48 protein-coding genes (2 of these 48 only partly in view) are annotated in these 57671 nt (G+C 71.6%); 14 read left to right on the plus strand and 34 right to left on the minus strand.

The features are described from left to right. Both ACTWJ9_RS07690 and ACTWJ9_RS07695 read left to right on the plus strand, forming a co-directional pair. Window positions 1-235, plus strand: the 3' portion of a protein-coding gene (locus ACTWJ9_RS07690) for a hypothetical protein (RefSeq protein WP_443295484.1). 50 nt of this gene lie to the left of the window's left edge; 235 of the gene's 285 nt are visible here — the last part of the coding sequence; the start codon falls outside the window, past its left edge; it ends in the stop codon at window positions 233-235. Between the two features lie 383 nt (window positions 236-618). Next, window positions 619-1353: a ricin-type beta-trefoil lectin domain protein gene (locus tag ACTWJ9_RS07695; protein WP_443295485.1), complete on the plus strand. Its 735-nt coding sequence runs from the start codon at window positions 619-621 to the stop codon at window positions 1351-1353. A gap of 126 nt (window positions 1354-1479) precedes the next feature. Here the strand turns inward: ACTWJ9_RS07695 and ACTWJ9_RS07700 are convergent, their stop codons facing one another. Genes ACTWJ9_RS07700 through ACTWJ9_RS07710 form a run of 3 tightly spaced genes read right to left on the minus strand, consistent with a single transcriptional unit; the run spans window position 1480 to window position 3151 of the window. Further along, complete coding sequence (locus ACTWJ9_RS07700) at window positions 1480-2487, minus strand: NAD(P)-dependent alcohol dehydrogenase (RefSeq protein ID WP_443295486.1); 1008 nt, start codon at window positions 2485-2487, stop codon at window positions 1480-1482. Then, on the minus strand, window positions 2484-2726 hold the full coding sequence (locus ACTWJ9_RS07705) for a helix-turn-helix transcriptional regulator (RefSeq protein ID WP_443295487.1): 243 nt from the start codon (window positions 2724-2726) through the stop codon (window positions 2484-2486). The genes ACTWJ9_RS07700 and ACTWJ9_RS07705 overlap by 4 nt, the downstream gene beginning before the upstream one ends. After that, window positions 2720-3151, minus strand: a complete 432-nt coding sequence (locus ACTWJ9_RS07710) for a hypothetical protein (RefSeq protein WP_279333395.1) — start codon at window positions 3149-3151, stop codon at window positions 2720-2722. The genes ACTWJ9_RS07705 and ACTWJ9_RS07710 overlap by 7 nt, the downstream gene beginning before the upstream one ends. A 430-nt stretch (window positions 3152-3581) precedes the next feature. Here ACTWJ9_RS07710 and ACTWJ9_RS07715 point away from each other — a divergent pair, with 430 nt between their 5' ends. Then, window positions 3582-4469, plus strand: coding sequence for a helix-turn-helix domain-containing protein (locus ACTWJ9_RS07715; RefSeq protein ID WP_443295489.1), 888 nt, complete (start codon window positions 3582-3584; stop codon window positions 4467-4469). Then, entirely contained in the window at window positions 4466-4666 is a 201-nt protein-coding gene (locus ACTWJ9_RS07720; RefSeq protein WP_443295490.1) for a DUF397 domain-containing protein, read from the plus strand. Before ACTWJ9_RS07715 ends, ACTWJ9_RS07720 begins: the two co-directional genes overlap by 4 nt. Window positions 4667-4847: 181 nt before the next feature. Here ACTWJ9_RS07720 and ACTWJ9_RS07725 read toward each other — a convergent pair whose 3' ends face one another. From ACTWJ9_RS07725 to ACTWJ9_RS07770, 10 genes are all read right to left on the minus strand, one after another. After that, window positions 4848-5492, minus strand: a complete 645-nt coding sequence (locus ACTWJ9_RS07725; protein ID WP_279333398.1) for a thymidine kinase — start codon at window positions 5490-5492, stop codon at window positions 4848-4850. Window positions 5493-5577: 85 nt separating this feature from the next. After that, window positions 5578-6828 carry an alkaline phosphatase family protein gene (locus tag ACTWJ9_RS07730; RefSeq protein WP_387038218.1) on the minus strand — a complete coding sequence of 417 codons (1251 nt, stop codon included), beginning with the start codon at window positions 6826-6828 and terminating at the stop codon, window positions 5578-5580. Further along, window positions 6828-7424: a DUF5998 family protein gene (locus ACTWJ9_RS07735; RefSeq protein WP_279333400.1), complete on the minus strand. Its 597-nt coding sequence runs from the start codon at window positions 7422-7424 to the stop codon at window positions 6828-6830. The genes ACTWJ9_RS07730 and ACTWJ9_RS07735 overlap by 1 nt, the downstream gene beginning before the upstream one ends. Before the next feature lie 126 nt (window positions 7425-7550). Then, window positions 7551-7934 carry a monovalent cation/H(+) antiporter subunit G gene (gene mnhG, locus ACTWJ9_RS07740; RefSeq protein WP_384209414.1) on the minus strand — a complete coding sequence of 128 codons (384 nt, stop codon included), beginning with the start codon at window positions 7932-7934 and terminating at the stop codon, window positions 7551-7553. Next, window positions 7931-8197 carry a monovalent cation/H+ antiporter complex subunit F gene (locus tag ACTWJ9_RS07745; RefSeq protein ID WP_279333403.1) on the minus strand — a complete coding sequence of 89 codons (267 nt, stop codon included), beginning with the start codon at window positions 8195-8197 and terminating at the stop codon, window positions 7931-7933. Before ACTWJ9_RS07745 ends, mnhG begins: the two co-directional genes overlap by 4 nt. After that, window positions 8194-8808 carry a Na+/H+ antiporter subunit E gene (locus ACTWJ9_RS07750; protein WP_279333404.1) on the minus strand — a complete coding sequence of 205 codons (615 nt, stop codon included), beginning with the start codon at window positions 8806-8808 and terminating at the stop codon, window positions 8194-8196. Before ACTWJ9_RS07750 ends, ACTWJ9_RS07745 begins: the two co-directional genes overlap by 4 nt. Further along, entirely contained in the window at window positions 8805-10412 is a 1608-nt protein-coding gene (locus ACTWJ9_RS07755) for a Na+/H+ antiporter subunit D (RefSeq protein ID WP_279333405.1), read from the minus strand. The genes ACTWJ9_RS07750 and ACTWJ9_RS07755 overlap by 4 nt, the downstream gene beginning before the upstream one ends. Then, window positions 10409-10999: a Na(+)/H(+) antiporter subunit C gene (locus tag ACTWJ9_RS07760; RefSeq protein WP_443295491.1), complete on the minus strand. Its 591-nt coding sequence runs from the start codon at window positions 10997-10999 to the stop codon at window positions 10409-10411. The genes ACTWJ9_RS07755 and ACTWJ9_RS07760 overlap by 4 nt, the downstream gene beginning before the upstream one ends. Next, entirely contained in the window at window positions 10996-13839 is a 2844-nt protein-coding gene (locus ACTWJ9_RS07765; protein WP_443295492.1) for a Na+/H+ antiporter subunit A, read from the minus strand. Before ACTWJ9_RS07765 ends, ACTWJ9_RS07760 begins: the two co-directional genes overlap by 4 nt. A gap of 551 nt (window positions 13840-14390) precedes the next feature. Then, window positions 14391-17321 (minus strand): bifunctional acetate--CoA ligase family protein/GNAT family N-acetyltransferase, encoded by a 2931-nt coding sequence (locus ACTWJ9_RS07770; protein WP_443295493.1) that lies wholly within the window; start codon window positions 17319-17321, stop codon window positions 14391-14393. Between the two features lie 174 nt (window positions 17322-17495). On the opposite strand from ACTWJ9_RS07770, the gene ACTWJ9_RS07775 reads away from it, so the two are divergent. Continuing rightward, entirely contained in the window at window positions 17496-17777 is a 282-nt protein-coding gene (locus ACTWJ9_RS07775) for an HPr family phosphocarrier protein (protein WP_443295494.1), read from the plus strand. Window positions 17778-17863: 86 nt separating this feature from the next. On the opposite strand, the gene ACTWJ9_RS07780 is transcribed toward ACTWJ9_RS07775, so the two are convergent. The 3 genes from ACTWJ9_RS07780 to ACTWJ9_RS07790 form a co-directional block, all read right to left on the minus strand. After that, a complete protein-coding gene (locus ACTWJ9_RS07780; protein ID WP_279333409.1) occupies window positions 17864-18628 on the minus strand; it encodes a M23 family metallopeptidase in 765 nt (254 codons plus the stop codon). Between the two features lie 419 nt (window positions 18629-19047). Beyond that, complete coding sequence (locus tag ACTWJ9_RS07785) at window positions 19048-20451, minus strand: M16 family metallopeptidase (protein ID WP_279333410.1); 1404 nt, start codon at window positions 20449-20451, stop codon at window positions 19048-19050. Beyond that, entirely contained in the window at window positions 20448-21836 is a 1389-nt protein-coding gene (locus ACTWJ9_RS07790; RefSeq protein ID WP_443295495.1) for a M16 family metallopeptidase, read from the minus strand. The genes ACTWJ9_RS07785 and ACTWJ9_RS07790 overlap by 4 nt, the downstream gene beginning before the upstream one ends. Before the next feature lie 424 nt (window positions 21837-22260). Here ACTWJ9_RS07790 and ACTWJ9_RS07795 point away from each other — a divergent pair, with 424 nt between their 5' ends. Then, window positions 22261-24717 carry a DNA gyrase/topoisomerase IV subunit A gene (locus tag ACTWJ9_RS07795; RefSeq protein ID WP_387035655.1) on the plus strand — a complete coding sequence of 819 codons (2457 nt, stop codon included), beginning with the start codon at window positions 22261-22263 and terminating at the stop codon, window positions 24715-24717. 28 nt (window positions 24718-24745) lie between these two features. On the opposite strand, the gene ACTWJ9_RS07800 is transcribed toward ACTWJ9_RS07795, so the two are convergent. After that, window positions 24746-25813: a CobW family GTP-binding protein gene (locus ACTWJ9_RS07800; RefSeq protein ID WP_387035657.1), complete on the minus strand. Its 1068-nt coding sequence runs from the start codon at window positions 25811-25813 to the stop codon at window positions 24746-24748. 174 nt (window positions 25814-25987) lie between these two features. Between ACTWJ9_RS07800 and ACTWJ9_RS07805 the strand changes: the two genes are divergently transcribed. From ACTWJ9_RS07805 to ACTWJ9_RS07815, 3 genes are all read left to right on the plus strand, one after another. Next, window positions 25988-26929 carry a sucrase ferredoxin gene (locus tag ACTWJ9_RS07805; RefSeq protein WP_279333413.1) on the plus strand — a complete coding sequence of 314 codons (942 nt, stop codon included), beginning with the start codon at window positions 25988-25990 and terminating at the stop codon, window positions 26927-26929. 150 nt (window positions 26930-27079) lie between these two features. Further along, window positions 27080-28786 (plus strand): sensor histidine kinase, encoded by a 1707-nt coding sequence (locus ACTWJ9_RS07810; protein WP_387035659.1) that lies wholly within the window; start codon window positions 27080-27082, stop codon window positions 28784-28786. Next, window positions 28786-29469 (plus strand): response regulator, encoded by a 684-nt coding sequence (locus ACTWJ9_RS07815; protein WP_443295496.1) that lies wholly within the window; start codon window positions 28786-28788, stop codon window positions 29467-29469. The genes ACTWJ9_RS07810 and ACTWJ9_RS07815 overlap by 1 nt, the downstream gene beginning before the upstream one ends. A gap of 28 nt (window positions 29470-29497) precedes the next feature. On the opposite strand, the gene ACTWJ9_RS07820 is transcribed toward ACTWJ9_RS07815, so the two are convergent. From ACTWJ9_RS07820 to ACTWJ9_RS07830, 3 genes are all read right to left on the minus strand, one after another. Then, a complete protein-coding gene (locus ACTWJ9_RS07820; protein ID WP_387035661.1) occupies window positions 29498-31087 on the minus strand; it encodes a solute symporter family protein in 1590 nt (529 codons plus the stop codon). Continuing rightward, window positions 31084-31614, minus strand: a complete 531-nt coding sequence (locus ACTWJ9_RS07825) for a DUF485 domain-containing protein (RefSeq protein ID WP_387035770.1) — start codon at window positions 31612-31614, stop codon at window positions 31084-31086. Before ACTWJ9_RS07825 ends, ACTWJ9_RS07820 begins: the two co-directional genes overlap by 4 nt. Before the next feature lie 79 nt (window positions 31615-31693). Continuing rightward, the gene (locus ACTWJ9_RS07830) at window positions 31694-33817 is read right to left on the minus strand and encodes a DNA gyrase/topoisomerase IV subunit B (protein ID WP_279333418.1); all 2124 of its coding nucleotides are present in this window, start codon (window positions 33815-33817) and stop codon (window positions 31694-31696) included. Window positions 33818-34261: 444 nt separating this feature from the next. Between ACTWJ9_RS07830 and ACTWJ9_RS07835 the strand changes: the two genes are divergently transcribed. Next, the gene (locus tag ACTWJ9_RS07835) at window positions 34262-34492 is read left to right on the plus strand and encodes a DUF7455 domain-containing protein (RefSeq protein ID WP_279333419.1); all 231 of its coding nucleotides are present in this window, start codon (window positions 34262-34264) and stop codon (window positions 34490-34492) included. 224 nt (window positions 34493-34716) lie between these two features. Here the strand turns inward: ACTWJ9_RS07835 and ACTWJ9_RS07840 are convergent, their stop codons facing one another. From ACTWJ9_RS07840 to ACTWJ9_RS07865, 6 genes are all read right to left on the minus strand, one after another. After that, window positions 34717-35559, minus strand: coding sequence for a S1 family peptidase (locus tag ACTWJ9_RS07840; protein ID WP_443295497.1), 843 nt, complete (start codon window positions 35557-35559; stop codon window positions 34717-34719). Between the two features lie 190 nt (window positions 35560-35749). Then, the gene (locus tag ACTWJ9_RS07845; protein ID WP_388702299.1) at window positions 35750-37279 is read right to left on the minus strand and encodes an RNA polymerase sigma factor; all 1530 of its coding nucleotides are present in this window, start codon (window positions 37277-37279) and stop codon (window positions 35750-35752) included. Window positions 37280-37754: 475 nt separating this feature from the next. Further along, the gene (locus tag ACTWJ9_RS07850; RefSeq protein ID WP_279333422.1) at window positions 37755-38627 is read right to left on the minus strand and encodes a FadR/GntR family transcriptional regulator; all 873 of its coding nucleotides are present in this window, start codon (window positions 38625-38627) and stop codon (window positions 37755-37757) included. Window positions 38628-38790: 163 nt separating this feature from the next. Continuing rightward, window positions 38791-40728, minus strand: a complete 1938-nt coding sequence (locus tag ACTWJ9_RS07855; protein ID WP_443295498.1) for an ABC transporter ATP-binding protein — start codon at window positions 40726-40728, stop codon at window positions 38791-38793. A 99-nt stretch (window positions 40729-40827) separates the two neighbouring features. Beyond that, a complete protein-coding gene (locus tag ACTWJ9_RS07860; protein ID WP_279333424.1) occupies window positions 40828-41586 on the minus strand; it encodes an NUDIX hydrolase in 759 nt (252 codons plus the stop codon). A 173-nt stretch (window positions 41587-41759) separates the two neighbouring features. After that, complete coding sequence (locus ACTWJ9_RS07865; protein WP_443295499.1) at window positions 41760-43553, minus strand: DUF4192 domain-containing protein; 1794 nt, start codon at window positions 43551-43553, stop codon at window positions 41760-41762. Window positions 43554-43740: 187 nt separating this feature from the next. Here ACTWJ9_RS07865 and ACTWJ9_RS07870 point away from each other — a divergent pair, with 187 nt between their 5' ends. Both ACTWJ9_RS07870 and ACTWJ9_RS07875 read left to right on the plus strand, forming a co-directional pair. After that, window positions 43741-45906 (plus strand): RecQ family ATP-dependent DNA helicase, encoded by a 2166-nt coding sequence (locus ACTWJ9_RS07870; protein WP_443295500.1) that lies wholly within the window; start codon window positions 43741-43743, stop codon window positions 45904-45906. Window positions 45907-46131: 225 nt separating this feature from the next. Next, a complete protein-coding gene (locus tag ACTWJ9_RS07875) occupies window positions 46132-46740 on the plus strand; it encodes a hypothetical protein (protein WP_279333427.1) in 609 nt (202 codons plus the stop codon). Window positions 46741-46803: 63 nt separating this feature from the next. Here the strand turns inward: ACTWJ9_RS07875 and ACTWJ9_RS07880 are convergent, their stop codons facing one another. The 5 genes from ACTWJ9_RS07880 to ACTWJ9_RS07900 form a co-directional block, all read right to left on the minus strand. Continuing rightward, window positions 46804-47448: a hypothetical protein gene (locus ACTWJ9_RS07880; RefSeq protein WP_279333428.1), complete on the minus strand. Its 645-nt coding sequence runs from the start codon at window positions 47446-47448 to the stop codon at window positions 46804-46806. A gap of 68 nt (window positions 47449-47516) precedes the next feature. After that, complete coding sequence (locus ACTWJ9_RS07885) at window positions 47517-48218, minus strand: ribonuclease HII (protein WP_279333429.1); 702 nt, start codon at window positions 48216-48218, stop codon at window positions 47517-47519. A 120-nt stretch (window positions 48219-48338) separates the two neighbouring features. Continuing rightward, a complete protein-coding gene (locus tag ACTWJ9_RS07890) occupies window positions 48339-49247 on the minus strand; it encodes an ADP-ribosylglycohydrolase family protein (protein WP_279333430.1) in 909 nt (302 codons plus the stop codon). 12 nt (window positions 49248-49259) lie between these two features. Then, window positions 49260-49919, minus strand: a complete 660-nt coding sequence (locus ACTWJ9_RS07895; RefSeq protein WP_279333431.1) for a histidine phosphatase family protein — start codon at window positions 49917-49919, stop codon at window positions 49260-49262. A 180-nt stretch (window positions 49920-50099) separates the two neighbouring features. After that, window positions 50100-50705: a YdbC family protein gene (locus ACTWJ9_RS07900; protein WP_279333432.1), complete on the minus strand. Its 606-nt coding sequence runs from the start codon at window positions 50703-50705 to the stop codon at window positions 50100-50102. 158 nt (window positions 50706-50863) lie between these two features. Here ACTWJ9_RS07900 and ACTWJ9_RS07905 point away from each other — a divergent pair, with 158 nt between their 5' ends. Beyond that, complete coding sequence (locus tag ACTWJ9_RS07905; protein ID WP_387036381.1) at window positions 50864-51397, plus strand: TerD family protein; 534 nt, start codon at window positions 50864-50866, stop codon at window positions 51395-51397. A 172-nt stretch (window positions 51398-51569) separates the two neighbouring features. Here the strand turns inward: ACTWJ9_RS07905 and ACTWJ9_RS07910 are convergent, their stop codons facing one another. Both ACTWJ9_RS07910 and nrdR read right to left on the minus strand, forming a co-directional pair. Continuing rightward, window positions 51570-54476: a vitamin B12-dependent ribonucleotide reductase gene (locus ACTWJ9_RS07910; RefSeq protein ID WP_388702302.1), complete on the minus strand. Its 2907-nt coding sequence runs from the start codon at window positions 54474-54476 to the stop codon at window positions 51570-51572. A 161-nt stretch (window positions 54477-54637) separates the two neighbouring features. Continuing rightward, the gene (nrdR, locus tag ACTWJ9_RS07915) at window positions 54638-55195 is read right to left on the minus strand and encodes a transcriptional regulator NrdR (RefSeq protein WP_279333435.1); all 558 of its coding nucleotides are present in this window, start codon (window positions 55193-55195) and stop codon (window positions 54638-54640) included. 694 nt (window positions 55196-55889) lie between these two features. Here nrdR and lexA point away from each other — a divergent pair. After that, complete coding sequence (gene lexA, locus ACTWJ9_RS07920) at window positions 55890-56669, plus strand: transcriptional repressor LexA (protein WP_279333436.1); 780 nt, start codon at window positions 55890-55892, stop codon at window positions 56667-56669. 139 nt (window positions 56670-56808) lie between these two features. Here the strand turns inward: lexA and ACTWJ9_RS07925 are convergent, their stop codons facing one another. After that, window positions 56809-57671: the end of an ATP-dependent DNA helicase gene (locus ACTWJ9_RS07925; protein ID WP_279333437.1), read on the minus strand. Its footprint extends 1162 nt past the window's final position; 863 of the gene's 2025 nt are visible here — the last part of the coding sequence; its start codon lies beyond the right edge, outside the window — the gene reads right to left on this strand; its stop codon occupies window positions 56809-56811.

Raw genomic sequence — 57671 nt, forward strand, 5'->3', positions numbered from 1 at the left:
GCCCGGACTGCTGCCGGTGCCGGCCTCCCGGGCCCGGGCGGTGGACGGCCAGGTGGACGAATGGTTCGCGGGCCTGTCCCACCACCTCGGCGCGACGCACGTTCGGGACCAGGAGGGCCGGGCGCACGGCACGACCGCCGCGAACCGCGCACAACTACGCGGCCAGGGCGCCCCGCTGAGCTGGGTGCCCAGGTTCCTTCCCGCCGGTTGGAGCCGACGGCCGACGCTGCGGTGACGCAGGTGGCGGACGGTGCCCCACCGGGCGGTGCGGGGCATCTTCACGGTCCGGCGCTGCGGGGCCGGAGAGGGGTGCCCTGCGGAAAACCGTGAGCAGTCGGCAGGCATGTGTCACACAAGCGCTCAAACGAGCGAGATCAGGGCAATGGCGGCCAAAGTGCTCACGCATTCGGGAGGGGGTGTCCTCCCCCGGACGTAGCCGCACCTGTCCGTAGGTCCAACTCGATGTCCGGCGCGGCCTGCTCGCTCACGCCAGGGATTCCGGGGTGAGGCTCCTGTGAGACCTCATGCGGCGAACCCGTCGGTAGCGTCCTGTTCGTCCCCGGACACGAACTCCCTTTCGTCCGCGCACGGTACGGACACCGACCGAGAGGAACGAACGTGGGATCAGCTCGATGGCTGGCCACGGCGGCGGCCCTGACCACTGCCGCGATGTTCACCGGCACGGCGACGGCGGCCCCGGCCGGGGGCGGTGCCGCGTCTGCCGCCCAGACGGCGGCCGTTGCTCCCACCGAACCGAAGTACTTCCTCGGCGCGGGCTACGGTCCCTGGAACATCACGGTGGAAAGCGCCTGGGGCACCGCGTACTCGGTGGCCGCGAACAAGGGCTATCCGGAAGCACGTTGCAAGAAGTCCGCAGGTCCTGCGGGTCAGGAGCTCGGCCCGGGCTACTACCAGGTGCTGGTGGAGATCTACTGCGTACCGCCGCCGTCCCCGGGTTCGGGTCAGATCGTGGGCGTGCACTCCGGCCAGTGCGTGGACGTGAAGGGCGCGGGCACCAAGGACGACACCCCGATCCAGCTCTACCACTGCAACGGCGGCGTGGCCCAGGCGTGGAAGCTGCACTCGGACGGCACTCTGCGCGCGATGGGCAAGTGCATGGACGTCCAGTACGCCAGGACGGAGAACGGACCGCTGCTCGGTCTCAACACCTGCCACAGCGGGCTCAACCAGAAGTGGGAGAAGCCCCCCGGCGGTCTGCCGCGCAGCGTCCACTCGGGCCGCTGTCTGGACGCACTGGACTGGGGCACCGGTAACGGCACGCGCCTGGGCATCTGGGACTGCACCCCGCACCACACCGACCAGCAGGGGCAGGGACCGGGTCTGAGCACCTGATCCGTCCGGCCTCCCTGCAGCGAACGAGCCGGTGCTCCGCCCCGCCCGGGGGCGGAGCACCGGTCGACCCGCGTTGCGTGTCGGTCCCGCGCCTCCCGCTGCCTCCCACATCCGGCTGCGCCACCGTCAGGACTCGCCGCGGGGTGGTGTCCCCGGCGCCCCGGGGCCACCGGGATCACCGGGATCAACCGTGATGACGAGCTTTCCCGGTGCGTTGCCCGCCGCCAGGTCGGCCACCGCGGTCGGGGCCTCCGCCAAGGAGTACGTGCGCCCGACGGCCGGTCGCACGGCCCCGGCCTCGATGAGGTCGCGCAGCGCGTCCAGGTCGGCGGTGCGGGTCAGCGCGAGCAGCGCGTCCAGGCGGTGGCGCGTGAGCGGGTTGACCAGCCGGGCGGCCAGCAGCCGGCCGAGCCCGCCGAACCACCGGCCACCGCCCTCACCACCGACGAGGACGAGCCGGCCGCGCTCGGTGAGCAGCCCGCGCAGCAGGGCCGGCGGCCGAAGGCCCGCGATGTCGATGATCAGGTCGTACGTCCCGGTGAGCGGTTCGCGCGTGTAGTCGATGACGGCCCGGGCGCCCAGTGACCGGACGAGGTCGGCCTTGGCGGTGCTGCACACGGCGGTGACATGGGCGCCGCCGGCGACCGCGAGCTGCGTCGCGAAGCTGCCCACTCCGCCGCCGGCGCCGATGACCAGCACCTTCTCGCCGGCGGTGACCCGGCCGACGGCCCGCAGCGCGGTCACCCCCGACACGGGGACGGCCGCCGCTTCGGTGAAGCTCAGGTTGGCGGGTTTGCGGGCGAGCTTGCCCGGACGGGCGAGCGCGAACTGCGCGTACGCGCCGGTCGCCTCCCCGTACACCTCGTCGCCGGGGTGGAACGCGGTCACCTGGGCGCCGACGGACTCCACGGCGCCGGCCACGTCCATGCCCGGCACGCGGTTGCGGGGCCGTCGCAGGCCGAAGCCGAGGCGGGCGACGAGCGGCAGCCCGGTCATCAGGTGCCACACACCGTAGTCGACGCCGGCCGCGTGCACCCGGATCAGCACCTGGTCGGCACCGGGCGTCGGGAGGGGGACCTCGCCGAGGCTCAGCACGTGCGGCGGGCCGTACTCGTCCTGGACGATCGCCCTCATGAGGAATCTCCTTCGGTGCCTTCGGTGCCGGGGTACTGGAAGACGTCGTCGAGTCCGACCCGGAACACCCGGGCGATGCGGAACGCCATCTCCAGCGAGGGGGAGTAACGGCCCTGTTCGATCGCGATGATGGTCTGGCGGGTGACGCCGACCCGGTCGGCCAGCTCGGCCTGGGTCATCTGGTCGTGTGCGAACCGCAGGGTCCGGATGGTGTTGGTGACCCGCGTCGGCTTCACCACGTCTGGAAGCCGCCCTTGCGGTACGCCATGATCTTGGCGAACGAGCTGAGCACCGCGGAGAGCACGAACGCCAGGTAGACGGCGTTGGCGATCCAGAAGTGGCGCAGCTCGGCGATGGCCATGAGCAGTGCGGCGAGCGCGCCGACGACGACCATCGACTGCCCGATGCGCTCACCGACCTGGTTGATCTCACGGTCGCGCTCGTCGGTGCGGTCGGCGCCGGGGCCGCCCACGACGGCCATCGCGATGTGGATCACGATCGCGGCGACGATGGCGCCACCGATGGTCCACAGCAGGGTTCCCGTGTAGGCGACGTCGGTGAGCGGGCCGTCGCCGGCCCGGCCCAGGACGATCGCCGCGTAGAGCGTGTACGCGGCCAGGGAGACCAGGACCATCACCCAGGCGCGCTTTTCCTCGAAGGCCATGCCGGCTCCTCATGTAAAACAAAGCTGACATCGACCAATGTAAAGCGCACCGGACATCGTGTCAAAGATTATTTACACTCCCTGCCGACGACACCACGACCTCCGCCACGGTGACGGACCCGGAGGGGGCGCGGTTCGCGCTGATCCAAAGGCCGGACTGAGCCCCGTCGCCCGCTCAGGAGTTCAGGCCGATGACGTGTACGGGCTGGCCCCCCTCCACAAGAGGGCTCAGGAGGCGCTGAGTTGAGTGGCGCCAGCAGGGTTGACGGGTTTCGTCGTCACACCTCTCACGATCTCGCCGGTGGCACGACATGACCGGCGGTGGCTCAGGGGCAGGGGACGGCTGTACGCGCGCCGTCCGCAGGAGTACGAGCCACATGCCGTGGCGGCTCCCCTTGCGGGGCGTTGAGCAGAAGAGGCGGTGGTGAACATGGCGGAACGCAAGGGCGCAGGAGCAGTCGTGGGTCTCGGAGACGGCTGGGACAACGACGACGGGGCCGGACGGCGTCCGGAGGACGAGGCGGGGCGAGGGGTCGTCGTCGCGTTCGGGCAGACCATGAAGACACTGCGGGTGCGGGAGCGCCTGGAACGCGAGGAGTTCGGGAGGCGGCTCGGGTATTCGGCGTCCACGATCGCCTCGTTCGAGCAGGGTCGGAGGATTCCGTCCCCCAGGACGATCGAACAGGCCGATGAGGTGTTGGGCGCGGGCGGGTTGCTGCACCTGTGGAAGGAACAGGTGGAGCGGGCTCAGTATCCGGTCCGATTCCAGGGGATGGCGAAGTTGGAGAAGGAGTGCATCGAACTACTCGTGTACGACGCGCTCATCGTCAACGGCCTGCTCCAGACCAAGGAGTACATGCGGGCCCTGCTTGGCATGAGGCGTCCGCCCTTGACTCAAGAAACAATCGACCAGCGGGTGACCGCGCGGCTGGTTCGGCAGGACATCTTCGACCGGCAGCCCGCGCCACTACTGGGGTTCGTCATGTCCGAGGCGGTGTTGCGGCAACGCTACGGCGGCAAGGGCGTACTGAGCGGCCGGCTGGAGCACCTCCTTCTGATCGGACAGAAGCGAAACATCGAGATCCAGGTCATGCCGTTCAACTGCGAGGACAACGCGGGCGTGAACGGGCCGTTCACCGTTGTCACTCGGAAGGACGGCAAAAAGTTCGTCTACTCCGAGGCCCACGCAATCAGCACACTCGAAGCCGACCCCGAACAGACAGCTCTCGCCGCCGCACGCTATGGGATCATCCGATCACAGGCTCTCAGTCCGCGAGAGTCCTCGCAGTTCATCGAGAAGTTGCTGGGAGAGCTATGAACACCGTCGAGTCCGAACTCACCTGGTTCAAGAGCAGCTACAGCGACACCGAGGGCGGCCAGTGCATCGAAGTCGCAGCTGCTTCAACTGCTGTGCACATCCGTGACTCGAAGGCCCCCGCCGGGCCAGTCGTCACGGTCTCGCGTGAGGCGTGGACGGGATTCGTCGAGTTGACCTCGTCGGAGTGGCACGTCTGACGTTCGTACGGTCGTGAGAGCCCTGCCGACCTGAACTTCGGTCGGCAGGGCTCTCACGTTCGGGACTGCACCCCGCACCACACCGACCAGCAGGGACCGGGGCTGGACTCCTGGCCCGTCCGGCCTCCCCGTGGTGAGCCCGTGCGGAAGACCGGCCACGCGGACCGGACCGAGCGGGCGGTCAGGTGACCGGCAGGACGTCCGGTGACAGAGTCGCCGCGCGGGCCGTCGTGGCCGTCATGCGGCGGCGGTGGTGGCGGCGGCACAGGACCTCGTAGCCGACCTCGTCCGTGGAGTCGGTGACGTCGCCGACCACCACCTGGGCGCCCTCCACGACCATGACTCCGCCGACGGTGCGGGCGTTGTGGGTGGCGCGGGCGCCGCACCAGCACAGGGCCTCGACCTGGAGTACCTCGACCCGGTCGGCCAGTTCGACCAGGCGCTGGGAGCCCGGGAACAGTTTGGAGCGGAAGTCGGTCGTGATGCCGAAGGCGTAGACGTCGATCTCCAGGTCGTCCACCACCCGTGCGAGCTGGTCTATCTGCTCCGGGGCCAGGAACTGTGCCTCGTCCGCGATCACGTAGTCCGCGCGCCTGCCCTGTGTGAGGTGGTCGACGAGGTGCGTGTACAGGTCCGCTCGGTCCCCGACCTCCACCGCGTCGGTGACCAGGCCGAGGCGGGAGGACAACTTGCCCTCCCCGGCACGGTCGTTACGGGTGAAGATCATGCCCACCAGGCCGCGCGCCGAGCGGTTGTGCTCGATCTGGAGAGCCAGCGTCGACTTCCCGCAGTCCATCGTTCCGGAGAAGAACACCAGCTCGGGCATGGGAGGTTGGGCACCTTTCGGTGGGGCGGGCCGGGTCGGGGGCAGCGGGCGGGAGGCAACGGGCGGGGGTCGGCGGGCGGGAGCCTCAGGAGCGTACTTCGAGCAGCGGGACCAGCTGCTCGGCCGGGGTCAGCGAACCGTGGTTGCCGACCATCGCCGACTCGTTCGGCTCCCGCTCCGAGGCGATGACCAGTACGTCGTCCCGCGCGGCGGCGACCACATCGCCGATGCGGTGGTGGACGCGGTCGTCGACGCGGGGGCCGAACCAGCCCGCCGCGATCGCCTCGTCCCGCGAGGCCACCCAGAACTGCTCACCGAGCACCTCGCGCCAGCAGGTCAGTACGTCGTTCTCGGCGCCGGGGACGGCGTAGACGTGGCGGGCGCGGCCCTCGCCGCCGAGCAGGGCGACCCCGGCGCCCAGCTCCCAGTCGTGGTCGAAGTCGATGCGGTGCTCCTCGTCGAAGGGCACGTCGACCATCCCGTGGTCGGCGGTGACGTAGAGCGCGCTGCGCGGCGGGAGCTGTTCGGCCAGGCGCTGGACCAGGCGGTCCACGTACATGAGCTGGCCTCGCCAGGTGTCGGAGTCGACGCCGTAGCGGTGTCCGGCGCCGTCGACCTCGGCGTAGTACGTGTAGACCAGGGAGCGGTCGGCGGCGGCCAGTTGTTCGGCCGCGAGGTCCATGCGCTCCTCGCCGGAGAGCCGCCCGTGGAAGGTGCCGCCGCTCAGCGCGACCTTCGTCAGCGGTGTGTGGGCGAAGGTGGGCGAGGACACCTGGGCGGCGTGCACCCCGGCGCGGTGGGCCAGTTCGAAGACGGTGGGGTACGGCTGCCAGGCGTCGGGTCGGGTCCAGGGCTGCCAGCGCAGCTGGTTCATCAGTTCGCCGGTGTCCGGGTTGCGCACGGTGTACCCGGGCAGGCCGTGCGCTCCGGGCGGCAGACCGGTGCCGACGGAGGCGAGGGAGGTGGCGGTGGTGGCCGGGTAGCCCGTGGTGATCGGCCGTCCGGTGCCGCCGCGCGAGCCGGGCAGCAGGGACGCCATGAACGGGGCTTCCTCGGGGTGCGCCGCCAGCTGCTCCCAGCCGAGGCCGTCGATCAGGAACACGCAGTTCCGGTCGGCGGGGGCCAGCTCCGGGATCGCGGCGGTGAGACCCGGGACGCCCATGCCCGCGGCGAGCGTGGGCAGCAGGTCGGCCAGTGAGCCGGTGCCGTATTCGGGCCGGGGTGCGGAGGCCGGGGCGAGGGGCTCGGGGTGGGCCCCGGGGATGAGGGGCCAGGCGGTGGTGTGGGCGGCCGGCGCGGGATTCGGGGTGTGCGGGGTCCGGGAGGTGTCTGTCATCAGTTCGTGGGATCCGCGGTCGCCTCGGAGAGGGCCTGCGCGAAGGCGAGCGCCTGGCGCACCGTCTCCGGTCCGTCCCCGGCCTCGCTGACCCGCAGGCTGAGGTCGTCGGCGGTCGAGCTGCCGGTGTAGCCGTGGTCGGCCTCGCAGTTGGGGTCGCCGCAGGCGGCCGGCTCCAGGTCGAGGCGGGAGACCGCGCCCCAGCCGATGGTGAGCACGATCTCGCGGGGCAGGGTGCCCGGCTTGTACGACTCGGGGTTGGCGACCACACGGCTGACCACGATCGACGAGATCCGGCCGAGCTTCACGGACTCCGTGGACGTGGTGGCGTAGGGCGTCGGGGAGGTGGAGTCGGCGGCCTGCTCGTCGGTGTGGCTGACGATGAAGCGGTTGCCGGTGAGGACGAGCACGGTCACATGGCGCCGCACCTCGTTCTGGTCGAACGTCGTCTCCTGGTGGACCAGGTACGACCGAACGGGCTCGCCGCCCACGGCGGCCTCCACCGCCTCGGCCACGAGGGCCGGGTAGTAGCCGCTGCGCTCGATCGCCGCTCGCAGCCCCTGGGTCGTCGTACTGGTCTTGGCCATGGCGCCCATCCTACGGGGGGTCGCTGACTGCGAAGCACCGGTCGCGGCACTCCGGCTCGCGCCGGTGCGGGCCCACCGGGGGCCGCTCGGCGAAGCCGCCCGGTCGTTCGAGCGGCGGGGCGTCACCGATCCGCTTCACCGGTCCGCGTCCTCGCTCGACGGCTGCGCGTCCACCGGGGTGCCGTCGAGCGCGAGGCGGTCGGCGAGTTCGTCCCGGAACAGTTTGCGGCGGTCGAGGGCCTGGACCCGGTAGGCGGTACGGCCGACGATCTGGCTGGTGATCGGCGCGGTGAGCAACTGGAACAGGATGACGAGCAGGAGCACCGGCGCGTAGCGCAGGGGCGTCTGCGCGGCGGTCCCCGACAGGATGAGCAGCAGGCCGAGCGTCTGGGCCTTGGCGGCCGCGTGCAGGCGGCTGCCGATGTCCGGGAAGCGGAGCAGTCCCACGGAGCCGAGCAGGCAGAAGATCGCACCGGCCGGGAGCAGGACGGCGGTGACCACGTCGGACACGGCGGTCATCGCAGGCCCGCCCGCTTCTCGACCAGGTGGGCGGCCGTCACCGATCCGGTGAAGGCGAGCAGGGCGAGGACGACGAGCACGGGCAGGGCTGTGGTGTCCTCGCGCACGGGCATGCCCACGGCGGTCCCGGCGATGATCATCGTCAGGAGGACGTCCAGCGCCACGATGCGGTTGAGCGCGTCCGGGCCGCGCACGAGGCGCAGCAGGGTGAGCAGTCCGGCCGCGGCCAGCATGGCCAGGGTGGCGGTGTACACGGCGGTCATGGGGTGCTGCCTCCTCGATCGGGGTCGGGGGAAGGCCCGGTGCCGGTGTCTCCGGGCGGTCCGGAGCCGTCGTCTCCGGGCGGTCCGGTGCGGCGGCGGGTGGTGCCGACGGCCCGCGCGACCCTGCGTTCCACGGACTGCACCGCCTCTCTGCGGCGGGCGATGTCGGCTTCGTCGTGGACCGGGATCGTGTGGACGTACAGCCGTTGCCGGCGCCGGTCGATCTCGACCACCAGCGTGCCGGGCGCGATGGTGGTGAACTCGGCCACGGCGGTGATCAGCAGGTCGCTGTCGACGCGCAGCGGGACCTCGACGATCGCGGCGGACGTTTTCCCCCCGTACCTCAGGACCTGCCAGGCGACGGCGGTCCCGGACCCGATGAGGTCGGTCAGCAGGGCGATCAGCAGGCGCCCGATCGCCAGGGGCCGGGGCACGGCCCCCGGCAGGACCGGCGGCAGGGAGAAGGTCCCGACGACGGCCAGGGCGACGAGCAGGCCGCCGACGAGGACCACCGGGCCCACGGACCCCCACAGCAGGATCCACAGCAGCCACAGCCAGCCGACCATGGGCAGGTGGTGCCGGATCCGGTGGGTCTTCTCCCGGCCGGTCAACGGTCCTCCCCGGTCATGACGGCGGAGCGGTAGGCCCGCGGATCGAGCAGTTCGCGTGCGGCCTGTTCGCCGACGTGGGCGAGCGGGCCCGCCCAGACGGCGACCGCGACGCTGGTCACCACCATGACGGCGGTGGCGGCGGTCATCAGCCCGGCCCCGTACCGGCCCGCGTGGGACTCCGGGCTGCGGACGGTGTCGGAGGCCGTGGGCTCGTCCCGCGGGGCCGGGGCCCGGCGGTCGCCCTCGCGGCGGTGCGGGTCCGGACGGTCCGCGTCGCGGCGGTCCGGGTACGGCTTCTGCCGCATGAAGGCCCTGGTCCACACCCGGGTCATGGCGTAGAGCGTCAGCAGGCTGGTGAGCAGGGCGGTCGCGGCGAGGGCGTACGCCGCGGTGCCGCCCTGTCCCGCGCCGGCCCGCAGCAGGGTCAGTTTGGCCACGAACCCGGAGAACGGCGGGATCCCGGCCAGGCTCAGGGCGGGGAGGGCGAACAGCACGGCGACCACCGGCGTCGGGGGCGGCCGCTGCGCCATGCGTTCCAGGCCCGTCGTCTCCGTGTGGCGTACGACGAGGGCGGCGGCCAGGAAGAGCGCGGCCTGGACGACGATGTGGTGGACCATGTAGAGGACCGTGCCGGTGAGCCCGATGGTGTCGAACAGCGCGAGCCCGAAGAGCATGAAGCCGATGTGGCTGACGAGGGCGAAGGACAGCAGCCGGTTGACGTCGTCCTGGGCGAGGGCGCCGAGGATGCCCACGATCATGGTGGCGATCGCCACGCAGGCCAGCAGGGTCCACACGCTGGAGCGCGGGAAGAGCAGCGTCTGGGTGCGCAGCAGGGCGTAGACGGCGACCTTGGTCAGCAGCGCGGCGAACACGGCGGTGATCGGCGCCGGCGCGGTGGGGTAGCTGTCGGGCAGCCAGAAGTGCAGGGGGACGAGTGCCGCCTTGATCCCCAGGACGGCCAGGAGCAGCAGGGCGAGCGCGCCGCGCAGGCCGTCGGGGAGTTCGGCGAGCCGCGGCCCGAGCTGGGCCAGGGTGACCGTGCCGGTGGCCGCGTACACCAGGCCGACGAGCGTGAGGAACAGCAGGGAGGACGTCAGACTGATGATCGTGTACGTCATGCCCGCCCGGGTGCGGTTTCCGTCGGCGTCCAGGGTGATCAGGACATAGGAGGCGGCGAGCAGCACTTCGAAGGCCACGAAGAGGTTGAACAGGTCGCCGGTGAGGAAGGCCAGGCCCACCCCGGCGACGAGCAGCAGATAGGCGGGGTGGAAGACCTCCGCCGTGCTGCGGCGGTCCTCGGCGGTGCCCTGGCCGATGGCGAAGAGCAGCACGGCCAGGGTCACCAGGACGGACACCATGAGCAGGAGCGCCGACAGCCGGTCGGCGACGAGTGTGATGCCCAGCGGGGCCGGCCAGCCGCCGACGTGCACGGCCTGCGGACCGCGGGTGTCGGCGAGGACGAGCAGAGCCACCGCGTCCGCCAGGACGCCCGCCAGAACGAGGGTGCTCATCACGCGGACCACCCGGCCGGGCAGGCCGAGCAGGGACACACCGGCGGCCAGGATCGGCAGCACCACGGGCAGGACGAGCAGCAGTGCGGTCATCGGTGGTCCCCCGGGGCGGTGCCATGGTCGCGGTGGTCCGGCTCGTCGCCGCCGCCGTCGGGTCCGTCGCCGTCGGATTCGTCGCCGCCGGGTCCGTCGCCGTCGGGTTCGTCGCCGTCGGGTTCGTCGCCGTCGGGTTCGTCGCCGTCGGGTTCGTCGCCGTCGTGGGTGCCGCTCACCTCGTCGGACCCGGCACGCTGCAGGGCGATGTCGATGCGTCGGTCCTCCACGTCGTCGCGCACCTCGTCGCTGCCGGACAACCGCCAGGAGCGGTAGGCGAGGGCCATCAGGAACGCCGTGAGACCGAACGTGATCACGATCGACGTCAGTGCCATGGCCTGGGGCAGCGGGTCGGCGGGCTCCGCCGGGTTCACCGGCTGCCCGTCCAGTACCGGGGGCCGGCCGGGGGTGCCGCCGGCGACCAGGAGCAGCAGGTTGGTGCCGTGGCCCAGGAGGATGAAGCCGAGGACGATCCGCATCAGGGACCGTTGCAGCATGAGGTGGAAGCCGATCGTGAACAGGCCGCCCACCACGACGGCCATCGTCACGTCGAGGGTGTTCACCGTGTTGTCCACCGTGCCGTTCACCGGACGGATCCCTCCCCTTCCCCGGCCGCCGTCGCACCGGCCTCGCCGAGCGAGACGCCCACCGCCGCCAGGAGCTTGAGGACGACACCGACCACGACCAGGTAGACGCCGACGTCGAGGAACAGGCTGGTCGCCCACTTCACCTCGCCCAGCAGCGGCAGGTGCCAGCTCAGCAGAGCGCTGTCCAGCGGCGCGCCGCCGACGGTCAGCGGCACCAGGGCGGTGACCGCCGCGATCACCAGGCCCGTGCCCGCGACGGCGACCGGGCGCAGGCGTACGGCGGCGCCGAGGTCGGCCTGGCCGCCGACGAGGTACCGCAGGACGAACGCCAGCCCCGCGACCAGTCCGCCGGAGAACCCTCCGCCGGGGCGGTAGTGCCCGGAGAACAGCAGGAACACCGAGAGCACCAGGATCGAGGGGAAGAGCAGCCGGATGGCCACCTCCATCAGGACCGAGCGCTCGCCGCCGGGCCGTTCGCCGGCCCCCGGCAGCCAGGTCTGCCGGGGCTCGTCCCAGTGCGTGGTGGGGAAGCGGGCGAGCGGCTCCTCGTCGGCGACCTGTACCGCGTCACGGTCGTGGAACCGGATCAGGCTGCCCACTCCGACCCCCGCCACCAGCACGACCGAGATCTCGCCCAGCGTGTCCAGGGCCCGGAAGTCGACGATGATCGCGTCGACGACGTTGAGGGCGCCCGTCTCCGCCGCCCGGCGCAGGTATCCGGGCGAGATCACCGGGGCCGTCCGCGCGGAGGCCGCCGCCAGCGCGAAGCAGGTGACGACGGCGCCGACCCCGACGGCCACCGTGCCCCGCAGCACCCGCCCCGGCACCGACCTGCGGCCGGAATCGAACCGGGCCGGCATCCGGCGCAGCACCAGCACCACGACGACCAGCGTCGTCGTCTCGACCAGGAACTGGGTGAGCGCCAGGTCCGGGGCTCCGCGGACCAGGAACAGGCCCGCCGCGCCGTACCCGACGGCCCCGGTCAGCAGGATGGCGGTGAGCCGGTGCCGGGCGGCCACCACCGCCGCGGCGGCCGCCAGCATGACCACGGCCAGCACCGGTTCGAGCGAGTACCGCCACAGGGGCGGTGACCCCAGCGACGGTGCCGCCGCCAGGAGTGCCGCGCCGGGCACCGCGACGACCGTCGTGAGCAGCACGGTCAGATAGACGGGCAGCGAGCCGACCTGGGTGTGCCGGGTCAGGGTCACGGCCAGCCGGTCCACGCCCTCGACCGCGCGGTCGTACGCGTACTGCACGTCGGTCAGGCGCGGCAGGCGGTTCACCACGGCGGCGCGGCGGCGGAGCGCGTGGATCAGGAGGCCAGCGCCGAGCGACAGCGCGGACAGCCCGAGAGCCGGGGTGAACCCGGGCCACAGGGCCAGTGCGTACGGCCCGCCGGCCCCCGGCGGATAGGCGTTGGCGTAGGCGGTGGTCAGGGCCGCCGTGGCGGGGTACGCCACGCCCAGCACCAGGCCCGCCCCGGACAGTACGGCCACCGGTGCGACGAATCCCGCCTCCGGTCCGCGCGCGGACCGCGCCGCCCGCTCCGCCGGCGGTCCGCCGAAGGCGCCGTGCAGGAACCGTGCCGCGAACGCCACGGTCAGCGCGGAGCCGGCCACCAGCACCACCGTCAGCTGCTGGTGGCCGGCGAGTTCGGTGCCGTGCAGGAACGCCTCCAGGGCGGCTTCCTTGCCCAGGAAGCCGATGAGGGGCGGCAGACCGGCCATCGACGCGGCGGCGAGTGCCGTGACGCCGAAGAGCACGGGCAGCCGGCGGCCCAGTCCCGACAGCTCCCGGATGTCGCGGGTACCGGTGTGGTGGTCCACGATCCCGACGGACAGGAACAGCGCCGACTTGAACGCCGCGTGCGCCAGCAGCAGCACCACGCCGGCCAGCGCCGCCGTCCGGGTCCCGGCGCCCAGCAGGGCGGTCAGCAGACCGAGTTCGCTGACGGTCCCGTAGGCGAGGAGCAGCTTCAGGTCGGTCTCGCGCAGTGCCCGCCACGCGGCCACCACCATCGTGGCGAGCCCCACACCGAGCACCATCGGCCGCCACGGCGCCACGTCGGCCAGGGCGGGCGCCAGGCGGGCGATCAGGTAGACCCCGGCCTTGACCATCGCCGCCGCGTGCAGGAAGGCGCTGACCGGTGTGGGGGCCACCATCGCCGCGGGCAGCCAGCCGTGCAGCGGCATCTGCGCGGACTTGGTGAACGCGCCGGCCAGGACGAGCACCACGGCGGCGGAGACCGCGCCGCCCCGCGGGGGGTCCGCGAGGATCGCCGAGACGCGGTAGGTGCCGGCCGCCTGGCCCAGCACGATGAAACCGAGCAGCATCGCCAGGCCGCCGGCCACCGTCACCAGCAGGGCCTGACGGGCCGCCCGGCGCTGTTCGGCCCGCTTTCCGGGACCCGCGATCAGCAGGAAGGAGGCGACCGTGGTCAGCTCCCAGAAGACGTACAGCACGAAGAGGTTGTCCGCCAGGACCAGTCCGATCATCGCCCCGGCGAAGGCCAGCAGCAGGGCGGCCAGCGGGCCGGCGTCCTGTTCGACGTAGTACCGGCAGTACAGCAGCACCAGCACCCCGACACCGGCCACCACCCACAGCATCAGCAGCGACAGGGCGTCCAGGCGCAGATCGACCGTCAGACCGAGCGACGGAGCCCACCGCAGGGACTCCTGGTACGCGCCGCCGTCCAGGACGCCCGCCGCCCGCGTGCCCGCCCAGACCACCGTCGCCGACGGCACCAGGGCCGCCACGGCCCACACCGCCCGGCCGAGCCGCCGTTCCCACCAGGGGATCGACACTGCGACCGTCGCATAGGCGGCCAGCAGGACCAGCACGTCAGCACCTACTCCTTCACGGTGGCCCGACCGCTGACGCGCGAGCGGCCTCCGCTCGAGCCTTGAGAGGTATGTCCGGTTAGTCGGTATTCAGTGCTCTGTGTAGCAGGGAGAGCCGCCCGAAGGGACGTCGCCGCGCCACACACGGAGCAGGGCGCACGGCTCGGCGGAGCCGCACGGCTTCCGTTCAGGGCCGGCACCCGGTGCGCGTACGGGGTCGGTGGTCCGCGTCGGACTGCGGCAGCCGTGCGTACGGCCGGGCGGCGGATCGGCCGTACGCACGGCGGGGGTCGGCGGAGGGCTCGGCGAGGGGTCCGGTGAAGAGGTCGGCGTGCCTTCCCCGTGCGGGTGTCGTGCCGGGCGAGGGGGATCGGGTTCTGCCGGCGTCGCTGGCCCCGAGGCGCATGCCGTTCTCTCCGTTCATCGGGCGGGCGGGTGGGCGGACGGGGTGCGGGTAACCCGCCCGACGTGCCGTCAAACACCCGGAGAGCCTGCCGGGTCGGAACCCGTGAGAGCGTGCGCCCCTCCTCGGTACGCCGTCGGTACGCCGGTCAGTACGCCGGGAGCGTCCGGGGGCCGAGGTCGTCGCGGGCGGGCGGCGGCGCCAGGCGTACGGAGGCACTGAGGACGCTCACGCCGTGGGTGGCGACGACCACCGGTTCCAGGTCGACGGCGACGACCTCGGGATGGTCGTCGACCAGCCGCGACACCCGCAGCAGCAGCTCCTCCAGCGCGGGGGTGTCGACCGGGGCCGAGCCGCGCCAGCCGAACAGCAGGGGCGCGGTGCGGATCGACCTCACCAGGGAGGTCGCCTCCCGGTCGGTGACCGGGACCAGCCGGTGCGCCATGTCCCCGAGCAGCTGCGAAGGGGGTCCGGCGAGCCCGAAGGACAGCACCGCACCGGCCGCGGAATCGATCACCGCGCGGACGATGGTGTCGACACCGCGCGGCGCCATCCGCTGCACGACGGGGCGCAGTTCCTCGGGCGTGCCGAGCTGCCGGGTCAGTTCGGCGTACGCCCGGCGCAGTTGCTCCTCGTCCGCCAGGTCCAGCCGTACGCCGCCCAGGTCGGCGCGGTGCCTGAGGTGCGGGGCGGTCACCTTGAGGGCGACGGGGTGTCCCAGGGTGCGGGCGGCCTCGACGGCGGCGTCGGGCGTGGGGGCCGGGAGGGCGCGGTGGACGTGGATGCCGTAGGCGCCGAGCAGTGCGCAGGTCTCCTCGATGCCGAGGGCCGGGCTCTGCCCGCGGGTGAGCTGCGCGTGGATGAGTTCGGCGGCACCCTTCTCGTCGATGTCCTCGTACTGGGGCACCTTGCCGGGGTCGGCGGCGTCCCGCCGCCACTGGGCGTAGGTGACGGAGTGGGCGAGGGCGCGGACGGCGCGTTCGGCGGCGGGGTAGGCGGGGATGAGGTGGGCGTCCTCGGGGAGGACCACGGGCGCCGGCACGGGGCTGCCGGCGGGTGCGCGCTCCCCGGCCGGCGGCGCGGGGCGGGGCGGGGCCGCCGGCGGGGTGGGGCGGGGCGGGGCGGGCGGCTCCGCCCGCGGGGCCGTGCTCGCCGCCGCCGACAGGGCCTCCGCCAGGCCGCCGAGTTCCACGTGGACCACCAGGACCGGCTTGGACGGGGTCGCGGCGGCGGCCGAGCGCAGCGCCTCGGCGAGCGCCGCGTCGCCGACGGAACCGGGCGTCCTTCCCCCCAGCGCCGGGATCGCGGTCACGACCACCGCGTCGCAGGTGTCGTCGGCCAGCGCCCGGGACAGGGCCGCGTGGAAGTCCGCCGCCGAGGCCGCGGTGGTGAGGTCCAGCGGGTGGTGCGGGCGCAGCCCCTCGGCGAGGCACGCCTCGTAGGTGAGCAGCCCCAGGGACTCGGAGTTGCCCAGGATCGCCACCCGGGGCCCGGACGGCAGCGGCTGGCGGGCGAGCAGCAGGCCCGCGTCGACCAGTTCCGTGATGGTGTCCACCCGGGTCACCCCGGCCTGTCGCAGCAGCGCGGAGACGGTCTCGTGCGGCAGTCGCGTCGCCCGCACGGCGTGCCCGCGGGGCCCGGCGCCGTGGCGGGCTCCCTGGACCACGACGAGTGGCTTCACCGCCGCGGTCCGGCGGGCGAGGCGGGTGAACTTGCGGGGGTTGCCGATGGACTCCAGGTACATCAGGGCGACATCGGTGTCCGGGTCGTCGTACCAGTACTGCATGACGTCGTTGCCGGAGACGTCGGCGCGGTTGCCGGACGAGACGAAGGTGGACACGCCCGTGACGCCGGTGACGCCTCCGCCGCGCCGGTGCAGCCTCGACAGCAGGGCGATGCCGATGGCTCCGGACTGGGCGAACAGGCCGATGCGGCCGGGGCGCGGCATCTCGGGCGCGAGCGAGGCGTTCAGCCGCACGTCCGGGGAGGTGTTGATGACACCGAACGCGTTCGGCCCGATGATCCGCATGCCGTACGTACGCGCCTGCCGGACGAGGGCGCGCTGGCGCTCGCGGCCCTCGGGTCCCGCCTCGGCGTATCCGGCGGACGTCACGACGAGCCCCCGCACCCCGTGCTCGCCGCACTCGGCGACGACCTCGGGGACCTGCTCGGCGGGTACCGCGACGACGGCGAGGTCGACCTGCCCGTCGATGTCACGCACCGAACGGTGGGCGGGCACCCCGTCGCCCCCGTCGTCCCCGTCGCTGCCGGCGAGTTCCTTCAGCTCCGGGGGGAAGGCCTTGTTCACGGCGTACAGGCGGCCGGTGAATCCGCCGTCCCGGATGTTGTCGAGGAGGCTGCGGCCCACGCTGCCGGGCCTGCGGCCGGCGCCTATGACCGCGACGGAGCCGGGGGTGAGCAGGCGCCGCACGGAACGGGCCTCGGCACGCTGCTCGCGCGCCTGCTGCACGGCCAGCGAACGGTCGGTGGGTTCGAGGTCGAACTCCAGGCGGACGACGCCGTCCTCGAAGCTGCGCTTCTGGGTGTACCCGGCGTCCGTGAACACCTTGATCATCTTGCTGTTGGCCGGCAGCACCTCGGCGGCGAACCGGCGGATGCCGCGCTCGCGCGCGACGGCGGCGATGTGCTCGAGGAGGGCGGAGGCGATGCCCCGGCCCTGGTGGGCGTCCTGCACCAGGAAGGCGACCTCGGCCTCGTCGGAGACCGGAGGGGCGGGCTCTCCGGCGGGCGACGGGTGGGAGGAGGCGGGTGTCCCGTCGGGGCCGATCCGGTCGTAGCGTACGGTGGCGATGAACTCGCCGCCCACCGTGGCCGCGAGTCCCACCCGGTCCACGAAGTCGTGGTGTGTGAACCGGTGCACGTCCTTGGCGGACAGGCGAGGGTAGGGCGCGAAGAAGCGGTAGTACTTCGACTCGTCCGACACCTGCTCGTAGAAGCTGACCAGGCGCTCGGCGTCATCGACGGTGATGGGCCGCACGCGCGCGGTGCCGCCGTCGCGCAGCACCACGTCGGCCTCCCAGTGGGCGGGGTACTCGTGCCGGTCCGACGAGATCTGCATGGGCCCCAGAGTACGGCTCGCGTACGACGACGGCGCGAGGCAGTCTGTGGGGGCACGAGCCGGACCGAGGCCGCGGTCCGGTGTCGCCGGGAGCGGGAACGGGTTCCGCTCCCGGCGTGGTTCCCGATATGGGAAACTGGTCTAGACAACCTGAACACCGAAGGGCAGCAACACATGGCTGAGCGCCGCGTCAACGTCGGCTGGACCGAGGGCCTCCACGCCCGTCCCGCCTCCATCTTCGTCCGAGCCGCCACGGCCGCAGGCGTCCCGGTGACGATCGCCAAGGCTGACGGCAACCCCGTCAACGCGGCCTCCATGCTGGCCGTTCTGGGCCTGGGCGCCCAGGGCGGCGAGGAGATCGTCCTCGCCTCCGACGCCGAGGGCGCAGACGCCGCCCTGGACCGTCTGGCGAAGCTGGTCTCCGAGGGTCTCGAGGAGCTCCCCGAGACCGTCTGACAGGTTCTCCGGATCTTCCGGATCCTCCGTCGGCGAGTGGAGCCGCGCCGCCCTTCCGGGCGGCGCGGCTCCGTTCTCCGTTCGGCTCAGAGGTTCACGCCGTGCGCGCGGAGGTAGGCGACCGGGTCGATGTCGGAGCCGTACTCGGCGGTCGTACGGACCTCGAAGTGCAGATGCGCGCCGGTGACGTTGCCGGTGGCGCCGGAGACGCCGATCCGCTGTCCCGGGGTGACCTGCTGTCCCACCGAGACGACGACGGCCGACAGGTGGCCGTACTGGGTGTAGGTGCCGTCGTGCATCTTGATGACGACCTGGTTGCCGTAGGCGCCGCCCCAGCCGGCCTCCACGACGGTGCCCAGGCCGACCGAGAGCACGGGGGTGCCGCTCGCGGCGTGGAAGTCGACCCCGGTGTGACTGCCGGAGGACCAGACGGCGCCGCCGGACAGGTAACCGGTCGAGACGTAGGAACCCGCGATCGGGGACACGAAGGTGTTGAGGCGCTTGCGCTCGGCCTCCCGCGCGGCACGCTCCTCGGCCTCGCGGGCCGCCTCGGCCGCCCTCTCCCGTGCGGCCTCCTCCGCGGCCTCGCGCGCGGCGGCCCGGGCCGCTTCCCGTGCGGCCTCGTGCTGAGCGGCCGCCTGGGCCTCGACCTGGGCGGCGGCTTCGTCACCCAGGGCGACGACGGGGGTCAGACCGGTCTGCTGCGCGGCGGGTCCGGCGGCGAGCGCCGAGGGTGCGAGGGAGCCGACCACGCCGGTGGTGGTGAGGGCCGCGACGCCCGCCGCCCTGGCGGTGCCGCGGTGCATGCGGCCGGGACGACGGTGCTTCCCGGTGACGCGGGTGAACGCCATGCAGGGGGTGGTCCTTTCCTTCCCTCTCGCCTACCGGGTCGGCGTGGGGGTCTCCCCAGGCCGTTCAGGCCCTGGGGGAAGGTCCGGAGCAGGAAGGTCTCCCACGGGTCCCCTCGCGCCGGGCGCGGGCGTCCGATTCACCTCAGGGACTGCGTGATCCGGTCCACGGCTCCCCTGGCTCGCGCCGTGCGGGGACTCGGCGATGGCTGTCCGGTGCCGCGGGTGCGGCGCACTGCCCGACGAACAGCCCGGACGACGCTAGGCGGGGCGTCTTTCGATTCCCAAACGGATCCCGACTTTTGTAGCGCATCCCACAGGGCAGACAGGACTACTCCACCCCAATTCGGGCACAGGCGGGCCCTGGTGACTTTCGCGCCACCAGGGCCCGTCCGCGCGTGCGCTGCGCCTGCGTGCGCCGGCTACTCGGCGGGCACGACCGTGACCGCGCCGATGCCGAGCGCCTCGACGGGCGCCTTGATCTGCGCCGCGTCGCCGACCAGGACGGTCACCAGACGGTCCACCGGGAAGGCGTTCACCACGGCCGCGGTGGCCTCCACGGTGCCGGTGGTGGCGAGCCGGCGGTACAACTCGGCCTGGTAGTCGTCGGCCAGGTGCTGCTCCACCTGGTCGGCCAGGGTGCCGGCGACGGCCGAGGCGGTCTCGTACTTGAGCGGCGCGACCCCCACCAGGTTCTGCACGGCGACGTCACGCTCGGCGTCGGTGAGGCCCTCCGCGGCGAGCGTGCGCAGCACCGTCCACAGGTCCTCGAGCGCGGGTCCGGTGTTCGGGGTGTCGACGGAGCCGCTGATGGCGAGCATGGCAGCGCCCGTGGCCCCTCCGGAGGAGGAAGGGGGCGCGGACCTCAGGACCTGGCCGAACGACCGTACGCCGTAGGTGTAGCCCTTCTCCTCGCGCAGGACGCGGTCCAGGCGGGAGGTGAGGGTGCCGCCGAGGCAGTAGGTGCCGAGCACCTGCGCGGGCCACACGCGGTCGTGCCGGTCCGCGCCGACCCGGCCGATCAGCAGCTGCGTCTGCACGGCGCCGGGGCGGTCCACGATCACGACCCGGCCGGTGTCGTCGGCGACGATCGGCGGAACGGGCCGCGCCTCGGCGGCCGATCCGGTCCAGGAGCCGAGGGTGTCACCGAGCAGTTCGTCCAGGTCGATGCCGGTGAGGTCACCGACGACCACCGCGGTGGCGGTCGCGGGGCGGACGTGCTTCTCGTGGAAGGCGCGTACGGCCGACGAGTCGATGCCGGCCACCGTCTCCTCGGTGCCCTGCCGCGGGCGGGACATCCGCGCGGTCGCCGGGAACAGCTCCTTGGAGAGTTCCTTGGCGGCGCGGCGGGAGGGGTTGGCCAGCTCGTGCGGGATCTCGTCGAGCCGGTTGCGGACGAGGCGTTCGACCTCGCTGTCCGCGAACGCGGGCGCCCTGAGGGCGTCGGCGAGCAGCCCGAGCCCCTTGGCGAGCCGGGAGGCCGGCACCTCGAGGCTCAGGCGCACGCCGGGGTGGTCGGCGTAGGCGTCCAGGGTGGCGCCGCAGCGCTCCAGTTCGGCGGCGAACTCCTCGGCGGAGTGCTTGTCGGTGCCCTCGGAGAACGCCCTCGCCATGATCGTGGCGACCCCGTCGAGACCGTCGGGCTCGGCCTCCAGGGGCGCGTCGAGCAGTACCTCGACCGCGACGATCTGCTGGCCGGGACGGTGGCAGCGCAGGACGGTCAGACCGTTGCCGAGCGTGGTGCGCTCGGGGGCCGGGAAGGCCCAGGGCTTGGCCTCGCCCGCCTGCGGCTGGGGGTGGAAGTCCATCGTGGCAAGCTCGGTCACTTCGCCGTCTCCTCGTTCTCGTCGGTGCCGGCGGCCGCGGCTTCTTCGGCGCCGGCGGCCACTGCTTCTTCGGACTCCCCGGCCTCGGGGGCGACGGGCTCGTAGACGAGCACCGCGCGGTTGTCCGGGCGCAGACGGGCCTCGGCGACCTCACGGACGTCCTCGGCGGTCACGTCGAGGATGCGCCCGACGGCGGTGAGGGCGAGCTGCGGGTCACCGAACAGGACGGCGTACCGGCACAGTTCGTCGGCCCGGCCGGCGACGGTGCTGAGCCGGTCCAGCCACTCGCGCTCCAACTGGGCCTGGGCGCGCTCCATCTCCTCGGCCGTGGGGCCCTCCTCGGCGAACCGGGTGAGTTCCTCGTCGATCGCCGCCTCGATGACCGGCACCTCCACATCGCCGGACGCCTTCACGTCCAGCCAGCCCAGGGAGGGCGCCCCGGCCAGCCGGAGCAGGCCGAATCCGGCCGCCACGGCCGTGCGGTCCCGGCGCACCAGCCGGTTGTAGAGCCGGGAGGACTCGCCGCCGCCGAGGACGGTGAGCGCCAGGTCCGCGGCGTCGCTCGCGCGCGTGCCGTCCTCGGGCAGCCGGTAGGCGGCCATCAGCGCACGCGCGGGGACCTCCTCCTCGACGAACTCACGCAGCTCCTCGCCGATGGTCTCGGGCAGCGAGCCGTCGCGGGGCTCGGGCTTGCCGTCGTGGGAGGGGATGGAGCCGAAGTACTTCTCGATCCAGGCGAGCGTCTGCTCCGGGTCGATGTCGCCGACGACGGAGAGCACGGCGTTGTTCGGCGCGTAGTACGTGCGGAAGAAGGCGCGGGCGTCCTCCAGGGTGGCCGCGTCCAGGTCCGCCATCGAGCCGATGGGCGTGTGGTGGTACGGGTGGCCGTCGGGGAAGGCGAGGGCGGTCAGCTTCTCGAAGGCCGTGCCGTAGGGGACGTTGTCGTAGCGCTGGCGGCGCTCGTTCTTGACGACGTCCCGCTGGTTCTCCATGGACTCCTCGTCCAGGGCGGCCAGCAGGGAGCCCATGCGGTCGGCTTCCAGCCAGAGGGCGAGCTCCAGCTGGTGGGTCGGCATGGTCTCGAAGTAGTTGGTCCGCTCGAAGCTGGTGGTGCCGTTGAGCGAGCCTCCGGCGCCCTGGACCAGCTCGAAGTGGCCGTTGCCCTTCACCTGCCCGGAGCCCTGGAACATCAGGTGCTCGAAAAGGTGAGCCAGGCCGGTGCGCCCCTTGACCTCGTGGCGCGAACCGACGTCGTACCAGAGGCACACCGCCGCGACAGGGGTCAGATGGTCCTCGGAGAGCACCACGCGCAGGCCGTTGGCCAAACGGTGCTCGGTCGCTGTCAGGCCGCCGGAGCCTGCCTGGGCTGTGGCCGTGTGACCCATGGGCATGTATGTCCCTTCGATCGCGGAGGCGGTCGTCGCATCCGCCGTTTGTGCCGGTCCTGCCACTGTATGCAAGCGTTCGGGCCACTGACGGAGTTCCCGGACGGGGACCGGTTCGCCCAGAGCGAGAACCGTGGGTTCCGGGTGGGGCGGGAGGATGCGGACGTGGTCCGTGGGGTGTGTGGGATCTCCCCGGCGCCGTCCCTTCGCCGTCCCTTCGCTGCCTCCTTCACCGGCCCCTTCGCGGGCCGGGGCTCCGGCCCGCTCGCGGCGCCGACAGCGCGTGCGCGTACTCTGCTCCCGCCACCGGCCGCGGCTCCCGACGGAGGGCCACGGCGGGGTCCTGGTCCCCGGTTGTCGGTGCGGCGGTCCACAATGGTCCGCGTCAGATACCGTCCCACGCCTCAGCAAGGAGCCGGCAGCGATGGCCCGCCGCAGCACGAAGACCCCGCCGCCCGACGACTCGTACGAGGAGCGGATCCTCGACATCGACGTCGTCGACGAGATGCAGGGCTCCTTTCTCGAGTACGCGTACTCGGTCATCTACTCCCGCGCCCTGCCGGACGCGCGCGACGGCATGAAGCCGGTGCACCGCCGCATCGTCTACCAGATGAACGAGATGGGCCTGCGCCCCGACCGCGGCTATGTGAAGTGCGCGCGCGTGGTCGGCGAGGTCATGGGCAAGCTGCACCCGCACGGTGACGCGTCGATCTACGACGCCCTGGTGCGCATGGCGCAGCCCTTCTCCATGCGGGTCCCGCTGGTCGACGGCCACGGCAACTTCGGCTCCCTGGGCAACGACGACCCGCCGGCCGCCATGCGGTACACCGAGAGCCGGATGACCGAGGCCACGAGCCTGATGACCGAGTCCATCGACGAGGACACGGTCGACTTCGCGCCCAACTACGACGGCCAGGAGCAGGAGCCGGTGACCCTGCCCGCCGCGTTCCCGAACCTCCTGGTGAACGGGGCGTCGGGCATCGCGGTCGGCATGGCCACCAACATGCCGCCGCACAACCTCCGCGAGGTGATCGCGGCCGCCCGGCACCTGATCCGGTATCCGAACGCCGATCTCGACGCCCTGATGCGCCACGTACCGGGCCCCGACCTGCCGACGGGCGGCAGGATCGTCGGCCTCCCGGGCATCCGGGACGCGTACGAGAAGGGCCGCGGCACCTTCAAGATCCGCGCGACGGTCACCGTGGAGGACGTGACGGCCCGCAGGAAGGGCCTGGTCATCACCGAGCTGCCGTTCACGGTCGGCCCGGAGAAGGTGATTTCCAAGATCAAGGACCTGGTCGGCTCGAAGAAGCTCCTGGGCATCGCCGACGTCAAGGACCTCACCGACCGGGCGCACGGTCTGCGCCTGGTCGTCGAGATCAAGAACGGCTTCGTGCCGGAGGCGGTCCTGGAGCAGTTGTACAAGCTGACGCCCATGGAGGAGTCCTTCGGCATCAACAACGTGGCCCTGGTGGACGGCCAGCCGCTCACCCTGGGCCTCAAGGAACTGCTCGAGGTCTATCTCGACCACCGTTTCGAGGTCGTACGCCGCCGCTCGGAGTTCCGCCGCGGCAAGCGGCGCGACCGTCTGCACCTGGTCGAGGGCCTGCTCACCGCCCTGGTGGACATCGACGAGGTCATCCGCCTCATCCGCTCCAGCGAGAACTCCGCGCAGGCGAAGCAGCGTCTGATGGAACGCTTCTCCCTGAGCGACGTCCAGACGCAGTACATCCTGGACACCCCCCTGCGCCGCCTCACCAAGTTCGACCGCATCGAACTGGAGGCGGAGCAGGAGCGGTTGACCACGGAGATCGAGGAACTGACCCGCATCCTGGAGTCGGACGCGGAGCTGCGCAAGCTGGTCTCGTCCGAACTGGCCGCGGTGGCCAAGAAGTTCGGTAACGACCGCCGTACGGTCCTGCTGGACGGGTCCGCCATGCCGGTCGCCGCCGTGCCGCTTCAGGTGGCGGACGACCCGTGCCGGGTGCTGCTGTCCGACACGGGCCTGATCGCCCGTACCGCGGACGCGAAACCGTTCCCCAAGGGCGCGCACGCCAAGCGGGTCAAGCACGACATGATCGTCTCGGCGGTGCCGGCCACCGCCCGGGGCGAGGTGGGCGTGGTCACCTCGACGGGGCGTCTGCTGCGGGTGAACGTCGTCGACCTCCCGCAGCTGCCGGAGGCGATGCCGGCCCCGAACCTCTCGGGCGGAGTGCCGATCCCGGAGTTGGTCTCCCTGGAGGACGGTGAGCGGGTGATCTGTCTGACGACGCTCGACGAGTCGTCGCCGGGCCTCGCTCTCGGTACGGAACAGGGCGTCGTCAAGCGCGTCGTGCCCGACTACCCCTCCAACAAGGAGGAGCTGGAGGTCATCACGCTCAAGGAGGGCGACCGGATCGTCGGTGCCGTCGAACTGCGCACGGGTGAGGAGGACCTGGTCTTCATCACGGACGACGCGCAACTGCTGCGTTACCAGGCCTCGCAGGTCCGTCCGCAGGGCCGTCCCGCCGGCGGTGTCGCGGGCATCAAGCTCGGGGAGGGCGCGAAGGTCATCGTCTTCACGGCGGTCGATCCGGCGGTGGACGCGATGGTGTTCACGGTCGCGGGCTCACGCGGCACGCTGGACGACTCCGTCCAGACGACGGCCAAGCTGACCCCGTTCGACCAGTATCCGCGCAAGGGCCGGGCCACCGGCGGGGTGCGCTGCCAGCGGTTCCTCAAGGGCGAGGACTGCCTGTCCCTGGCCTGGGCCGGTCCCGTTCCGGCCCGCGCTTCACAGAAGAACGGCGCTCCGGTCGACCTGCCGGAACCCGACCCGCGCCGCGACGGCTCGGGGGTGCCCCTGCCGAAGACGGTGGCGGTGGTGGCGGGACCGTCCTGACCCCGCCGCCCCGCACCGGCGGGGTGCCCTAACCCCGCTGGTCATCGGGCTCCTGCACATAGCGCAGAACGCCCCACATGCCCTGCTCGTCGGGGTGCGGGGCATCGGGGTGCGGGACGTCGGCGACGCAGGCCTCCAGCTCCTTGCGGAGCGTGGCGGCGTCGATGCCGGTCCCGATGAGCACCAGCTGCGTCAGCCGCTCCGCGCCGGCCGGCCAGGCTTCCGGGGAGAACCGCAGGAACCGGCCGACGGCATGCACGGCGTACCGGTTCCCGGTGTCGTACGGCCCGAAGTCGATGTACCCCTTGATCCGGTAGAGCCCTTCCGGCCGGCTGTCGAGGAACCGGATCAGCCGCCGGGGGTCGAGGGGTGCGGCGGAGGCGAAGGACAGGCTGTCGTACGCGGCGTGCAGGTGCCCCGTGTGCTCGTCGGCGTCGGTGGGGCCGTGCCGGGGCAGGTCGTCGAAGGAGAGCTGCCCGACGCGTTCCTCACCGGGCCGGCAGTCGAAGAGGAACTCCGGATCGACACGGCCGTGCGTGGCGGGAACGACGGCGGCGCGGTCGACGAGCGACCGCACGACGTCGAGCACGCGCTCCGCGTCCGCCGCCCGGTCGATTTTGTTCACGACGACCAGATCGGCCAGGCCGAGATGCCGGTCGATCTCGGGGTGCCCGGCGCGTGTCCGCGCGAACTCGGCGGCGTCCACGACCTCGACGAGCCCGCCGTACACGATGTCGGGGTGCTCGCTGGCGAGCACCATCCGTACGATCTCCTGCGGCTCGGCGAGACCGCTGGCCTCGATGACGATGACGTCGATCCCGGCGGACGGCCGTGCCAGCCGCTCGAGATACACGTCCAGCTCGCTGCCGTCGACGGCGCAGCACAGACACCCGTTCCCGAGCGAGAGGGTCGAGTCGCCGAGCGCGCCGGCCACGGCCATGGCGTCGATCTCGATGGCGCCGAAGTCGTTGACGACGGCCCCGATACGGCTGCCGCCGCTGTGGTGGAGGAGGTGGTTGAGCAGGGTGGTCTTTCCTGATCCGAGAAACCCGGCCAGGACGACGACCGGAATCTGCCGACCGCTGCTGCGCTCCACTCCGCGACCCCTCTCACACCCTCGCGTCCACCGGCTCACGCCTCGGCGTGTGTCCGCGAACCGACTGACCCGCCAGGATATGCGCGCCGACCGGGTCATGCTCTGCCACCGCCGGAGCGGGGTACCCGTGAGCCGGAAGACCGCCTCGGAACAACTCAGGTTAGGCTCACCTCTGTGAGTACGTGCTCAACCGTGTCCCGCGAGCTCGACGAGCCCGTCGCGGGGACCGCTGCCACCGCGAGGACCTGGCTCCTGCTGGAGCAGCCCGGCCCCTGGGGCGCCAAGGCGCTCACGTCGAGCCACCTCGACCCCGCTCTGGGCCGCGCCCTGGAGGCCGCCACGAAGGGCACCGGAGTGCGGATCGCCCTCATCCGGCGCCCGGGACGGCACGCGGACCCCCGGAGGCCCGCCACCCGCCGGGTGTACGCGGCCCACACCGTTCCGGGAAACACGTGGCTGCACACCGCCGCGACCACGGACCCCGAGCGACTGCTCGACCTCGACTTCTCCGCTCTCGGCAGGGGGCGGAGCGACACCTTCGACGGGACGCTCGGCGGACGGCCGCACGGCGGGGACCCGCTCGCCCTCGTCTGCACCAACGGCAAACGCGATCGCTGCTGCGCACTCCTCGGGCGCCCCCTGGCGGCCGAACTCACCGCCTCCGGGGTCCAGGGCGTCTGGGAGGTCACCCATCTGGGCGGGCACCGGTTCGCGCCGACGGTGCTCGTGCTGCCCCACGGCTACGCGTACGGCAGGGCCGGGACGCACACCGTCAAGGAGGCGCTGCACGGCGTGCGGGAGGGCCGGATCCTCGTGGCGGGGTGCCGCGGGAGCTCCGCCTGGGAGCGCCCCGGCCAGGCGGCCGAGCTGGCCGTGCGGACCGAGGCGGGCGAGTACGCCGCCGAGGCGCTGACCGTCGTACGGACGGACGGCGCGGCACCGCGCTGGCAGGTGCTCGTCGCACACGCCGACGGGCGTCGGTGGCGGGTGGAGGTGGCGCAGGGCGCGTCCCTGCCGCCCCGCGCGGAGAGCTGCGGGACGTCGGTGCTGGGCTCACCCGCGCGGATGGACGTGGTGGCGGTGCGCGAGGTGACCGTGAGGGCACTCGCGAGCTGACCGGCCGCACGCGATCGTCCACGGACAGCGGCCCTCCCCGCAGGCCCGGCGGCCCTCCTCCCACGGACAGCGCCCCCTCCCCGCAGGTGCGAGCCGATCCGTGCCACATCCGCCGCAGCCCCCGGTGCCCGCCCACGTACCGTCATGGACATGCGCGCCACCCCCCTCACCCGCCACCTGCGCCTCGGTCTGCCGCGGCGGGTCTTCTCGCAGGTCCTGATGATGCAGCTGTCGATCGCCGCGGGAGTCGCGGTGCTCGCGACCGGGCTGTTCCTCGCGCCGCTCGGTGCCCAGCTGGACGACCAGGCGATGCGCCGCGCGCTCGCCATCGCCCAGACCACCGCCCAGCAGTCACAGATCGCGCGGGACCTGCGGAGCACGTCGCCCACGCCGGACGGACCGGTGCAGCGGGAGGCGGAACGGATCCGGAAGGCCACCGGCGCCGAGTACGTGGTGGTGCTGGACCGCCGGGGCGTGCGCTGGTCGCACACCGACCCCCGCAGGATCGGCGATCCGGTCTCGACCGATCCCGGCGAGGCCCTGGCGGGGCACGAGGTCATGGAGATCGACGACGGCACGCTGGGGCGCTCCGCACGCGGCAAGGTCCCGCTGCGCGACGGCGACGGCGAGATCATCGGGGCGGTCTCGGTCGGCATCGCCTACGACAGTGTCCGGGCCCGGCTGATCCACGCGATCCCGGGGCTCTTCGCGTACGCGGGCGGGGCGCTGGCGGTGGGCGCGCTCGCGGCCTGGCTCGTCTCCCGGCGGGTGCAGCGGCAGACCAGGGACCTGGCCTTCTCCGACATCGCGGCGCTGCTCGCGGAGCGCGAGGCGATGCTGCACGGCATCCGGGAGGGCGTCGTCGCCCTCGACCGCACCGGCCGGGTCCGCCTCCTCAACGACGAGGCCCGGCGCCTGCTGGACCTCGGTGACGAGGCCGTGGGCCGCTTCCCCGACGAGGCGCTCGGCACGGGCCGGACGGCCGACGTGCTGGCCGGCCGGGTGACCGGCGCCGACCTGCTCACCGTCCGCGGGCAGCGCGTCCTGGTCGCCAACCGCATGCCGACCGGCGACGGCGGCGCCGTGGCCACCCTCCGCGACCGGACGGAGCTGGACCGGCTCGGCCGGGAACTGGACTCCACGCGCGGGCTGATCGACGCGCTGCGCGCCCAGGACCACGAGCACGCCAACCGCATGCACACCCTGCTCGGGCTGCTCGAACTCGAGATGTACGACGACGCCGTGGAGTTCGTCGGCGAGGTCGTCGGCGATCACCGGGTGACGGCGGAGCAGATCACCGAGAAAATCCGCGACCCGCTGCTCGCCGCCCTGCTGGTGGGCAAGGCGACGGTCGCGGCCGAGCGGGGCGTGGCCCTGTGGATCACGGACCGGACACGGCTGCCGGACCGGCTGATCGACCCCGGGGGCCTGGTCACCGTCGTCGGGAACCTGGTGGACAACGCGCTCGACGCCGTCGCGGGCACACCGCACGCGCGCGTGGAGGTCGAACTGCGCGCCGAGGGGCGTACGGCGGTGCTCGGTGTACGCGACACCGGGCCCGGAATTCCCGCGGAGCAACGCGAGTTGATCTTCACTGAGGGCTGGTCCACCAAGAAGCCGCCGGACCACCGCGACCGGGGCATCGGGCTCTCCCTCGTCCGCCGGCTCGCCGAACGCCAGGGTGGCGCCGCGACCGTGGACGAGGCGGACGGCGGGGGCGCGGAGTTCACCGTGATCCTGCCCGAGGCACTGACCGAGCCCGGTCCGCCGGCCGCCCTCACCGGGGCGTCCGGCCTCGTGTCCGTGCCCTTGTCCGTGCCCCTGTCCGTCCCGCAGACCACCGAGGAGGAGCCCTGATGATCGAGGTCCTGGTCGTGGACGACGACGTCCGGGTCGCACACGTCCACGCCGCCTACGTCGAGAAGGTGCCCGGCTTCCACGTGGCCGGCCAGGCGCACAGCGCGGCCGCGGCGCTCACCCTGCTGGAGACGCTCCCGCGGCTGGATCTGGTGCTCCTGGACCACTGTCTGCCCGACCGGACGGGCCTCGAGGTCGTCCGGGAGATGCGCGGGCGCGGCCACCAGACCGATGTGATCATGGTGACGGCGGCGCGGGACGTCGCCACCGTGCAGGCGGCGATGCGGCAGGGCGTACTGCAGTACCTGGTCAAGCCGTTCGCCTTCACCGGACTGCGCGCCAAGCTGGAGGCCTACGCGGAACTGCGCCGCACCCTGGACGGCGGCGGCGAGGCGGAACAGGCCGAGGTGGACCGCATCTTCGGCGCCCTGTCGGCGTCGGCGGCGGAGCCCGCTCTGCCCAAGGGGCACTCCCCCACCACCGCGGAGCTGGTACGCCGGAGCCTGATGAACGCCGGCGGCCCGCTGTCGGCCCAGGAACTCGCCGACCGCACAGGGGTCAGCCGCCAGACGGCGCAGCGCTATCTCAAGCTCCTGGAGCGCACGGGACGGGCCACGCTGACCCTCAAGTCCGGCGACGCGGGCCGCCCGGAGCACCGTTACGTGTGGGCGGGCCGCGCCTGAGGACGCGTGAGGCCCCAGGGTCCGGGCGTCACACCGCCCCCGCGCCGGTCAGCGACCGCACCTCGGTCTCCGCGTGCTTGGCCTCGTCGGGGGCCTCGGCCGAGGTGACCGTGCCGAGCCAGCCCGCCAGGAAGCCCAGCGGGATGGAGACCAGACCGGGGTTCTGGAGCGGGAAGAGCTGGAAGTCGACGCCGGGGAACAGGGAGTCGGGGCTGCCGGAGACCACCGGGGACAGCAGCACCAGCACCATGGCCGGGATCAGGCCGCCGTAGACGGCCCACACGGCGCCACTGGTGGTGAACCCCCGCCAGAACAGGGAGTAGAGCAGCACGGGCAGGTTGGCGGAGGCGGCCACGGCGAAGGCCAGCCCGACGAGGAAGGCGACGTTGAGGTCGCGGGCCAGCAGTCCGAGCGCGATCGCGAGCACGCCGATGCCGACGGCGGCCACCCGGGCCACGGTCACCTCGCTGTGCGGCTTCCCACGGCGGCGCACGGACGCGTACAGGTCGTGGGCGACGGACGCCGAGGAGGCGAGCGTGATCCCGGCGACGACGGCGAGGATCGTGGCGAAGGCGACCGCTGCGACGATCGCGAACAGAACTGTTCCACCGGTGGAGTCGGCGCCGCCGCCGAGGTCGAGCGCCAGCAGGGGGACTGCCGTGTTCCCGGCCGCGTTGGACCCGCGCACGGCCTCCGGTCCGACGACGGCGGCCGCGCCGAACCCGAGGACGATCGTCATCAGGTAGAACCCGCCGATGAGCCCGATCGACCAGACGACCGACCGCCGGGCCGCCCGCGCGGTCGGGACGGTGTAGAAGCGGGACAGGATGTGCGGCAGCCCCGCCGTGCCCAGCACCAGGGCGAGCCCCAGACTGACGAAGTCGAACCGGGAGGTCCAGTCCCCGCCGTAGGCGAGCCCGGGGGCCAGGAACGCCTCCCCGTGACCGCTGCGCTCGGCCGCCGTGAGCAGCAGGCGGTTGAAGTCGCCGTGGAACCGGAGCAGGACGAGGACGGTCAGCGCGATGGTGCCGCCGAGCAGCAGGACCGCCTTGACGATCTGGATCCAGGTGGTGGCCCGCATCCCTCCCAACGAGACGTAGACCACCATCAGCGCGCCGACCCCGACGACGGTCCAGGCCTGCGCCGCCTCGCTCCGGCCGCCGAGCAGCAGCGCGACCAGGCTGCCCGCGCCCACCATCTGCGCTACCAGGTACAGAACGGACACGGTGACCGACGAGGTTCCCGCAGCGATCCGCACGGGCCGTTCCCGCATCCGTGCCGCCACCACGTCGGCGAGGGTGAACCGCCCGCAGTTGCGCACCAGTTCCGCGACCAGGAACAGGACCACGAGCCAGGCCACCAGGAAGCCCACCGAGTACAGCATCCCGTCGTAGCCGAAGAGCGCGATCAGCCCGGAGATGCCGAGGAAGGAAGCGGCCGACATGTAGTCGCCCGCGATGGCAAAACCATTCTCCATCGGCGAGAAGAGCCGGCCACCGGCGTAGAACTCCTCGGCCGATCCCTGCCGTCTGCGGCTCACCCAGGTGGTGATCCCCAGCGTGACCGCGACGAACGCGCTGAACAGCAGCAGCGCCAGCGCCTGGTGATCCTCCGTCACGAGACACCGCCCCGCTCCCGCGCCAACTCCTGGGTGTCCCAGCGGAGTTCCAGCGCGGCCCGGTCCCTGCGCAGCCGTGCGTGCCGGGTGTAGGCCCAGGTGAGCACGAAGGTGGTCAGGAACTGGCCGAGCCCGGCGAGCAGTCCCACGTTCACGGCGCCGGCCACCGGTCGGGCCATGAGGTCCGGCGCGGCCGTGGCGGCGACGACGTACGCCACGTACCAGGCGCAGAAGACGACGACCGCCGGGACCACGAACCTCCGGTAGCGGCTGCGCACTTCCTGGAACGCCGCGCTGCGCTGCACCTGGAGGTACACGTCGGCCGTGTCCGCGGCCCCCTCCGGCCGACGTGCCGCCGGTTCCGCCGCCGGCCTCACCGACGGAGGCGCCGGGTGCACCGCCGGCGGCGCTCCGGTGCCGGTCGACTCACCCCAGCCCGAGGCGAGGGCGTCGTACCAGGGATCGTCGTGACCCACGTCTGCGGGACCGCCTCCACCCGGGTGGGGACGATCATTGCTTTGCTGCATGCCCAAGGATGGACAGAACGGGAAGATCCCTGACTCTTCTTCCCGTTCCACTTCACCCCATCAGGTGACGGCGGGCCCGCTACGCGTCGATGCGCGACCGGTCGAGCGTCGCCGCCGAGTTGGAGATGAACTCCTTGCGCGGAGCGACGTCGTTGCCCATGAGCAGATCGAAGACATGCTCGGCGGAGTCCAGATCGGTGAGGTTGATCCGGCGCAGGGTGCGGTGACGCGGGTCCATGGTGGTCTCGGCCAGCTGGTCGGCGTCCATCTCGCCGAGGCCCTTGTAGCGCTGGATCGAGTCCTTGTAGCGGATGCCCTTGGTCTGGAAGTCCATCAGCTTGTCGCGCAGTTCGCGGTCCGAGTACGTGTAGACGTACTTCTCCTGCCCCTTCTTGGGCTGGACGAGTTCGATGCGGTGCAGCGGCGGCACCGCGGCGAACACCCGGCCGGACTCGACCATGGGCCGCATGTAGCGGTGGAACAGCGTCAGGAGCAGGGTGCGGATGTGGGAGCCGTCCACATCGGCGTCGGTCATCATGATGATCTTGCCGTAGCGGGCCGCGTCGATGTCGAAGGTCCGCCCCGAGCCGGCCCCTATGACCTGGATGATCGCACCGCACTCCGCGTTCTTCAGCATGTCCGTCACGGACGACTTCTGAACGTTGAGGATCTTGCCGCGGATCGGCAGCAGCGCCTGGAACTCGGAGTTCCGGGCGAGCTTGGCCGTACCGAGCGCGGAGTCCCCCTCGACGATGAACAGCTCACTGCGCTCGACGTCGTCGCTGCGGCAGTCGGCCAGCTTGGCGGGCAGGGAGGAGGTTTCCAGCGCGGTCTTGCGGCGCTGGGCGTCCTTGTGCTGGCGGGCGGCGATACGGGTACGGGCCGCCGCGACGGCCTTCTCCAGGACGACCCGGGCCTGCTGGGCGTCATCGCGCTTGGTGGAGGTCAGGAAGGCCTTGAGCTCCCGGGAGATCACCGTGTTCACGATGCGGCGGGCCGCCGAGGTGCCGAGGACCTCCTTGGTCTGGCCCTCGAACTGCGGCTCGGCCAGGCGGACGGTGACGACGGCCGTGAGGCCCTCCAGGGCGTCGTCCTTGACGATGTCGTCCTCGGCCACGCGCAGCAGCTTCTTGGTGCGCAGCACCTCGTTCACCGTCTTGGCGACGGCCTGCTCGAAACCGGCGACGTGGGTGCCCCCCTTGGGGGTGGCGATGATGTTGACGAACGACCGGAGCGTCGTGTCGTAGCCGGTCCCCCAGCGCATCGCGACGTCGACACCGAGTTCGCGGGTCATCTCGGTGGGTGTCATCTGGCCGTGCTCGTCCAGAACCGGGACCGTCTCCTTGAAGCTGCCCTGGCCCGTGAAGCGGAGGGTGTCGCAGACGGCCTTGTCGGTGGCCAGGAACTCGCAGAACTCGCTGATGCCGCCGTCGAAGCGGAAGGACTCCTCGCCTTTGCTGTCGCCGTCGCCGAGCCCGTACTCGTCGCGGACGACGATGGTCAGGCCGGGCACCAGGAAAGCGGTCTGGCGGGCACGCTGGTGCAGGGTCTCCAGGGTGAGCCTGGCGTCCTTGAGGAAGATCTGGCGGTCGGCCCAGTAGCGCACCCGGGTGCCGCTGCGGGTCTTCGGGATCTTCTTGGCCTTGCGCACCCCGCTCCCGGCCTCGAACTTCGCGTCGGGGCCCGCGGCGGCGAAGGCGCCGGGGACCCCCCGGCGGAAGCTGATCGCGTGGGTGTGCCCGCCGCGGTCCACCTCGACGTCCAGCCGCGCGGACAGCGCGTTGACGACGGACGCGCCGACGCCGTGCAGTCCGCCGGACGCGGCGTACGAGCCGCCGCCGAACTTGCCGCCGGCGTGCAGCTTGGTCATGACGACCTCGACACCGGAGAGGCCTGTCTTGGGTTCCACGTCGACCGGGATGCCGCGGCCGTTGTCCCGGACCTCCACCGAACCGTCGTCGTGGAGGATCACCTCGATGTGGTCGCAGTGGCCCCCGAGGGCCTCGTCCACCGAGTTGTCGATGATCTCCCACAGGCAGTGCATCAGACCGCGGCTGTCGGTCGACCCGATGTACATCCCGGGGCGTTTCCGCACGGCCTCGAGCCCCTCGAGGACGAGCAGGTGCCGCGCGGTGTAGTTGGAACCGTCCCGGTCTGCTCCTGCCAGCAGCGCTGTGGACGGCACGGACGTCTCGGCGGTCACGCGGTTCGCTCCTCGCTGAATTTCAGATGGGGCCCTCATGGGTAAGGGCACGTCACTTGTCACCGGTGAGAGGGTACCGAGGCCTGGTAGAGCCGTTGTCACGCCACCCACGTCTGAAACGTAGACTAGTCGAGAGTCGTATACCTGTTCGATCCCTCGATGGAGTGAAGCACACATCACGTTCCCTTCCAGGCATGAACCATTTAGGCTCCGGGCACGTCCTCAAGAACAACCGGCAACCCAGCCGGGAGGGCCGACCACCACCGATCCGACGCGAATCCGTACGACGACACAGCCACGCGATACGGCACATTCGCCCCCAACCGGCAGCACCCAGCCACCTCGGAAAGAATTTTTCGAGAAGAAGCCACGAGCGGGAACGTTTTGGGGCTGGTTGGATGTTGACCCTGGTACGACAGCTCGTCGAGCTAGAGAAGAGGCGACGTGACTACTGTTCTGACCCCCGCGAGCCCGCTGACGGCCGCCGATCGCTGCGACCGCTGCGGCGCCCAGGCATACCTGCGCGTCGTCCTGCTGAGCGGCGGAGAACTGCTCTTCTGCGCCCACCACGGCCGCAAGTTCGAGCCGGAACTCAAGAAGATCGCCGCCGAGATACAGGACGAGACGGAGCGGCTGACCTCGCCCTCGGCGAGTTCCGCCGAGGAAGAGCGCTGACACCTCGCGCACCACGACGGGCCGGTCCCTCACGGGCCGACAGGGAGGGCGACCGCCCCGAAGCCGAAGCGGCCGCCCTCCCTGTGCGCGAGGAATATCACGAGAAACACCGCGAGGAGCACCCGGCAAGCGCCCGAGGACCGCTCCCCGCGAGTTCCGAGGCCTGCCTCAGGGCCTCCCGGGCGCCTTGAGGCGCCCTTCCGTGATTGTCATGTTCACGACCATCATGCGGATGTCCGGTCGAGGGTCCGCACCACCTCTGACACACGCGTGTAGACCCCCGGACTGCTCTCCCAGCCGCAGCCGCTCCCCCAGGACACCAGGCCGATCAGCCGCCCCCGGGCCACCAGCGGCCCACCACTGTCCCCCTGGCAGGCGTCCGGCCCGCCGGCCTCCTCACCGGCGCACAGCATGGTCCCCGCGCGATACTCGCCTTCGTCACCCCCCGGGTACGCGGCCTCGCACAGGGTGTCGCGCAGGACGCGCACATGTGCCGCGTGCAGGCTGCCCGCGAAGGAACCGGCACCCGTGGTGTCGCCCCAGCCGTAGACGGTCGCGGCCGAGCCGACCCGGTACCCGGGATCACCCGCGGCGGCCATGCCGATGACCGCCTCCGAGGGCAGCGCCGCGGCCAGGGTGAGTACGGCGAAGTCGCCGGAGTTGCTGGCCGGGTCGTAGTCCGGGTTCACCCAGGCCTTCCGGACGGCTATCTCCTCGCCCCGGTCCGAGAGCAACTCCGTACGGCCCGATATCACCCTGAGGTCGGGCACCCGGTCCGGCGCGGCCCCCAGGGTCTCCTTGCCCATGCAGTGGGCAGCGGTGAGCACGGTGGTCCGGCCGACGGCCACACCGCCGCAGAACTGCCCCGCCCGGGTACCTCCGAACCGGTCACGACTGGCCAGTGCCACCGTCCACGGGCTCTCGGACACATCGATCGGGAATCCTCCGACGACGACACCGCCGAGGGCCGCTGGAGCCGCCGGAGCGGCCGCTGCCAGCGGTATCGCGGTCGCTGCGGCGGCGAGGGCCAGTGGCCGGACCAGAATCCGGGCTAGGCGACGACGCATGCGCACTCCTCACACTGGGGCGTTGATGGGACACCCAGAGTGATCCACCTCGTCGCACCACGCACCCGCGGAACACCTCTGAGGCCCGGTCCCGAGAACGGGACCGGGCCTCAGAGGACACGTGGCTCGACGCCTGGCGGGAACGGCCTCGTACGGCTGCCCGCCGCGGCGCGGCGGCCGTACGGGCGGCCTAGTCGAGGTAGTCGCGCAGCACCTGGGAACGGGACGGATGGCGCAGCTTCGACATGGTCTTGGACTCGATCTGGCGGATGCGCTCGCGCGTGACGCCGTACACCTTGCCGATCTCGTCGAGGGTCTTCGGCTGACCGTCGGTGAGACCGAAACGCATGGAGACGACGCCCGCCTCGCGCTCGGACAGGGTGTCCAGGACGGAGTGCAGCTGCTCCTGCAGAAGCGTGAAGCTGACCGCGTCGGCCGGGACGACCGCCTCGGAGTCCTCGATGAGGTCGCCGAACTCGCTGTCGCCGTCCTCGCCCAGCGGGGTGTGCAGGGAGATGGGCTCGCGGCCGTACTTCTGGACCTCGATGACCTTCTCCGGGGTCATGTCGAGTTCCTTGGCCAGCTCCTCCGGGGTGGGCTCACGGCCCAGGTCCTGGAGCATCTGGCGCTGCACGCGCGCGAGCTTGTTGATGACCTCGACCATGTGCACCGGGATACGGATGGTGCGGGCCTGGTCGGCCATCGCGCGGGTGATCGCCTGACGGATCCACCAGGTGGCGTAGGTGGAGAACTTGTAGCCCTTGGTGTAGTCGAACTTCTCCACCGCGCGGATCAGACCGAGGTTGCCCTCCTGGATGAGGTCCAGGAAGAGCATGCCGCGACCGGTGTAGCGCTTGGCCAGGGAGACCACCAGACGGAGGTTGGCCTCCAGGAGGTGGTTCTTGGCACGGCGCCCGTCCTCGGCGATGATCTCCAGCTCGCGCTTGAGCTTCGGCGCCAGCTTGTCGGAGTTGGCCAGCTTGTCCTCGGCGAACAGACCGGCTTCGATCCGCTTGGCGAGTTCGACCTCCTGCTCGGCGTTGAGCAGGGGCACCTTGCCGATCTGCTTGAGGTAGTCCTTGACCGGGTCGGCGGTGGCACCGGCGGCGGCGACCTGCTGGGCGGGCGCGTCGTCCTCGTCCTCGTCGGACAGGACGAAACCGGCGTTCTCCGTGCCCTCCGGCTCCTCCGTCGCCTTGGTCTCCTCGACGGTCTCTTCGTCCGTCGCCTCGATGTCGTCCTTCTTGGCCGTGGTCTTCTTCGCGGCCGTCTTCTTCGCGGTGGTCTTCTTGGCGGCCGTCTTCTTCGCGGTGGTCTTCTTGGCAGCCGCCTTCTTGGCGGGCGCCCCCTCCTCGGCGGCGGCGTCGGCGGCGGGTGCGGCAGGTGTGGCTGAGGCGCTGGTCTTCCGGGTGGTCGCCGCCTTCGCCGCGACCGTCTTGGTGGCGGTGCGCTTGGCGGGACTCTTCGCTGCGACGCTCTTTCGGGTGCGCTTGGGCTCCGCGGCACTGACCATCAGCGTCACACCCTCTTCCTCGAGGATCTGGTTGAGGCTGCGCAGTACGTTCTTCCACTGAGTGGCCGGAATCTGGTCAGCTTCGAAGGCCCGACGCACGTCATCGCCGGCGATCTGCCCCTCAGCCTTTCCCCGCTCGATGAGCGCCATGACAGAGACGGATTCGGCGATCTCCGGCGGGAGCGTACGGGATGTGCTGGCCGACACGAACAACCTCTCGGAACGTTGAATAACGGCTTCCGGCCCCGTCCACGACGGACAGGAGCCGACCGCCGACTTGGGGATGGGCCGACGGTGCGGGCGGGGGCCGGGGAGGTGCACAGCGCCGTGAACGGCGTCCGTATTCCCTCTGCGACTGCCACCTCTTAGGTCATCGCGTTCTTTCCAGGAGTGTTACGCCCAATCCGCGTGGCCCGAGTCACACCCCGTAAGTGCCCAGAATCGATCAGACCGGGACAGAAACGGTCACTCAGGGGTGACAGCGACACGGTGCCGAACCTTACGGCCCCTTCACCACTGTAGGACCCCGCGGGACCAAAGGTGATCCCGCGGGGTCCTGCAGGAGGCGGCTCTCCGGTCGGACGCTGCCACAGGAGGGGGGTGGCACGCCGGACCCGGCCGCCTCCGGAACACGGTCGGTGCTCGCGCGAAGGACGCGCGGGGGTGTTCGGTGCGCGGGGTTTCAGTGCTCGCGCGGAGCCGGCACCACGGGGTGGACCATCAGCAGCTGGCTCATGGCGGCCTCGGCCGCCTCGCCGTCACCGCCGGCGAGGGCCTCGACGATCTGGCCGTGGTGCGCGAGCGACGTCTCGTTGGGCCGCTCACAGCCCGTGGCCGGCCCACCCGAGACCTGCAGCGCGGCGGACACGATCCCGGAGAGGTGCTCCAGCATGCGGTTGCCGGCGACCTGGATGAGCAGCGAATGGAACTCGCAGTCGGCCCGGGCGAAGGTCAGCGCGTCCCCCTGCCCCATCGCGTGGCCCATGATCTCCACCATGTCGGACAGACGCTGCTGAACGTCCTCACGTCCGTGCCCGGCGGCGAGACGGGCGGCCAGCGGCTCGATCGTCCAGCGCAGCTCGCAGAGCTCACGGCGCTGGTCGTCCCGCTGAGGCCCGAAGGCCCGCCACTCGATGATGTCCGCGTCGAGGAGGTTCCAGTCGCTGACCGGGCGCACGCGCGTACCGACGTTCGGGCGGGCACTGACCAGCCCCTTGGCCTCCAGGACACGGAGCGATTCACGGACGACCGTGCGGGAGACCTCGAAGCGCTGGCCGATCTCCTCGGGAACCAGGGGGCGGTCGGCTCCCAGATCGCCCGAAACGATCATCTGACCCAGCTGCTGGACGAGTTGACCGTGCAGCCCGCGCCCACGGCTGCCCGCGGTGCGGCGGCCCGCGCGGCCCAGTTCGGGGTCGGTGTCCCAGACAGGGGCCCCGGCGCGGCCGCCGACGGGTGTGTCGGCATAGGGGTAGCGGTCGATTTCGCCCGGGTTCGCGAGGCCGGAGTCTGCGGAGCGGGCGGTGGTCATCATGGTGTGCGCAAGGGTACTCACGCATCTTTTGTCGGCGCGGCTCCCAACTCCCTTGAGGAGTTTGGTGAAAAGCACACGAAAGGGTGATCGCTCACCCCGTCGCAATTGACGCCTTATCGGAAAGAAGTGGGCTCCCTCCGGGGAGTTGTCGGCACGGGCGGATCGATCGAGTCACGGTCGGTCGTCAACGGGCCCTGTTCCGCAAGGATGTGAACAGATACAGGCAAAGCAACACCCCCAGTGACAACGCCAGGGCGCCGCCCACAGGCTGGGCGAACATCCGCAACGCGCCCTCCAGATGACGCTCACCCCCGAAGGGCCACTGGAGCGGGAACATTTCACGCAGCCGCAGCGGCAACCCCGCCGCGCTCCGCGCCGACGGCCCGCTGACCGCCTTCCGCAGCAGGGGCACGACGAGGAGGGGGACGGCGACGACCACGGCGAGCCCGGCGGTGGTGGACCGGAAGATCCCCGCCGCCAGCACCCCGGTCCAGGCGCACCCGATCGCAAGTCCGAGCCAACTCACCCCGAGCGGGAACCAGTCGCCGGGGACTTCGACGAGTTCCCGGCCGTACACGAGATAGAGCACTTCGGCGTCGCACCCGATCGTCAGCACGGCCAGCACCAGCGCGGTGGCCGAGGCGACGAGGAGTTTCGCGCCCAGCAGCCCCAGGCGCCGGGGCACGCTGCCCCGGTCCGCCGCCAGAGCGGGGTGGCGGAACTCGTCGCCGGAGGCCAGCGCGCCGAGCAGTCCCGCCCCGAAGGCCGCGGGCGGCAGGGGCAACTCCCTGGGCCACGCCGCGAGCAGCCGCGGCTGCGGGGTGTGCCCGGTGCGGGCCAGCAGTACCGCGGTGAGCATGGACACCGCGAGCACGACGGCGCCGACGAGGAACCCGGTACCGACGCCGGTGACCCGACGGATCTCGTAACGCACCGGACGGAGGGGGCGGGGAGCGGGACGGACCGCGATGGAAGGCGGCAGACCGACCGAGGACTCCCGGAGACGGTCTCCGCCACCGGCACGGGGCCCGGCCGGGTCCTTGGCGGCGGAGGGCAGCGGGCCGGAGGACGGTCCGACGGCGGGGTGCGTCTCACCGGCAGGGGACGGCGCGGCGACGGGGGGTGGAGTGTCAGCAAGAGTCGGCGTGGCGGCAGGCGGTGGCGTGGCGGCAGGCGGTGGCGTGGCGGCGGAGGATGGCCCACCCGAGAGGGCCGACGGCTGCTCGGTGTGCGGCGTGCCCGCGCCGGGTCCCATGTCCCCTACCTCGTCAGCGAGTTGGTGTACGACGACGCCGTTCCGGAACGCGATCTCACCCACGTCGGCGCAGGTACTGCCGTAGACGGAGATGCGGTTGCCGCCCTCCTGAGCCACCTCCACGGAACGCCGGTCGGTACGGGCCTCCTTGGCGAGCAGCGCGGACAGACGGGCGGCGTGCGGCGTGCGGACGGCGACGCGGGGGCGAAGCCGGGTGCGCGAGAAGTCCGCGGCCTGCTGGTCGGCCACGATCCGGCCCTGCTCGAGGGTGACCACCCGGTCCGCGACGCGCGCCGCCTCCTTGGGGTCGGCCGTCGTGCTCAGGACGGTGCCGCCCCGGGCCGCGTAAGCCCGGAGCGTGTTGTGGAGCCAGCGGTTCTCGCCGGTGGAGAGTCCGCGGGCGGGTTCGTCGAGCACGAGGGTGTGCGGGTCCGCCAGCAGCGCGCAGGCCAGCCCGAGGCGTCGGTCCATACCGCGCGAGAGCGTGCCGAGGCGTTCCTCGCGCAGACTCACCAGCCCGACGGCTTCCAGGACTTCGTCGGCCCGGCGGACCGGGACTCCCACGGCGGCGCACAGCATGCGCAGGTGTCCGCGGACGGTACGTGCGGGGTGACCCGGCACTTCGCCCAGCAGCACGCCGACTTCACGGAAAGGGTGCCCGATGCGGTGCAGGGGACGGCCCCTGAAGCAGGTGACTCCACGGCCCGGTTGGAGTTCGAGCATGAGTCTGAGCACCGTCGTCTTGCCTGCGCCCGGTGCTCCGAGCAGCGCGGTGACGTGGCCTGCGTGTGCCTCGAAGGAGACGTCGTCGACGGCGGGCGGAAGCTCTTTGCGAGGGTTGCTGGTCAGTCCGAAGGCCTGGATCACCCGAAGCAAGATAGCGCGCCATATCGGGTTTTCCGGGCATCACCAGGCTTACCGGGAACGGGGAGCCAGCCGTGCGGGATGCCCGGTGCGCCCCCTGCGTCACACTTCGGGGCGCAGCATCGGCGGGTTGAGCAAGGTGGCTCCGCCGGCCCGGAAGAGCTGAGCGGGGCGACCGCCCTGCCGGGTGGTCGTGCCGCCCGTCGGAACCAGAAAGCCGGGCGTTCCCGTCACTTTGCGGTGGAAGTTGCGCGGGTCCAGTGCCACCCCCCACACGGCCTCGTAGACGCGGCGCAGCTCACCGACGGTGAACTCGGGCGGGCAGAAGGCCGTGGCCAGCGACGAGTACTCGATCTTGGAGCGGGCGCGCTCCACCCCGTCCGCCAGGATCCGGGCGTGGTCGAAGGCGAGGGGCACCACCGGTTCGTCGCCTCTGCCGTACCCCGCCTGTTGCAGCAGTTCATCGACCTGGGCCCACCGTGCGTTGCTGGCGTCGCCGCCCGCCCTGGGTGCGGGCAGGTCGGGAGCGAGTGCGAGGTGCGCGACGCTGACGACACGCATCCGGGGGTCGCGCTTGGGGTCGCCGTAGGTGGCGAGCTGTTCCAGATGCGCGCCGTCGGCCTGGGCGGGGGCTGCGGGGTCGTGCACCCGCAGCCCGGTCTCCTCCGCCAGTTCGCGCGCCGCGGCCTGGGACAGGTCCTCGTCGGCCCGTACGAATCCGCCGGGCAGCGCCCACCGCCCCTGGAACGGCGGTTCGCCCCTGCGGACCGCCAGCGCGCACAGGGCATGGCGGCGCACGGTCAGCACGACCAGGTCCACGGTGACGGCGAAGGGCGGAAAGGCTGACGGGTCGTAGGACATGCGGCGATCATAGTCGTCTCCCTGACGATAAACACTCCCTTCGCTGACACGTCACCTCTCCGCCTCCTCGCCTCGCTGACGAGCCGGCTCACCCGCCCACCTGTGCGGCGGGGCTCGGAGGGCGCACCGTCCGCCGCCGGCACCGCCCTCCCCCGCTCAGTCACCGAGCCCGGTCACTCCGCCCTCGCGCTCCCCCGGCCGCGGGGCCGCGCTTCCGGCGAGGCCGTGCGACGAGAACGCGTGGCTCCCGGCCCCTCGCACCCGGGGCGCGCCCCACCCGGACGCGTGCCACCGATCGCGGTGCGGAGATCACGGGAATCACGGGAATTACGAGGATCACGGGGATCACGGAGATACGGAATCCGCGCGCCCGGCCGGTGTCCGGCCGAACTCGGCCGGCGCGGGGACCCGCCACCGGTACCGGAGGCCTGCGTGCGCCGCCGGCGGCGCGGGAACGTCTCGCGCCGTACGGACGCCGCCTCCCCGGAAGGCATGGCCCCCTCCCCGCTCTCCGGGTTCTCCGGGTTCTCCGGGTTCTCCGGGTTCTCCGGGTTCTCCGGCTCCCGTACGCCCGGCGCCCCGGTACCCTCCCCCGCGCCGGTCCCGGTGGCCGGGTCGGCGGCGGCCGGGTCGCCGTGGTCCGTCTTCCCGTGGCTCTCGCGTTCCGCCCGCAGGCACCGGCGGATCGATTCCGGGTCGAGGCCCTCGTTGCAGGCCTGGTGCAGCAGACGGGCGAAGAGGTAGTCGGGGTCGGCGCCCAGGGCCATGGCAAGCGCCTCCCTGGCCTCCAGTTCGTCGCCGGTGGACCACGCGACCCAGCCGGCGAGCGTCAGGGGCGCCGCGGCGTGTTCGCCGTACGAACCGACACAGCGGCGCGCCAGGGCCCGCCACAGCCGGAGCGCGGGACCTGCTTCCTCGCCCTCCATCCACGCGGCCGCGCGGTCCCGGGTCGTCCGGTCCTGCAGACCGAGGATCAGCGTCGCCGCCTCGTCGTGCCGGAGCAGTTCGTCGTCCCGCAAATCCGCCGGGAGCATGCCGGGCACGGGCGGGACGCCGGCGAGCCGGCCCATGATCTGCTCGGCCAGTTCCAGCGTCCGCTCGGCGACCTGACGTCGGCCCGCCGCGTCGAGGATCCTGGGGATCAGCGCCTTGCTGGCGGCGTCCAGGGCGGCCTCCTGTCCGAGGGCGGCGGCGTTCTCCCGCGGGAGGAACCTCGCCCTCAACTCCCGCAGTGTGCCCCGGACCTGAAGCCCGGCGTAGGTCGCGGCGGCGGCCAGCACCGAGGTGCCGGGCAGCCCCATCGGCACCCCCTCCGGCGGACAGCACGCCTCGTCGTCACAGCAGTACGACCAGAAGCGGCCGTCCGACAGGCACAGGGCCTCCACCACGGGAACGTCGAGGGCACCGCACTCCACGCGCAGCGCATGAGCGAGCGGGCCCAACCGCTCCTTGACCTGCGCTCCGGGGGCCTGCACTCCGGGTTCCCGGCTGCCCGGTTCCTGGCAGAGGAAGACAACCATCTGCTCGGGCTTGGCACCCCGGCGCTCGCTGCCCGTCACCAGCCCCTGGGCCAGTTGCCGGGCGGCCGCGGGCCAGTCGTCCCTGTTCGCGGGGATGCCGAGCCGGGCGCGACCGCCGAACCGGCTCCGTCCGTCCTTGTCGTACAGGGCGACCAGGACGATGCTGTCCTCGGGCCGGTAGCCGAGGAGGTAGGGCAGTGCGTCGGCGAGTTCGGCGGGGGTCCGCAGCGTGACCTGCTGCGCCTCGCCGTGGTCGCCGTAGGCGGTGCAGGCGATGTCCTTCGCACGTCGTGGGTGCGTGTGCTCACCGTCGTGCGCCCTCTGCGGTGGGAGCCCGGCGGGGCGGGCGACCCCCTCGGGGTCCGGAAGGCCGGCGTACTCGTCCCGCTTCCGCCCGGCGATGTCGTCGTTCTCGGGGGATTCGTTCGTTTCGCTGCGGTTCGTCATGAGAAGAAGATTTCGCGGATCGGGAAAGCCTGCTCGCCCTGTGGACAACTTTCGCCGGGAACACGTCATGCACCCCACATGACCTGCACTTTCGCTTCCAGGGCGGCCCGATTACCACATAAGCTCCCTCCTCTCGCCGCCCCACACCTCCGCCCGGCTGTCCTTGCCGTCCTGTTGTATGGGACTCATGGAGCACACGAACAACACGGATCTCCGGACGGCGGCGGACGCCGTTCTCGCCCGGCTCGTCGGGGACGCCTCGGGAGAAGCCCGGCTGCGCGAGGACCAGTGGCGAGCGATCGAGGCGCTGGTCGCCGACAAGCGCCGGGCCCTGGTCGTCCAGCGCACGGGCTGGGGCAAGTCCGCGGTCTACTTCGTGGCCACGTCCCTGCTGCGGGCCCGGGGCAGCGGCCCCACCGTGATCGTCTCCCCCCTCCTGGCGCTGATGCGCAACCAGGTCGAGGCCGCGGCCAGAGCCGGTGTCCACGCCCGCACCATCAACTCCTCCAACAGCGAGGAGTGGGACACCATCCAGACCGAGATCGCCGCGGGCACGGTCGATGTCCTGCTGGTGAGTCCCGAACGGCTGAACAACCCCGACTTCCGTGATCACGTGCTGCCCAGACTCTCCGCCGCGACCGGACTCCTCGTGGTGGACGAGGCGCACTGCATCTCCGACTGGGGCCACGACTTCCGCCCCGACTACCGCAGGCTGCGCACCATGCTCACCGACCTCCCACCCGGCGTGCCCGTCCTGGCCACCACCGCCACCGCCAACGCCCGGGTGACCGCCGACGTCGCGGAGCAACTCGGCACGGGAGGCACCTCGGACGCCCTGGTGCTGCGGGGTCCGCTGGACCGGGAGAGCCTGAGCCTGAGTGTGCTGCGCCTGCCGGACGCCGCGCACCGGATGGCCTGGCTCGCCGATCATCTCGACGAACTGCCGGGCTCCGGGATCGTCTACACCCTCACCGTGGCGGCCTCCGAGGAGGTGACCGCCTTCCTGCGGCAGCGCGGCCACACCGTCGCCTCGTACACCGGCAAGACGGAGAACGCGGAGCGGCAACAGGCGGAGGAGGACCTGCTCGCCAACAAGGTGAAGGCCCTGGTCGCCACCTCCGCCCTCGGTATGGGTTTCGACAAGCCGGACCTGGGATTCGTGGTCCACCTCGGCTCACCGTCCTCTCCCATCTCCTACTACCAGCAGGTCGGCCGCGCCGGCCGTGGAGTGCGCCACGCCGAAGTCCTGCTCCTTCCGGGCAAGGAGGACGAGGCGATCTGGACGTACTTCGCGTCCCTCGCCTTCCCCCCGGAGGAACTGGTGCGCCGCACACTCGACGCCCTCGCCCACGCGGACCGGCCCATGTCGCTGCCCGCCCTCGAACCCCTGGTCGAACTGCGCCGCTCCCGGCTGGAGACCATGCTCAAGGTCCTCGACGTGGACGGGGCGGTCAGGCGGGTCAAGGGCGGCTGGATCGCGACCGGTCAGCCCTGGACGTACGACGCCGAACGGTACGCGTGGGTGGCCCGCCAGCGGGGGGCCGAACAGCAGGCGATGCGTGAGTACGCGACGACCGCGGACTGCCGGATGGAGTTCCTGCAGCGCCAGTTGGACGACACGGGCGCGAAACCCTGTGGCCGCTGCGACAACTGCGCGGGCGCGCGCTACCTCCCCGAGGCCTCTCCCACCGCACTGGAGGCGGCCCGCGTGGATCTCGGCCGGGCGGGGGTGGAGGTGGAACCGCGGCGCATGTGGCCCACCGGGCTTCCGGCGATCGGCATGGACCTCAAGGGACGCATCCCGGCCGGGGAACAGAGCGCTCAGGGCCGGGCGTTGGGGCGCCTGTCGGACATCGGCTGGGGCAACCGGCTGCGTCCGCTGTTCGCGCCCCAGGCCCCGGACGGGCCCGTGCCCGACGACGTGGCGAAGGCCGTGGTGGAGGTGCTGGCCGACTGGGCCAAGGGGCCCGGCGGCTGGGCGTCGGGGGCGCCGGACGCCCAGCCCCGGCCGGTCGGTGTGGTCACCCTCCCCTCCCGCACCCGTCCCGCCCTGATCCGCTCGCTGGGAGCGCACATCGCGGAGGTCGGACGCCTGCCCCTGCTGGGTTCCGTGCAGTACACGGACGAGGCCCGGCCGGCCTCCCGGAGCAACAGCGCGCAGCGCCTGAAGGCCCTCGACGGGGCGCTGGCCGTCCCCTCCCCTCTCGCCGCGGCCCTCGCCGAGGCCCGGGGACCGGTGCTTCTGGTGGACGACCACACGGAGACGGGCTGGACCCTCGCGGTCACGGCACGCCTGCTCCGGCGGGCCGGCGCCGAGGGGGTGCTGCCCCTGGTACTGGCCGTACAGGGCTGACGCCCCGCGGGGGACCGCGCCCGGCGCACCGGGCAGGGATATAAGCCGCCGACCATGAGATACCGGTCTCCCCGCGTGATTGCTCGTTGCCGCATCCAGGTTCGACGGGAAGAATCGAGGTCCGCACCCGCACGGTTCTTCCGCCGATCAGGTTGGGCTCTGTTGCGTGCGCGCTCCCCGAAATCCGCCCCCGCCCGCAGTCCGGGCGTAGCCGAAGGGAGGACCGTGACCTTCGGATTCGCTTCGTCCTCGGCCGCATCACCGTCGACGTCCGCCACTCGTGTACTCGAACCCGCCGAGTGGGCTGCCGCGGGAATTCCGCTGCTGCGCAACCCGCGTGAGGTCGTCAGCGGTCTGCACGCCCGGCATCGCCCCGGGCCGACGACCGCGGTCGTCGCCGTGCTCGACGCGGACGAGCGACTGCGGGCGAGCGCTTCGTTCACCCGCCGTCCCGCCTCGGCGGCGGACGGCTGGATGTTCCGCAACGCGCTGCTGTCCCAGTTGCGCCGGATCATCCCGCACGATCTGCGGCGCCGTACCCCGGTGCGTACCGCCGTGTTGCTCTACTGCCGTGACGGCGACGCGCGTTGGACGGAGGAGGACGGCGCGTGGATGTGGGGGCTGCGGGACGCCTGCACGCTGCACGGGCTGCGCTGCGGGGCGTACATCACGCTGACCCGTGACGGCTGGCAGGTGCTCGGCGAGGGGCGCGGTGGGCGCCGGCCCACCGCCGACTCGGCGCCCGAGCCGTTCGCCACGGCCGAGGCACCACCGCGAATACCGCGCACCGGCGGTGTCGCGTCCGAGGTCCTGCGCCGCGCGGCGGCACGCTGAGGGCCGACGGCGCCCCCGGAACCGGGACCTGGCGCCCGTACCGACGGGCGCCAGGGCGTAGGCTCAGACGCCCGCGTCCATCACCGAGTTGATCCGCTTCGGGTCACCGCAGACGATCAGCAGAGCGGTGGCTTTGGCGTGGGCGGCGGACAGGGCCGACGCGGTCACCGCCTCGGAGCCGCCGTTGACGGCGACCACGACGACGGGCCGCGCCCCGGCACGCTCCGCACCGGCGACGTCCGTGTGGAAGACGTCGTCACCGGCGTCGTGCAGAGCCCAGTAGGACGCTTCGCCGAAGGACAGCTCGTGGGTGGCCCACGGATGCGGCTCGCCGGTGGTGATCACCAGCACGTCGCCCGGGGCACGGCCCGAGTCCAGCAGCAGGTCCACGGCTTCCTCGGCGGCGTCGAGCGCCCCCTGGACCGAGGCCGGAATGAGCTGGATCTGAGTGCCGTCCGCGGCAGCGGCGGCCGGCTGCGGGACAGCCTGCTTCGAAGGGACGGGTTTGGCCGCCGCAGTGGCTTCACGCGGCGTGCGTTGCGCCGGGGGCGCCGGCCGGGCCGGGCCGGGACGACCAGGACGCGGCGGGGCCACAGGGCGGGGACCGGGTACGGGGCGGGGGGTCGGCGCGGTACGGCTGCTGGCCGAAGTGACGCGGGGACCCTGGGCACTCTCGTGAATCTGAGGCTCCTCGGGAATGAGAGGCATGGGCTGATTTTTATCAAACATTGGTACGGCTCGCGACGCCGGGTGGCACATGAGTGCGAACGGAACCGTCAGAAGTCGAAGCCGAGCTGGCCCTCGACCTCCGGAACGCTTCCGTCCGCCCGACTGCGGACCTTCTTGAGATGCCGCCACTGGGGCAGCGCATCAAGATACGCCCACGACAACCGGTGGTAGGGAGTGGGTCCCCGGACCTCCAGCGCGGCCCTGTGCACGGGTGACGGATACCCGGCGTTGTCCGCAAAACCGAAGTCTGCATGGTCGGCACCCAGTTCGGCCATCATTTTGTCACGGTGCACCTTGGCGATCACCGAGGCCGCCGCGACCGCCACGCACGACTGATCACCCTTGATCACGGTGCGGACCCGCCAGGGCGCCCCGAGATAGTCGTGCTTGCCGTCGAGTATCACCGCGTCGGGCCGGACCGGCAGCGCCTCGAGCGCGCGTACCGCCGCCAGCCGCAGCGCGGCCGTCATCCCCAGCTGATCGATCTCCTCGTGGGACGCGTGTCCCAGGGCGTACGACGTCACCCAACTCCTCAGCGTCCGGTCGAGTTCGGCGCGCCGCTTGACGGTGAGGAGCTTGGAGTCGGTGAGACCTTCGGGGGGCCGACGCAGTCCGGTGATCGCCGCGCAGACGGTGACGGGACCGGCCCAGGCGCCGCGCCCCACCTCGTCGACACCTGCGACGATCTTCGCCCCGGTGGTGGCGCGCAGAGAGCGCTCGACGGTGTGAGTCGGTGGTTCGTACGGCATGGCGCCCTCAGCGTACGCCGCCCGGAACGGCCCGCGACACCCAGGTTCCCCGAACGACGTCACGGTCCACGACGACCCGGCTCGGGAGCCTCTCGGCACGCGGGGAATCGCATGCGTGAATCACCGGGCGTGGGACGTCCAGCCCGGCAACGCCTCGACCCGCTCGGTCCACCCGGAAGGCGGCACCCCGGCCTTCCCCGCCGCGACCACCCCGCCCACGATGGCGCACGTCGTGTCCATGTCTCCGCCCGCCTGGACCGTCGTCCAGAACGCCTGCTCGTAGTCGCTCAGGGACCGCGCGGCCGACCACAGCGCGAAGGGCACGGTGTCGTGGGCCGTCGTACGCCGCCCGCAGCCGAGGACGGCGGCGACGGTGGCCACATCGCCGAAGTCGAGCATGTCCCGGGCCCTGCGCAGCCCCGCACCGACCGCGCTCCTCTTGGGCACCAGTGCGACGACCCCGTCGAGGAGGGCTTCCGGTGCGGGCGTCCCCCCGGGGGCGGCGGCGAGCGCGGCTGCCGCGGCGACGGCCATCGCGCCGACCACGGCCTCACGGTGCTGGTGGGTCGGGTAGGCCGAGATCTCGGCCTGGTGGACGGCCTGCTCCGGATCGTCCGCGTACCAGGCACCCAGCGGTGCGATGCGCATCGCCGCCCCGTTGCCCCAGGAACCCTGACCGTTGAAGAGCCCGGCGGCGAGCTCCCGCCAGTCGCCGCCCTCACGGACCAGCCGCAGCAGCCGGCCGACCGCGGGCCCGTAGCCGCGGTCGAAGTCGTGGCGCCCGGCGAAGGACTGCGCGAGGGCCTCCTGATCGATCCGCCGGTGAGCGGCCAGGACGGCGACGACCGAGCAGGCCATCTCCGTGTCGTCCGTCCACTGCCAGCGGCCCGGGGGCAGCTCACGGCTCATGAGCAGCGGATAGTTCCCCGGGACGAAGAACTGCGAGCCCAGCGCGTCCCCCACCGACAGTCCGCGCAGGCTGGCCAGGGCGCGGTCCAGGCGCCCGGCGAAGGAGAGGTCAGCGGTCATCGCCCTGCCACCCTATCCGGTGATCCCGTACGGTTCCGGCACCCGCCAGCGTTCGAAAGGCCGGTCGAGCGTGTACTTTCCGTTCTCGCCCAGGAGGAGCATCCGCGTCTCGGCGTTCTCCGGGTTCGACAGGGATTCGAACTCCGCCACGGTCCAGTGGAACCACCGCATGCAGAACAGCCGCATGGCCAGACCGTGCGTCACGATGAGGACGTTCGGCGGGTGGTCGGGGGCGTCGAAGCTGCGGAAGAGGCTCTCCAGGAAGCCGTCGACCCGGTCGTAGACGTCGGCGCCGGACTCCCCCTGGGCGAAGCGGAAGAAGAAGTGGCCGTACGCGTCCCGGCGTTCCTTCTGCAGGCGTACGTCCTTCTGGTCCTGCCAGTTTCCCCAGTCCTGCTCGCGCAGTCTCGGCTCCTCACGCACACGTATGAGCTCCGGGTCGAGCCCGAAGGCGTCCAGCGTCTGGTGCGTGCGACGGTAGGGGGACACGTACACGCTGACGCGCTCGCGGCCGAACAGGTCGCGCAACCGCTTACCCGTCTCCTCCGCCTGCCGCCGGCCCCGCTCGGTCAGGGCCAGCGCGTGATCGGGTTCGCGTTCATAAACGGAGTCGTCAACATTGCCCGTTGATTCACCGTGCCGGACAAGGACGATGCGCCGTGGTCGTGCCATGCCGAAACCCTAGAACGGGTGACGACCGGCCGAGCACCCGTACGCACCCGGTACGGCACAGGTCACACATTTCCTGCCCCACGGACAGCCCCACGATCCGCGCCCCACGCGGCACACAAGCCGCATGACTCACACATGCCACATACGGGGCGACGCGCTCGGTGCGCGTGGGCGTGGGCGTCAGACCGTCCAGACCGGCTCCATGTCGACGACGTCCCCCGTCAGGGCCGCTATGTCGGCCTCCGTCTGTGCCCTCAGGGCGAGACGCTCCACCCGCTCGGTGCGGTACTTGCCGTGCTCGGCCGCGGACCACCACATCGACAGCACCAGGAACTCGCTGCCGGGGGCCTCACCGAACAGGCCTCGGACCATGCCGGGCGAGCCCGCCATCGCCGGGTTCCAGACCTTCTCGTGCATCAGCACGAAGTGCTCCGCCCGCTCCTCGTGGACCCGGCACAGCGCCACTCTCAGCAGGTCCACGTCCGTGAAACGCGGCTCGAAGCCCGTCTTCACGTCGAAGCGGTGGTCGAAGAGCCGGACCTGGGCGTCCTTGAAGGTGCCCGCCTGGGCCGAGGCGAGCCGATCGTGGGAACGCGCCATGAACGAGTCGTAGAAGGCACGGCTCTCCCAGAAGGAGAAGATGTGCGCCACATCCTGCCGTGCCCGGCTCCATCCTCCGCCCTGTCCGCGAAATCCCGGCTCCCCCAGAAGCCCCGCCCACTTCCGCTGTCCCCGTTCGAACCCCCGGCGGTCCACCACGGTGCAGCGAATCCACTTGACCAGCACCGCGCCATCGTAAGGCCGCGGAGCGTGGCGTCGGTCACCCTCGTCCGGACTGCTTCACCTCACTTACCCGGCCGAACATGACAGGATGGACAACCTGCCGGAGCCATCCGGCAGTTGGGCTGAAAGGGCAGGATGGTCGCGCAGGAAAGGGGACATGGGTGAACGGCGTCAACAAGGGCATCGACAAGGTCGAGATCGCGCTGAGGTGGGACCCGAGTCCCACGGGACAACCGTCCACCGATCTCGATCTCGTCGCCGCGCCCTACCCGGCAAGCGATCCACACGGCGATCCCTCCTATGTGGTGCACTTCGACAGCCGCTCCCCCGACGGCACCATCACACTGAACCGGGACAGCAGGGACGGCTTGGGCTTCGGCTTCGACGAGGTCATGACGCTGGAGCTGAACCGACTCGACCCGCGGTACGCGCGCGTGGTGGTCGGCGTCGTCATCCAGCAGCACCAGGCGCGGCGGACCTTCTCCGGCGTGGCGCACCCCGGTCTGCGCATCCGCCAGGGGTACACCGTCCTGGCCGAGGACGACTTCGGCGGTGTCCCGGGAGCCACGGCGGCCGTCATCGCCGAGTTCACCCGGAACGACAGCGGCGCATGGGACTTCCACCCCGGCGTCGAGGGCTTCCTCGACGACCCGGTGACGTTCACCCGTGCGATGGGGACGATCCGCCGGGCGTGACCCGCGCCCGCAGCGGCTCGGCCGCCCGCGGGCTCGGGAACCATCGGGGAAGCGGCGGAGACTAGAGACAGCGGAGCGGGGCACCGGCCCATGGGCCGGTGCCCCGCTCCCGCACTCCGCACCGCTCAGTCACCGGACGGACGCACCGGTGCCGGCGGTGTCGGGCCCGGTGTCAGCTGCATCCGCTGGTCGAGCCGCAGCCCTCGCAGATGTAGCAGGAGCCGGCCCGCTGCATCTTCGTGCCGCAGGAGAAGCAGAGCGGAGCGTCGGCCTGGATGCCCAACTGCATCTCGACCAGCTCGGCGCTGGTGTGCGCCTGCTGCGGGGCCGGCTTGACCGCCTCGGTCTCGGCCTTCGGCGTGGCGACCGCCTTCAGCTCCTGGGTTCGCGGCGCGGACTGGGCCAGGCCCTCGACGTCGAGATCGAGATCGGCGTCGTCGAGGGACTGCTCGTAGGAGCCGGTCTCGAGGTGGCGCTGACGCTCCTCGGCGGAGTGGATGCCGAGCGCGGAGCGCGTCTCGAAGGGCAGGAAGTCCAGTGCCAGCCTGCGGAAGATGTAGTCGACGATGGACTGCGCCATCCGCACGTCCGGGTCGTCCGTCATGCCGGCCGGCTCGAAACGCATGTTGGTGAACTTCGAGACGTACGTCTCCAGCGGGACGCCGTACTGGAGGCCGACGGACACCGCGATGGAGAAGGCGTCCATCATGCCCGCGAGGGTCGAGCCCTGCTTGGACATCTTCAGGAACACCTCGCCGAGCCCGTCGTCCGGGTAGGAATTGGCCGTCATGTAGCCCTCGGCGCCCCCGACGGTGAAGGAGGTGGTGATGCCGGGACGCCCCTTCGGGAGACGCTTGCGGACCGGGCGGTACTCGACCACCTTCTCGACCGCGGCGCGGATCGTCTCCTCGGCCTTCTCCGTGACCTCGGCCTTCTCCTTCTCCTTGGTCTTCGCGGAGAGCGGCTGGCCCACCTTGCAGTTGTCGCGGTAGATGGCGAGCGCCTTGACGCCCAGCTTCCACGCCTCGAAGTAGATCTCCTCGACCTCTTCGACGGTCGCCGTCTCCGGCATGTTGACCGTCTTGGAGATCGCGCCGGAGATCCAGGGCTGGATCGCGGCCATCATGCGGACATGGCCCATCGGGGAGATGGCGCGCTCGCCCATGGCGCAGTCGAACACCTCGTAGTGCTCGTGCTTGAGGCCGGGGGCGTCGATCACATTGCCGTGGTCGGAGATGTGGGCGACGATCGCCTCGATCTGCTCCTCCTGGTAGCCCAGGCGGCGCAGGGCCTGCGGGACGGTGCCGTTGACGATCTGCATCGAACCGCCGCCGACGAGCTTCTTGAACTTGACCAGGGCGAGGTCGGGTTCGACACCGGTGGTGTCGCAGGACATCGCCAGGCCGATGGTGCCGGTCGGGGCGAGCACGGACGCCTGGGAGTTGCGGAAGCCGTTCTTGTCCCCGAGGCGCACCACGTCCTGCCATGCCTCGGTGGCGGCGGCCCACACCGGGCTGTCCAGGTCGTCCATGCGCACGGCCGCGCCGTTGGCGTCGAAGTGCTGCTTCATGACGCGCTGGTGGGCGTCGGCGTTACGGGCGTAGCCGTCGTACGGGCCGACCACCGCGGCCAGTTCCGCGGAACGCCGGTAGGCCGTGCCGGTCATCAGCGAGGTGATCGCACCCGCGAGGGCACGGCCGCCGTCCGAGTCGTAGGCGTGACCGGTGGCCATCAGCAGGGCGCCGAGGTTGGCGTAGCCGATGCCGAGCTGGCGGAACGCGCGCGTGTTCTCGCCGATCTTCTGGGTCGGGAAGTCCGCGAAGCAGATCGAGATGTCCATCGCGGTGATGACCAGCTCGACGACCTTCTGGAAGCGCTCGGCCTCGAAGGACTGGGTGCCCTTGCCGTCGTCCTTGAGGAACTTCATCAGGTTCAGCGAGGCCAGGTTGCAGGACGTGTTGTCCAGGTGCATGTACTCGCTGCACGGGTTCGACGCGGTGATCCGGCCGGACTCGGGGCAGGTGTGCCAGTTGTTGATCGTGTCGTCGTACTGGATGCCCGGGTCGGCGCAGGCCCAGGCGGCCTCGGCGATCTTGCGGAAGAGCGTCTTGGCGTCGACCTCCTCGATGACCTCGCCGGTCATCCTGGCCCGGAGACCGAACTGGCCGCCCTGCTGGACCGCGTTCATGAACTCGTCGTTCACGCGGACCGAGTTGTTGGCGTTCTGGTACTGGACGGAGGCGATGTCGTCGCCGCCCAGGTCCATGTCGAAGCCCGCGTCACGCAGGACGCGGATCTTCTCCTCTTCCTTGACCTTCGTCTCGATGAACCCCTCGATGTCGGGGTGGTCCACGTCGAGGACGACCATCTTGGCGGCCCGGCGGGTGGCACCGCCGGACTTGATGGTGCCGGCGGACGCGTCGGCGCCGCGCATGAAGGAGACCGGACCCGAGGCGTTGCCGCCGGAGGACAGCAGCTCCTTGGAGGAGCGGATGCGGGAGAGGTTCAGGCCGGCGCCGGAGCCGCCCTTGAAGATCATGCCCTCCTCCTTGTACCAGTCGAGGATCGACTCCATGGAGTCGTCGACGGACAGGATGAAGCAGGCGGAGACCTGCTGCGGCTGGGGCGTGCCGACGTTGAACCAGACAGGGCTGTTGAAGCTGAAGATCTGGTGCAGAAGGGCGTAGGCCAGCTCGTGCTCGAAGATCTCGGCGTCGGCGGGCGACGCGAAGTACTTGTGGTCCTCGCCCGCCTTCCGGTACGTCTTCACGATGCGGTCGATCAGCTGCTTGAGGCCGGTCTCGCGCTGCGGGGTGCCCACGGCACCGCGGAAGTACTTGCTGGTGACGATGTTGACCGCGTTCACCGACCAGAATTCGGGGAACTCGACGCCGCGCTGCTCGAAGTTGACCGAGCCGTCGCGCCAGTTGGTCATGACGACGTCACGGCGCTCCCAGACCACCTCGTCGTAAGGGTGGACCCCGGGAGTGGTGTGGATGCGCTCGACCCGCAGTCCCTTGCCGGCCTTGGTGCTCTTGGCCCGGGAACTCCGTGTCGGACCGCTCGCCGTCTCTGTCATGCCGCCTCCCTGTACGGGCTAAAACGCCCTGAAGTGCCCCGATGTTCCGGTGGCACGGTATTTGTCCGACGCCGCGGGCGCCCCACTGGCATCACCCGCAACAGATTTCCTCGTCGCCGCCGTCCGGCCGCACCCGGCCGTCGGCCGGGCGGGACCGCCGGTCAGTCGGCGGCCGGAGCGGGTTCCGGGACCTGGACAGTCCCTCCGGACCCGCTGCCGTCTTCCTGGCCCCCCACGACAGCCCCTTCGCGGTCTTCGTCGTCCGCGCCGGAGTGCCCCACCTGCCTGAGTTCCGCGATCGCGGCCTCGAAGTCCTCCAACGACTCGAACGCCCGGTAGACGGACGCGAACCGCAGATAGGCGACGAGGTCGAGTTCCTGCAGCGGACCGAGTATGGCCAGCCCCACGTCATGGGTGGTCAGCTCGGCGCTCCCGGTGGCCCGCACCGCTTCCTCGACCCGCTGGCCGAGCTGCGCGAGCGCGTCCTCGGTGACGGGACGCCCCTGGCACGCCTTGCGCACACCGTTGATGACCTTGGTGCGGCTGAACGGCTCGGTGACTCCGGACCGCTTGACCACCATGAGCGAGCACGTCTCCACGGTCGTGAAACGACGGGAGCAGTCAGGGCACTGGCGGCGCCTGCGGATCGACGTGCCGTCGTCGGTCGTACGACTGTCGACGACCCGGCTGTCGGAGTGCCTGCAGAAGGGGCAGTGCATGAAATCCCAACCCTCCCTCACGGCAGACTCCATGGCCCCACGAGGCCTGTCCGGCCCCACGAAGCTGCTCCAGCATAAGCGATCTCCGAGGGCCTCAAGACCCGGGGACCACAACTTCTGGGTAGCGAGTGCAATCCAACCACTAGATGTGGGGATTGGCTCATACATGCACTCCCGTACGCGTGTCACTCGAATCCGGGCAACCGACGCCCGACCGGACCCTCCCGCAGGCGTCCGCACGGCCCCCGCACGACCCCCGCACGGCCTCACGACGACCCCCGTGCGGGCCACCTCACCCCAGGCCGCGCGGGAGCCTTCGGCGGGCCCCCGCGCGGGGCGCCTTCCCCGCCGCCGGGGCTCGCAGTCGTGTGCCGCCGCGACACACGGGGAGATGTCGCGCACACGGAAGGGAGAACGCGTACGGCTCCCGAAGAGAGCCGGGGCCGCCCCCGTGCCGCGAGACACCCGGTGGCAGACTGGCCCGACGACCGGGAGACCGCCGTCCCGGCGGCGAGAAGCGCGACCGGGAAGCACACCCGGAGCGCGCCCGTCCGACAAGAAGCATTGCCGCCAATACACCTCAGCACGCGACCGCATAACGTAATTCGCGATTTTTCACTCGAACGTGTGTTTGGCGCAACCTTTCGAAAGCTACTACCGTTGTCCTGCAGGGAGACCATCGAGAGGGGCCGACGTGACCACCACCGCCGACAGCGCCAGCATCGCTGCCCAGGACCGCTCCCAGGACCGGCTCGAGCCGGTGCATGCGATGAGCGAAGCCGCGCATCCTGAGGGACCCAAGCGCTCCTTGCCGGGCCGACCTCCCGGCATCCGGGCGGACAGCTCCGGACTCACCGACCGCCAGCGCCGGGTCATCGAAGTCATCAGGGACTCGGTGCAGCGCCGCGGTTATCCGCCGTCGATGCGCGAGATCGGCCAGGCGGTCGGCCTCTCCAGCACGTCATCCGTGGCGCACCAGCTGATGGCTCTGGAGCGCAAGGGATTCCTGCGCCGCGACCCGCACCGCCCCCGCGCCTACGAGGTGCGCGGCTCCGACCAGGCCGCCTCCGTGCAGCCCGCGGACACCGCGGGCAAGCCGGCCGCTTCGTACGTCCCCCTGGTGGGCCGTATCGCCGCCGGTGGCCCCATCCTCGCCGAGGAGTCGGTCGAGGACGTCTTCCCCCTCCCCCGGCAACTCGTCGGTGACGGCGAGCTGTTCGTCCTGAAGGTGATCGGCGACTCCATGATCGAGGCCGCGATCTGTGACGGCGACTGGGTCACGGTCCGACGCCAGCCCGTCGCCGAGAACGGTGACATCGTGGCGGCGATGCTCGACGGCGAGGCCACCGTCAAGCGCTTCAAGCGCGAGGACGGCCACGTCTGGCTCCTCCCGCACAACGCGGCCTACGAGCCGATCCCGGGCGACGACGCGACCATCCTGGGCAAGGTGGTGGCCGTTCTGCGCCGCGTCTGAGTCCGGTGCGGGGCCGCGGTGCGGCCCCGCCCTCCGACCGGGCCCCGGGACCCCTGCGCCGGTTCCGGGGCCCTGTGCTGTCCGGACTGCCCGGACCGTCCGGCTCCGTGGCCGCGATCCGTGACAGGCCGCCCCGCTGTCACTCCGCCTCCACCGGTACCTCCGCCTCGGTCTCGGCCCGCTTCGCGACCGCGTCGATCGCGGCCAGGGATTTCCTGACCTGATTCCGGTCCGTGGTGCACCAGAAGTCGGGCAGCGAGGCCTTCAGATAACTTCCGTAGCGGGCGGTCGCCAGCCGCTGGTCCAGTACGGCGACCACACCGCGGTCGCCCGTGGCCCGGACGAGACGGCCGGCACCCTGCGCCATGAGCAGCGCCGCATGGGTGGCGGCGACCGCCATGAAACCGTTGCCGCCCGCCTCCTCCACGGCCTTCTGCCGGGCGCTCATCAACGGGTCGTCCGGGCGAGGGAACGGGATCTTGTCCATGACGACCAGCTGGCAACTGGGACCGGGGACATCGACCCCCTGCCAGAGCGACAACGTGCCGAACAGGCAGGTCTTCGGGTCGGCCGCGAAGTTCTTGATCAGTTCGCCGAGCGTCTCCTCGCCCTGGAGGAGGATCGGGAACTCCGGGATCCGGGAGCGCAGTTCCTCCGCAGCGAGCTGGGCGGCCCGCATCGAGGAGAACAGCCCCAGAGTCCGGCCGCCCGCCGCCTGGATCAGCTCGGTGAGCTCGTCCAGCATGTCCGCGCGGTCGCCGTCACGGGCCGGGCGCGCCAGATGCTTGGCGACGTAGAGGATGCCCTGCCTGGGGTAGTCGAACGGCGAGCCGACGTCGACGCCCTTCCACTGCGGCAGGTCGTCTCCTTCGGCGCCCTCGGGGCCGAGCCCCAGGGAGGCTCCCACGCCGTTGAAGTCGCCGCCCAGTTTCAGGGTCGCGGACGTCAGGACCACGGAGCGGTCGGTGAAGAGCTTCTCGCGCAGCAGACCGGAGACGGACA

The sequence above is a fragment of the Streptomyces sp. GDS52 genome, assembly GCF_052246875.1.
Lineage (GTDB): Bacteria > Actinomycetota > Actinomycetes > Streptomycetales > Streptomycetaceae > Streptomyces > Streptomyces cathayae.

Bases quoted from the DNA above. Each gene is read 5' to 3' on its own strand.
- ACTWJ9_RS07700 (WP_443295486.1), bottom strand. From the start codon at position 2,487: ATGAGGGCGATCGTCCAGGACGAGTACGGCCCGCCGCACGTGCTGAGC.
- ACTWJ9_RS07710 (WP_279333395.1), bottom strand. From the start codon at position 3,151: ATGGCCTTCGAGGAAAAGCGCGCCTGGGTGATGGTCCTGGTCTCCCTG.
- ACTWJ9_RS07715 (WP_443295489.1), top strand. From the start codon at position 3,582: ATGGCGGAACGCAAGGGCGCAGGAGCAGTCGTGGGTCTCGGAGACGGC.
- ACTWJ9_RS07720 (WP_443295490.1), top strand. From the start codon at position 4,466: ATGAACACCGTCGAGTCCGAACTCACCTGGTTCAAGAGCAGCTACAGC.
- ACTWJ9_RS07725 (WP_279333398.1), bottom strand. From the start codon at position 5,492: ATGCCCGAGCTGGTGTTCTTCTCCGGAACGATGGACTGCGGGAAGTCG.
- ACTWJ9_RS07730 (WP_387038218.1), bottom strand. From the start codon at position 6,828: ATGACAGACACCTCCCGGACCCCGCACACCCCGAATCCCGCGCCGGCC.
- ACTWJ9_RS07735 (WP_279333400.1), bottom strand. From the start codon at position 7,424: ATGGGCGCCATGGCCAAGACCAGTACGACGACCCAGGGGCTGCGAGCG.
- mnhG (WP_384209414.1), bottom strand. From the start codon at position 7,934: ATGACCGCCGTGTCCGACGTGGTCACCGCCGTCCTGCTCCCGGCCGGT.
- ACTWJ9_RS07745 (WP_279333403.1), bottom strand. From the start codon at position 8,197: ATGACCGCCGTGTACACCGCCACCCTGGCCATGCTGGCCGCGGCCGGA.
- ACTWJ9_RS07755 (WP_279333405.1), bottom strand. From the start codon at position 10,412: ATGACCGCACTGCTGCTCGTCCTGCCCGTGGTGCTGCCGATCCTGGCC.
- ACTWJ9_RS07770 (WP_443295493.1), bottom strand. From the start codon at position 17,321: ATGCAGATCTCGTCGGACCGGCACGAGTACCCCGCCCACTGGGAGGCC.
- ACTWJ9_RS07775 (WP_443295494.1), top strand. From the start codon at position 17,496: ATGGCTGAGCGCCGCGTCAACGTCGGCTGGACCGAGGGCCTCCACGCC.
- ACTWJ9_RS07780 (WP_279333409.1), bottom strand. From the start codon at position 18,628: ATGGCGTTCACCCGCGTCACCGGGAAGCACCGTCGTCCCGGCCGCATG.
- ACTWJ9_RS07790 (WP_443295495.1), bottom strand. From the start codon at position 21,836: ATGGGTCACACGGCCACAGCCCAGGCAGGCTCCGGCGGCCTGACAGCG.
- ACTWJ9_RS07795 (WP_387035655.1), top strand. From the start codon at position 22,261: ATGGCCCGCCGCAGCACGAAGACCCCGCCGCCCGACGACTCGTACGAG.
- ACTWJ9_RS07810 (WP_387035659.1), top strand. From the start codon at position 27,080: ATGCGCGCCACCCCCCTCACCCGCCACCTGCGCCTCGGTCTGCCGCGG.
- ACTWJ9_RS07815 (WP_443295496.1), top strand. From the start codon at position 28,786: ATGATCGAGGTCCTGGTCGTGGACGACGACGTCCGGGTCGCACACGTC.
- ACTWJ9_RS07825 (WP_387035770.1), bottom strand. From the start codon at position 31,614: ATGCAGCAAAGCAATGATCGTCCCCACCCGGGTGGAGGCGGTCCCGCA.
- ACTWJ9_RS07840 (WP_443295497.1), bottom strand. From the start codon at position 35,559: ATGCGTCGTCGCCTAGCCCGGATTCTGGTCCGGCCACTGGCCCTCGCC.
- ACTWJ9_RS07860 (WP_279333424.1), bottom strand. From the start codon at position 41,586: ATGTCCTACGACCCGTCAGCCTTTCCGCCCTTCGCCGTCACCGTGGAC.
- ACTWJ9_RS07865 (WP_443295499.1), bottom strand. From the start codon at position 43,553: ATGACGAACCGCAGCGAAACGAACGAATCCCCCGAGAACGACGACATC.
- ACTWJ9_RS07870 (WP_443295500.1), top strand. From the start codon at position 43,741: ATGGAGCACACGAACAACACGGATCTCCGGACGGCGGCGGACGCCGTT.
- ACTWJ9_RS07880 (WP_279333428.1), bottom strand. From the start codon at position 47,448: ATGCCTCTCATTCCCGAGGAGCCTCAGATTCACGAGAGTGCCCAGGGT.
- ACTWJ9_RS07885 (WP_279333429.1), bottom strand. From the start codon at position 48,218: ATGCCGTACGAACCACCGACTCACACCGTCGAGCGCTCTCTGCGCGCC.
- ACTWJ9_RS07890 (WP_279333430.1), bottom strand. From the start codon at position 49,247: ATGACCGCTGACCTCTCCTTCGCCGGGCGCCTGGACCGCGCCCTGGCC.
- ACTWJ9_RS07895 (WP_279333431.1), bottom strand. From the start codon at position 49,919: ATGGCACGACCACGGCGCATCGTCCTTGTCCGGCACGGTGAATCAACG.
- ACTWJ9_RS07910 (WP_388702302.1), bottom strand. From the start codon at position 54,476: ATGACAGAGACGGCGAGCGGTCCGACACGGAGTTCCCGGGCCAAGAGC.
- nrdR (WP_279333435.1), bottom strand. From the start codon at position 55,195: ATGCACTGCCCCTTCTGCAGGCACTCCGACAGCCGGGTCGTCGACAGT.